This is a genomic window from Agrobacterium sp. MA01, assembly GCF_009650195.1.
Classification (GTDB): Bacteria; Pseudomonadota; Alphaproteobacteria; order Rhizobiales; family Rhizobiaceae; genus Allorhizobium.
In genome coordinates this window covers 3,853,427-3,909,128 of record NZ_CP045854.1, presented here as the reverse complement: position 1 = coordinate 3,909,128, position 55,702 = coordinate 3,853,427, and the positions used below count along the sequence as shown (strand labels likewise).

Annotated in this window: 54 protein-coding genes (2 of these 54 cut by a window edge); 38 read left to right on the top strand and 16 right to left on the bottom strand. The window is 61.9% G+C overall.

Annotation, left to right across the window (positions count from 1 at the left end):
• From GH983_RS18695 to hemC, 6 genes are all read right to left on the bottom strand, one after another.
• Positions 1-422: the 5' portion of a glutamine amidotransferase gene (locus tag GH983_RS18695; RefSeq protein WP_153763215.1), read on the bottom strand. It extends 313 nt beyond the left edge of the window; only the first 422 of its 735 coding nucleotides appear in the window; it begins with the start codon at positions 420-422; its stop codon lies beyond the left edge, outside the window.
• On the bottom strand, positions 412-891 hold the full coding sequence (locus tag GH983_RS18690) for a TerB family tellurite resistance protein (RefSeq protein ID WP_054150393.1): 480 nt from the start codon (positions 889-891) through the stop codon (positions 412-414). The genes GH983_RS18695 and GH983_RS18690 overlap by 11 nt, the downstream gene beginning before the upstream one ends.
• 10 nt (positions 892-901) lie before the next feature.
• Positions 902-2,569 carry a heme biosynthesis protein HemY gene (locus GH983_RS18685; protein WP_153763214.1) on the bottom strand — a complete coding sequence of 556 codons (1,668 nt, stop codon included), beginning with the start codon at positions 2,567-2,569 and terminating at the stop codon, positions 902-904.
• A 3-nt stretch (positions 2,570-2,572) separates the two neighbouring features.
• A complete protein-coding gene (locus GH983_RS18680) occupies positions 2,573-3,850 on the bottom strand; it encodes a mitofilin family membrane protein (protein ID WP_153763213.1) in 1,278 nt (425 codons plus the stop codon).
• A gap of 90 nt (positions 3,851-3,940) precedes the next feature.
• The gene (locus tag GH983_RS18675) at positions 3,941-4,660 is read right to left on the bottom strand and encodes a uroporphyrinogen-III synthase (protein ID WP_153763212.1); all 720 of its coding nucleotides are present in this window, start codon (positions 4,658-4,660) and stop codon (positions 3,941-3,943) included.
• A 3-nt stretch (positions 4,661-4,663) separates the two neighbouring features.
• The gene (gene hemC, locus GH983_RS18670; RefSeq protein WP_069042865.1) at positions 4,664-5,593 is read right to left on the bottom strand and encodes a hydroxymethylbilane synthase; all 930 of its coding nucleotides are present in this window, start codon (positions 5,591-5,593) and stop codon (positions 4,664-4,666) included.
• Positions 5,594-5,666: 73 nt separating this feature from the next.
• Between hemC and tsaD the strand changes: the two genes are divergently transcribed.
• From tsaD to GH983_RS18645, 5 genes are read left to right on the top strand one after another with little or no spacing between them, the layout of a single operon-like run.
• Positions 5,667-6,761 (top strand): tRNA (adenosine(37)-N6)-threonylcarbamoyltransferase complex transferase subunit TsaD, encoded by a 1,095-nt coding sequence (gene tsaD, locus GH983_RS18665; RefSeq protein WP_069042866.1) that lies wholly within the window; start codon positions 5,667-5,669, stop codon positions 6,759-6,761.
• Entirely contained in the window at positions 6,758-7,747 is a 990-nt protein-coding gene (locus GH983_RS18660; protein WP_153763211.1) for an NAD(P)H-dependent glycerol-3-phosphate dehydrogenase, read from the top strand. Before tsaD ends, GH983_RS18660 begins: the two co-directional genes overlap by 4 nt.
• A 22-nt stretch (positions 7,748-7,769) precedes the next feature.
• Complete coding sequence (locus tag GH983_RS18655) at positions 7,770-8,063, top strand: YciI-like protein (RefSeq protein WP_054150399.1); 294 nt, start codon at positions 7,770-7,772, stop codon at positions 8,061-8,063.
• A 5-nt stretch (positions 8,064-8,068) separates the two neighbouring features.
• Positions 8,069-8,500, top strand: a complete 432-nt coding sequence (locus GH983_RS18650; RefSeq protein WP_076396834.1) for an EVE domain-containing protein — start codon at positions 8,069-8,071, stop codon at positions 8,498-8,500.
• Between the two features lie 7 nt (positions 8,501-8,507).
• On the top strand, positions 8,508-9,152 hold the full coding sequence (locus GH983_RS18645) for a methyltransferase (RefSeq protein WP_054150401.1): 645 nt from the start codon (positions 8,508-8,510) through the stop codon (positions 9,150-9,152).
• Here the strand turns inward: GH983_RS18645 and GH983_RS18640 are convergent.
• Positions 9,149-9,508, bottom strand: a complete 360-nt coding sequence (locus tag GH983_RS18640) for a hypothetical protein (protein WP_054150402.1) — start codon at positions 9,506-9,508, stop codon at positions 9,149-9,151. The two genes, GH983_RS18645 and GH983_RS18640, sit on opposite strands and share 4 nt — an antisense overlap.
• Positions 9,509-9,794: 286 nt before the next feature.
• On the opposite strand from GH983_RS18640, the gene sdhC reads away from it, so the two are divergent.
• The 17 genes from sdhC (at position 9,795) to GH983_RS18555 (ending at position 27,149) form a co-directional block, all read left to right on the top strand.
• On the top strand, positions 9,795-10,190 hold the full coding sequence (gene sdhC / locus GH983_RS18635; protein ID WP_153763210.1) for a succinate dehydrogenase, cytochrome b556 subunit: 396 nt from the start codon (positions 9,795-9,797) through the stop codon (positions 10,188-10,190).
• Between the two features lie 11 nt (positions 10,191-10,201).
• Positions 10,202-10,582 (top strand): succinate dehydrogenase, hydrophobic membrane anchor protein, encoded by a 381-nt coding sequence (gene sdhD, locus GH983_RS18630; RefSeq protein WP_054150404.1) that lies wholly within the window; start codon positions 10,202-10,204, stop codon positions 10,580-10,582.
• Positions 10,583-10,588: 6 nt separating this feature from the next.
• Positions 10,589-12,433: a succinate dehydrogenase flavoprotein subunit gene (gene sdhA / locus GH983_RS18625; RefSeq protein ID WP_054150405.1), complete on the top strand. Its 1,845-nt coding sequence runs from the start codon at positions 10,589-10,591 to the stop codon at positions 12,431-12,433.
• Between the two features lie 15 nt (positions 12,434-12,448).
• A complete protein-coding gene (locus tag GH983_RS18620; RefSeq protein WP_054150406.1) occupies positions 12,449-13,228 on the top strand; it encodes a succinate dehydrogenase iron-sulfur subunit in 780 nt (259 codons plus the stop codon).
• 183 nt (positions 13,229-13,411) lie between these two features.
• Positions 13,412-13,942, top strand: a complete 531-nt coding sequence (locus GH983_RS18615; RefSeq protein WP_153763642.1) for a protease inhibitor Inh/omp19 family protein — start codon at positions 13,412-13,414, stop codon at positions 13,940-13,942.
• Positions 13,943-14,002: 60 nt separating this feature from the next.
• A complete protein-coding gene (zapE, locus tag GH983_RS18610) occupies positions 14,003-15,178 on the top strand; it encodes a cell division protein ZapE (RefSeq protein ID WP_054150408.1) in 1,176 nt (391 codons plus the stop codon).
• Positions 15,179-15,340: 162 nt separating this feature from the next.
• The gene (mdh, locus tag GH983_RS18605; protein WP_054150409.1) at positions 15,341-16,303 is read left to right on the top strand and encodes a malate dehydrogenase; all 963 of its coding nucleotides are present in this window, start codon (positions 15,341-15,343) and stop codon (positions 16,301-16,303) included.
• A gap of 31 nt (positions 16,304-16,334) precedes the next feature.
• On the top strand, positions 16,335-17,528 hold the full coding sequence (gene sucC, locus GH983_RS18600) for an ADP-forming succinate--CoA ligase subunit beta (protein WP_153763209.1): 1,194 nt from the start codon (positions 16,335-16,337) through the stop codon (positions 17,526-17,528).
• A gap of 17 nt (positions 17,529-17,545) precedes the next feature.
• Positions 17,546-18,448, top strand: a complete 903-nt coding sequence (gene sucD / locus GH983_RS18595) for a succinate--CoA ligase subunit alpha (RefSeq protein ID WP_006724463.1) — start codon at positions 17,546-17,548, stop codon at positions 18,446-18,448.
• A 163-nt stretch (positions 18,449-18,611) separates the two neighbouring features.
• Complete coding sequence (locus GH983_RS18590; protein WP_054150411.1) at positions 18,612-21,608, top strand: 2-oxoglutarate dehydrogenase E1 component; 2,997 nt, start codon at positions 18,612-18,614, stop codon at positions 21,606-21,608.
• A gap of 57 nt (positions 21,609-21,665) precedes the next feature.
• Positions 21,666-22,895: a 2-oxoglutarate dehydrogenase complex dihydrolipoyllysine-residue succinyltransferase gene (gene odhB / locus GH983_RS18585; protein ID WP_153763208.1), complete on the top strand. Its 1,230-nt coding sequence runs from the start codon at positions 21,666-21,668 to the stop codon at positions 22,893-22,895.
• Positions 22,896-22,907: 12 nt separating this feature from the next.
• On the top strand, positions 22,908-23,321 hold the full coding sequence (locus tag GH983_RS18580) for an MAPEG family protein (RefSeq protein ID WP_153763207.1): 414 nt from the start codon (positions 22,908-22,910) through the stop codon (positions 23,319-23,321).
• Between the two features lie 29 nt (positions 23,322-23,350).
• Positions 23,351-23,824, top strand: a complete 474-nt coding sequence (locus tag GH983_RS18575; RefSeq protein WP_246727433.1) for a hypothetical protein — start codon at positions 23,351-23,353, stop codon at positions 23,822-23,824.
• Positions 23,821-24,570, top strand: a complete 750-nt coding sequence (locus GH983_RS18570) for an SDR family oxidoreductase (RefSeq protein ID WP_153763205.1) — start codon at positions 23,821-23,823, stop codon at positions 24,568-24,570. The genes GH983_RS18575 and GH983_RS18570 overlap by 4 nt, the downstream gene beginning before the upstream one ends.
• 25 nt (positions 24,571-24,595) lie before the next feature.
• On the top strand, positions 24,596-26,002 hold the full coding sequence (lpdA, locus tag GH983_RS18565) for a dihydrolipoyl dehydrogenase (protein ID WP_153763204.1): 1,407 nt from the start codon (positions 24,596-24,598) through the stop codon (positions 26,000-26,002).
• Between the two features lie 128 nt (positions 26,003-26,130).
• Entirely contained in the window at positions 26,131-26,631 is a 501-nt protein-coding gene (locus GH983_RS18560; protein WP_153763203.1) for a cytochrome b, read from the top strand.
• A 17-nt stretch (positions 26,632-26,648) separates the two neighbouring features.
• The gene (locus tag GH983_RS18555; RefSeq protein ID WP_153763202.1) at positions 26,649-27,149 is read left to right on the top strand and encodes a DUF2867 domain-containing protein; all 501 of its coding nucleotides are present in this window, start codon (positions 26,649-26,651) and stop codon (positions 27,147-27,149) included.
• On the opposite strand, the gene GH983_RS18550 is transcribed toward GH983_RS18555, so the two are convergent.
• Together GH983_RS18550 and GH983_RS18545 are read right to left on the bottom strand one after the other, a co-directional pair.
• Positions 27,130-28,221, bottom strand: a complete 1,092-nt coding sequence (locus GH983_RS18550) for a TraB/GumN family protein (RefSeq protein ID WP_153763201.1) — start codon at positions 28,219-28,221, stop codon at positions 27,130-27,132. The genes GH983_RS18555 and GH983_RS18550 overlap by 20 nt on opposite strands.
• A gap of 90 nt (positions 28,222-28,311) precedes the next feature.
• Positions 28,312-29,235: a tyrosine recombinase XerC gene (locus tag GH983_RS18545; RefSeq protein WP_153763200.1), complete on the bottom strand. Its 924-nt coding sequence runs from the start codon at positions 29,233-29,235 to the stop codon at positions 28,312-28,314.
• A 142-nt stretch (positions 29,236-29,377) separates the two neighbouring features.
• Between GH983_RS18545 and GH983_RS18540 the strand changes: the two genes are divergently transcribed.
• The 8 genes from GH983_RS18540 to GH983_RS18505 all read left to right on the top strand — a co-directional run bounded on the left by GH983_RS18540 (position 29,378) and on the right by GH983_RS18505 (position 38,276).
• Positions 29,378-30,274, top strand: coding sequence for a GNAT family N-acetyltransferase (locus GH983_RS18540; protein WP_371418495.1), 897 nt, complete (start codon positions 29,378-29,380; stop codon positions 30,272-30,274).
• A gap of 60 nt (positions 30,275-30,334) precedes the next feature.
• Entirely contained in the window at positions 30,335-32,548 is a 2,214-nt protein-coding gene (locus GH983_RS18535) for a primosomal protein N' (protein ID WP_153763198.1), read from the top strand.
• Between the two features lie 112 nt (positions 32,549-32,660).
• Positions 32,661-33,044: a DUF4345 domain-containing protein gene (locus GH983_RS18530; protein WP_153763197.1), complete on the top strand. Its 384-nt coding sequence runs from the start codon at positions 32,661-32,663 to the stop codon at positions 33,042-33,044.
• Positions 33,045-33,307: 263 nt separating this feature from the next.
• Positions 33,308-33,874, top strand: a complete 567-nt coding sequence (locus tag GH983_RS18525; RefSeq protein ID WP_054150422.1) for a F0F1 ATP synthase subunit delta — start codon at positions 33,308-33,310, stop codon at positions 33,872-33,874.
• Positions 33,874-35,403 carry a F0F1 ATP synthase subunit alpha gene (atpA, locus tag GH983_RS18520; RefSeq protein WP_006724478.1) on the top strand — a complete coding sequence of 510 codons (1,530 nt, stop codon included), beginning with the start codon at positions 33,874-33,876 and terminating at the stop codon, positions 35,401-35,403. The genes GH983_RS18525 and atpA overlap by 1 nt, the downstream gene beginning before the upstream one ends.
• Positions 35,404-35,432: 29 nt before the next feature.
• The gene (locus tag GH983_RS18515) at positions 35,433-36,311 is read left to right on the top strand and encodes a F0F1 ATP synthase subunit gamma (RefSeq protein ID WP_006724479.1); all 879 of its coding nucleotides are present in this window, start codon (positions 35,433-35,435) and stop codon (positions 36,309-36,311) included.
• A 24-nt stretch (positions 36,312-36,335) separates the two neighbouring features.
• Positions 36,336-37,799: a F0F1 ATP synthase subunit beta gene (gene atpD / locus GH983_RS18510; RefSeq protein ID WP_054150424.1), complete on the top strand. Its 1,464-nt coding sequence runs from the start codon at positions 36,336-36,338 to the stop codon at positions 37,797-37,799.
• 69 nt (positions 37,800-37,868) lie between these two features.
• Positions 37,869-38,276 carry a F0F1 ATP synthase subunit epsilon gene (locus GH983_RS18505; protein ID WP_148166079.1) on the top strand — a complete coding sequence of 136 codons (408 nt, stop codon included), beginning with the start codon at positions 37,869-37,871 and terminating at the stop codon, positions 38,274-38,276.
• A gap of 67 nt (positions 38,277-38,343) precedes the next feature.
• Here the strand turns inward: GH983_RS18505 and GH983_RS18500 are convergent, their stop codons facing one another.
• From GH983_RS18500 to GH983_RS18485, 4 genes are all read right to left on the bottom strand, one after another.
• Entirely contained in the window at positions 38,344-39,963 is a 1,620-nt protein-coding gene (locus tag GH983_RS18500) for a GMC family oxidoreductase (RefSeq protein ID WP_153763196.1), read from the bottom strand.
• A gap of 9 nt (positions 39,964-39,972) precedes the next feature.
• Complete coding sequence (locus GH983_RS18495; protein WP_153763195.1) at positions 39,973-41,190, bottom strand: mandelate racemase/muconate lactonizing enzyme family protein; 1,218 nt, start codon at positions 41,188-41,190, stop codon at positions 39,973-39,975.
• A gap of 42 nt (positions 41,191-41,232) precedes the next feature.
• On the bottom strand, positions 41,233-42,657 hold the full coding sequence (gene aldA, locus GH983_RS18490; RefSeq protein ID WP_153763194.1) for an aldehyde dehydrogenase: 1,425 nt from the start codon (positions 42,655-42,657) through the stop codon (positions 41,233-41,235).
• 101 nt (positions 42,658-42,758) lie between these two features.
• The gene (locus GH983_RS18485; RefSeq protein WP_236759262.1) at positions 42,759-43,685 is read right to left on the bottom strand and encodes a LysR substrate-binding domain-containing protein; all 927 of its coding nucleotides are present in this window, start codon (positions 43,683-43,685) and stop codon (positions 42,759-42,761) included.
• 168 nt (positions 43,686-43,853) lie between these two features.
• On the opposite strand from GH983_RS18485, the gene GH983_RS18480 reads away from it, so the two are divergent.
• The 8 genes from GH983_RS18480 to GH983_RS18445 all read left to right on the top strand — a co-directional run bounded on the left by GH983_RS18480 (position 43,854) and on the right by GH983_RS18445 (position 52,588).
• Complete coding sequence (locus GH983_RS18480) at positions 43,854-44,786, top strand: L-lactate dehydrogenase (protein ID WP_069042890.1); 933 nt, start codon at positions 43,854-43,856, stop codon at positions 44,784-44,786.
• A gap of 86 nt (positions 44,787-44,872) precedes the next feature.
• Positions 44,873-45,238 (top strand): helix-turn-helix transcriptional regulator, encoded by a 366-nt coding sequence (locus GH983_RS18475; RefSeq protein WP_054147618.1) that lies wholly within the window; start codon positions 44,873-44,875, stop codon positions 45,236-45,238.
• 28 nt (positions 45,239-45,266) lie between these two features.
• The gene (locus tag GH983_RS18470; RefSeq protein WP_069042891.1) at positions 45,267-46,205 is read left to right on the top strand and encodes a LysR family transcriptional regulator; all 939 of its coding nucleotides are present in this window, start codon (positions 45,267-45,269) and stop codon (positions 46,203-46,205) included.
• A 66-nt stretch (positions 46,206-46,271) separates the two neighbouring features.
• The gene (locus tag GH983_RS18465; protein ID WP_054147620.1) at positions 46,272-46,751 is read left to right on the top strand and encodes a formate dehydrogenase subunit gamma; all 480 of its coding nucleotides are present in this window, start codon (positions 46,272-46,274) and stop codon (positions 46,749-46,751) included.
• Positions 46,748-48,316, top strand: coding sequence for an NADH-quinone oxidoreductase subunit NuoF (locus GH983_RS18460; RefSeq protein WP_153763193.1), 1,569 nt, complete (start codon positions 46,748-46,750; stop codon positions 48,314-48,316). The genes GH983_RS18465 and GH983_RS18460 overlap by 4 nt, the downstream gene beginning before the upstream one ends.
• 225 nt (positions 48,317-48,541) lie before the next feature.
• A complete protein-coding gene (gene fdhF, locus GH983_RS18455; RefSeq protein WP_153763192.1) occupies positions 48,542-51,424 on the top strand; it encodes a formate dehydrogenase subunit alpha in 2,883 nt (960 codons plus the stop codon).
• The gene (gene fdhD / locus GH983_RS18450; protein WP_153763191.1) at positions 51,421-52,251 is read left to right on the top strand and encodes a formate dehydrogenase accessory sulfurtransferase FdhD; all 831 of its coding nucleotides are present in this window, start codon (positions 51,421-51,423) and stop codon (positions 52,249-52,251) included. The genes fdhF and fdhD overlap by 4 nt, the downstream gene beginning before the upstream one ends.
• Positions 52,244-52,588: a formate dehydrogenase subunit delta gene (locus tag GH983_RS18445; protein WP_153763190.1), complete on the top strand. Its 345-nt coding sequence runs from the start codon at positions 52,244-52,246 to the stop codon at positions 52,586-52,588. The genes fdhD and GH983_RS18445 overlap by 8 nt, the downstream gene beginning before the upstream one ends.
• Positions 52,589-52,606: 18 nt before the next feature.
• On the opposite strand, the gene GH983_RS18440 is transcribed toward GH983_RS18445, so the two are convergent.
• The 3 genes from GH983_RS18440 to GH983_RS18430 form a co-directional block, all read right to left on the bottom strand.
• Positions 52,607-53,452 (bottom strand): asparaginase domain-containing protein, encoded by an 846-nt coding sequence (locus GH983_RS18440; RefSeq protein ID WP_069042896.1) that lies wholly within the window; start codon positions 53,450-53,452, stop codon positions 52,607-52,609.
• Positions 53,453-53,580: 128 nt separating this feature from the next.
• Entirely contained in the window at positions 53,581-54,057 is a 477-nt protein-coding gene (locus tag GH983_RS18435; RefSeq protein WP_006724495.1) for a chemotaxis protein CheW, read from the bottom strand.
• Positions 54,057-55,702: the 3' portion of a PAS domain-containing methyl-accepting chemotaxis protein gene (locus GH983_RS18430; RefSeq protein ID WP_069042897.1), read on the bottom strand. Its footprint extends 139 nt past the window's final position; 1,646 of the gene's 1,785 nt are visible here — the last part of the coding sequence; its start codon lies beyond the right edge, outside the window; the stop codon is at positions 54,057-54,059. Before GH983_RS18430 ends, GH983_RS18435 begins: the two co-directional genes overlap by 1 nt.

Sequence of the window (55,702 nt, the reverse complement as noted above, 5' to 3'; positions counted from 1 at the left end):
GGCCAATGCATCAGCAGGCGGCCATGCTCCGTCGGCCGGATCGGATACCAGCCGATCTCGGTGCGTTCCTCGCGGTCGGCCTCCACCTTGCCGCCGAGATGGCGGACCAGCATCTGGGCGCCGAGGCAGATGCCGAGGAACGGCTTGTTTTCCTTGAGCGGTACATCGAGCCAGTTGATTTCGGTCTTGATGTAATCGTCGGGATCATTGGCGCTCATTGGCCCGCCGAAGACGACCGCGCCAGCGTGGTTCCTCAGGCTCTTCGGCAAGTCTTCGCCGAGCACCGGGCGGCGGATGTCGAGCGGGTAACCCTTTTCTTCCAGCATCTGGCCGACCCGGCCGGGGCTGGAACGTTCCTGATGCAGGACGATCAGGACAGGCAGCTTGCGATCGTGCGAACGCGACCGTTCCTCACGTGGCATCGTCGATCGCTCCAAGACCCGCACGTTCGGCTGCTTCCTGCCGCTGGACGATGCGTTCACGCCCGGAGACACCGAGCAGATCGGCAACCCGCCAGATCGCGTGGTCTTCCATTTCGCTGCGGGTGCCATCGGCATAGACAATGTCCCAGAGGATGCCCACGAGGTGCTGGCGCTCATCTTCATTCAGCTGGCGCTTCAGTTCCGTGGTGAAGCGGTAGTAGTCGACCGCCTCGCTTTCCGCGTCCTGACCGGCTTCGATCAAGGCGTCGAGGGCGCTATCTTCGAGCCCGTATTCTTCTTTCAGGATTTCCCGCAGTTTCATCCGCTCGGTATCGCGCACGACGCCGTCTGCCTCCATGACCTGGAGACAGAGGGCAGCGACGGCGATCCGGGGATCGTCGGGGGCGAAGACCGCCTTGGGGCGGTCCTGCATCACGGATTGGAAGAAGGCTTGCAAGCGGTCGAGCATGCGGATCCCGTCAGAACAGTTTCAGGCGCGTTTTGGCTTCCGGTGCGGCGAGCGCCGGATCCTTGACCCCGGGGTCATCGGGCGGCCGGCCGAAGAATGGCTCGACCACAGCTGGCTCCTGTGCAGCGGCAGTGGCCTCTCTGGATGCGATCACCGCAGGTTTCTCCGGCTTTGTCGCTTTGGCCGGAGGTGCCTCCGGTTCGATTGCTTTTGCTTGAGGCTCGGCATCGATCACCCGGGCTTCCGGTTGCACGATTTTCGGCTTTGCCGTCTCGAACTGAGGTTCGGGCTGCGCAGGCGCTTCGGTCCTTGCAACAGGTGGCAGGGAGGCAAGTGCCTTTTCGCCTTCGGAGACGCTGCCTTCTTCGATCGGGCCGGCCAGTTGGTCGAAGGGTGTCTTCCATTCGAAGGCATCGAGACGACCGGTGACCGGCGATATCGGCATCCAGCGTTCAGAGACATGGCCGTCGGCCACCCAGGCGGGGTCGCGCGGCGCCTTCAGGGCCTGGCCCATCCAATGGCGGATACGGCCCTGATCGCCGGTTTCGGCCTCTTCAATATCCGCAAGGAGCAGATAGACCCGTTCGCGCGAAGCGATACGGGCAGCAGCTTCCGCCTTTGTCCGAGCCTTCTTGAAATCCTGGGCATCGAGCGCTGCCTCGGCGACAACAAGCAACGACTCGTAATTGTTCGGCTTCAGGGCCTCAAGCTTCTCCGCCTTCTTGAGACGGTCCACGGCGCTGTCACCGCTGCGCGCCCGCACATAGGCCCGGGCAATTTCCGGGTGCGGTTCGATCTTCCAGACCTGTTCCAGCGTGTGTGACGCCTTGCGGAGGTTGTCTTCGCGCATATAGGCCTTGGCGGCCACGATCGCGGCCGGGACGAGACCCTTGGCGAGCTTCAGTGCCTTCAACGCGCTGTCGCGTGCGCCCGCCGGTTCGGCTTCGAGCTGGTCCTCGGCCTTTGCGGTCAAAAGCACGGCCTTCAGGCGTTCGGCCTCGTGGCGTTCCAGGACATGGGCGATCTTCTGCTGGTCGAGCAGTCGGATCGCATCGTCCCAGTGCCCGGCGCGGCAGCGGTGTTCGAGCGTCGCCTTGGCCGCCCAGGGCAGGTAGGGAGCAGCTTCCGCTGCGGTTTCGGCATATTGCCGAGCTGCCTCATGGGCCCCCAGACGATTTGCCTCGATATAAAGGCCGCGTAGGCCCAGCTCTCGGGTCTCCGGATCTTCGGACATCTCCTGGAACAGCCGGCGGGCCTCGTCATGGCGGCCTTCGATCAGAGCGGCCTGGGCATCCAGCACGCGGATCAGGGGCTCCTGATCAGCGCGTATCAGGCTTCTGGCGCGGGCGCTCATCTTGCGGGCCAGGATCGCGTTTCCAGCACCTGCGGCAATCAGACCGGTGGAGAGCGCCTGATAGCCGCGGTCGCGCTTGCGGGCGCGGAAGAAGCGGCGAACCGAGTGGGGCGAAGTCCAGAGCGTGCGTAGCAGCCACCAGGTTACCATGATCACGGCGACGAGCCCGACGAGCGCCGTCACGGCGACTATGAGATCGGTATTGTACTGTTGACCTTCCCAGATCAGCGAGATTTCACCGGGACGATCCGCGATCCAGGAGAAGCCGAAGCCGAGCGCCAGGATGAAACCGAAGAAGAAGAGGACCTTGAGGATGGTTGTCATGCGTCAGCCTCCGTTTCCGGCCACGGTCTGAGACAGCGCCGCGGCTACCCGCTCCTCGGCCTCGATCCGGTTCTTCAGAGTTGTAGCAAACTCCGATGAGGCCGCCTTGCCGGCTTCAGGCAGTGTTTCCCATTCCAGGGCCGCGCCCTTGAGGTCGCCATTCTGCAGCTTGTTTTCAACGCGGGCGACGATGGCCTCCGGCGTATCGCCCTCTACATTGCCGACGGGCCGCACCTTGACCAGCGAGCGGGCGCTCGCCATCAGGCGATCGGTCCAGCCTTCGCCTTGCTCCGGCTGGTGGATGGCGGCGAGGATCTCCTCCGCCACCTGGTTGAACTGCCGTGTCAGATCCGACCGAGACGGTACGCCGTTGCTTGCAAGCGGTGTGAGTGCGGCAACCGCCGGATCCTCGGGCGAAACGCTTTTCAAGGCGTCGAGCTCCGACAGGAACGGGCCGCCGCGATCGATTGCGGTCTTCAAACCGGAAAGGGCGATGGCACGCGCCATTTCAACGTCGCTGCGTGGTTCGTCCAGCTTGCGCTCGGCTTCATCAAGTCGCGTGGCGCTCTGGTCGAGCGCCTGCTTGTTGCTGGCGATTTCCGCACGCAGGGATTCGATCGCCTGTTCAGCAGCGACCAGCTGCGTCTTGAGTGCTTCGACAGCGGCGGCATCGGCGGTCGGCTCGGAGCCCGCATTGGCGACGCTGGTTTCGAGCGCTGTTATCCGCTCGGCAAGTGCAGGGTCGGTGGCGGGCGCCGCGGGTTGTGCCGCCAGGCGCGCGACTTCGGCCTTCAACGCGTCAAGCTCTGCCGTGTCCACGGCTGGAGCCTGGACCGTCTGTTCCGGGCCCAGGCCGGGAACGATCCCGGCATATTGCATGCTGCCGGCCAGAGCGAGTGCCACGAGGCCGCCGAAGATGCCGGAGGCAACCAGGGTCGAGGTCGGAGGGGACTGGCGAACCGGTTCCCGGTTGGTGGTTGTCTCGCTTTTCGCTGCCGTTTCAGCACGCGTTTCCGTGTCATCGACAGGGGCGGTTTCAGCCGTCGGCTCCGGCGTGGGCGTCCAGGGATCTGCCGGCGTTTCAGGGGGAGCGTCGTTCGAAGCCGTGGCACTTGCGGTCGGCTCGTCGGGCACGGCAGACGAGGCAGGGGTATCCGATGGCAGAGCATCGGCCTCGGCATTGCCGGAATCCGCGGCGGACTTGGTTTCCTCAGCGGTCAGGTCGATTGTCACCGGATCATCGGTGGCTTTCGATCGACGGGGTGGCTTTCCGGAAACCATGGCAACCTCTTCATTTCGTGCGTGTGATTAAACCTAGTCAGTCCTCAAGGCGAAGGGAAGGCCCGAGGTTCCATTTCACGCGGCACTGCATCAAAGCAGAAGAAGGAGCAGATCCTCGCGAGGTTCCATAGGCCAACGGCATCTGGCGTGAAAATCTGCCGGCAGGGCGTCGGCAATCTTTTCACTCAGGCAGAGAAAGCGTGTCTGGGGCCAGTCGAGCACTTCGCTCGTTCGGTCGTGCAACTCCCCGAGACGCCTTGCCGTTTCGGAGGAGTAGACCAGAATTACTTCCGGCATCGGGGTGAGCTTGTCGATTACCGCGGTGTCGGGATAGGTGGACGGAACCATCCGGTAACATTCCCGTACGTCCACCATGCGTCCCGCCTCTCGCAGCTTGGCTTCGAAGTCTGGAGAGCGTGGAGTTCCCGTCAAATAGAGGATCGATGCGCCCGGATGTTGGTCCGACTTCGCGATGAGCAGTCCAGCCAGGGAGTGTCCGTCACCGTCGGCAACCGAAACATCCTTGAAACCGGCCTCTCTTGCTGCACGGGCCGTGGCGCGACCGACGGCGAAGAGGGGCGGAGCCAGGAAGGCACGTCTTGCATTGTCCGGAAGCGTTTTCAGCACGCGCATCGCTTCGGCACTGGTCACGGCAAGGAAACCTGCGTCGGGTGCGGGAGGGGCGGCGAGTGCCTCGGGCTGTTGCATCGCCTGCATCAGGGGCAGGAGCACGGGCTCATGACCACGGCGTTCGAGTTCGGCGGCGGTTCTGGCCGAGGCCGGCTCCGGACGCGTCACGAGAACGCGCATGCCTCAATTCCAGCTATCGAAGAAGTCGCTGCCGGCCTTGCTGCGAACTGTGCCGCCGGCTCTCGCGCCGAGTACGGCAGCCTCTGTCCGGCTTCCCTCGATCTCCACGTCATGCCAGCGGCTTCCGTCGGGCGTCAGGATCATGCCGGCAAAGCGGATTGCGTCGCCCTGCACCGTTGCAAGGCCTGCAATCGGCGTTCGGCAGGAGCCATCGAGCGCGCCGAGAAAGGCGCGTTCGCAGCTGACAGCGTCAAAGGTATCGTGGTCATTGATCGCTTCGAGCAGGTCGTTGACCCTTGCATCGCCGATGCGGCTCTCGATGCAAATCGCGCCCTGCGCCGGTGCCGGGGGAAAGTCGCTCGGGTCGAGCAGTTCGGTCGGGATCTCGGGCTTGCCGAGACGGCGCAGGCCGGCATAGGCGAGCAGCGTCGCATCCACTTCGCCATCGGCAAGCTTGCGCAGGCGGGTGTCGACCAGGCCGCGGAAGGTGATCACGTTGATATCTGGGCGGATGCGGCGGATGAGTGCCTGGCGACGAAGCGAAGACGAGCCGACGGTTGCCCCTTGAGGAAGTTCCTTCAGCGTCGGAGCCGTGCGGCCAACGACGGCGTCGCGGACATCCTCGCGCGGCAGGAATGCCGAAAGGAAAAGGCCTTCGGGCAATTTGGTCGGCATGTCCTTCGAGGAATGCACCGCAAAGTCGAGATCGCCCGAGAGAAGTTGATCCTCCAGCTCCTCGGTGAACAGTCCCTTGCCGCCGATTTCGGACAGCGCACGATCTGTGATCCGGTCGCCCTTGGTGGAGAGCACCACGATCTCGAACATCTCCTCCGGCAGTCCATGGGCGACCATGAGGCGCGCGCGTGTCTCCGAAGCCTGGGCGAGAGCGAGCGGGCTGCCCCGCGTGCCGATGCGGAAAGGTTTTGTTTGCATCCGAACTTGTCCGTTGTTACCGACAGATTTCGTAGACCGGTTTCTCGGCGACCGCAATCAATGAACAGGCTCCATGACATCCAAACTGCGCATCCTCGGCATCGAAACGAGCTGTGACGAGACGGCAGCGGCCGTCGTTACGCGGCTTTCTGACGGCTCGGCCGTCACCGAGGCGGATGTCGTATTGAGCCAGCTCGACGAGCACAGCGCCTATGGTGGCGTGGTGCCGGAGATTGCCGCCCGCGCCCATGTCGATGCGTTGGACACGCTGATCGAGGAAGCGCTCACGCGCGCGGGCATCACGCTCGCCGAGGTGGATGCCATTGCCGCCACGTCCGGTCCAGGCCTGATCGGTGGTTTGCTGGTGGGTCTCATGACCGGAAAGGCAATCGCGCGGGCGACGGGCAAGCCGCTTTACGCCGTCAACCATCTCGAAGGCCATGCGCTGACGGCGCGGCTCACCGATGGCGTTCCCTTCCCATACCTCATGCTGCTGGTTTCGGGCGGCCATACACAGCTCGTCCTGGTCAAGGGTGTGGGCGAGTACGAGCGCTGGGGCACGACGATTGACGATGCTCTCGGCGAGGCCTTCGACAAGACAGCGAAGCTGCTCGGTCTTCCCTATCCCGGGGGGCCTGCTGTCGAGCGTGCAGCTGCCACCGGTAATCCCAAGCGCTTTGCCTTTCCCCGGCCTTTGGTCGGCGAGGCGCGTCTCGACTTTTCGTTTTCGGGCCTCAAAACCGCCGTGCGTCAGGCGGCAGAAGGCATCGCGCCTGTCACCGATCAGGACATTGCCGATATCTGCGCCTCCTTCCAGCATGCCATTTCGCGCACGCTGAAGGATCGCATCGGCCGTGGCCTGCAGCGCTTCAAGGAAACATTCCCCGAAGTGGCCGAGCCCGCGCTGGTCGTCGCCGGCGGTGTGGCTGCCAACAAGGAAGTACGCCAGACGCTCGACACGCTCTGCGGCGAGCATCGCTTCCGCTTCGTCGCGCCGCCGCATCATCTGTGTACTGACAATGCCGTCATGATCGCCTGGGCAGGCCTGGAGCGCATGGCGCTCGGCATGCCCTCGGATGATCTTGCAGTCGCCCCCCGCTCGCGCTGGCCGCTGGACCAGGATGCCAAGGCCTTGCTTGCCTACGGCAAGCGGGGAGCCAAGGCATGAGCGGGATGCAGCGTATCGCCGTGATCGGCGCCGGTGCTTTCGGCACGGCGCTTGCGGCCGTGGTGGCGCAGACGGGCAGGGCGGAAGCCCTGTTGGTCGGTCGCGATGCCTCGGTCATGGCCGATCTCGCCGCAAGCCGAATCCATGAGGCTGCATTGCCGGGCATTCAGTTGCCTGCATCGCTGTCCTTTTCCGCACGGCCGGAAGATCTCGGCGAGGCCGACATCGTGCTCTTCGCCATGCCGTCCCAGGCGCAGATCGCGGCGGCCGAAACCTATGGGCCGTATCTGAAGCCGGGTGCCCCCGTCGTCATCTGCGCCAAGGGCATCGAGAAGCAGACCTCGCGTCTTCTGACAGATGTGCTTGAAAGCGCCCTGCCGGGTCATCCGATCGCCATGCTGTCGGGGCCTGGCTTTGCGGCGGATATCGCCAAGGGCCTGCCGACGGCGATGGCGATTGCGGCCGAGGACCTTGTCCTGGCCGAGCAGCTGGCAAAGGCGATTTCCGGCCAGACCTTCCGGCTTTACGCCTCGGACGACCGGATTGGGGTGCAGCTTGGCGGTGCGTTGAAGAACGTGCTCGCGATTGCCTGCGGCATCGTCGAAGGCATGGGTCTCGGTGATTCGGCGCGGGCCGCACTCATCGCGCGCGGCCTTGCTGAAATGTCGCGGCTCGTCGATGCGATGGGTGGACGCGGCGATACGGTGCGGGGCTTGTCGGGTCTTGGCGATCTCGTGCTGACGGCGACCAGCCACCAGTCACGCAATCTGCGTTTCGGCATCGCGCTCGGCCGTGGTGAACCCATCGGCTCCCAGCAGGGTTCGCTCGTCGAAGGTGCTTTTGCCGCAGCCGTTGCGGCCAGACTTGCCGAAGGTCACCAGATCGAGATGCCGATCACGGAAGCCGTTGCTGCGATCATCGACGGCAGACTGGACATCCCGACCGCGATCACCCAACTGATGTCACGACCGATCACCACCGAATAATAGATCCCTTAGGAGAGACACGATGCTGTTTGCCGTCATCTGCGCCGACAAGCCTGGACACCTGAACCTTCGGATGGAAACGCGTCCGCCGCATGTCGAGTGGCTGAACGGGCTCAATGCCGCCGGCCAGTTGAAGATCGCCGGCCCGTTCCTCGACGCGGACGGCAAGCCCTGTGGCTCGATGCTGATCATCGCAGCCGACGACATCGAGGCCGCCAAGGCGCTGGCAGCACAAGACCCCTATGCCAAGGCCGGCCTGTTCGAGACTGTTGAGATCAAGCCCTATAACTGGGTCTTCAACAATCCGGAGGCGTGAACGGCATGGCATTCTGGCTCTACAAGTCCGAACCCTTCAAGTGGTCCTGGGAAATGCAGAAGGCCAAGGGCGATGTCGGGGAAGAGTGGACCGGCGTTCGCAATTATCTCGCGCGCAACAACATGCGGGCGATGAAGATCGGCGACAAGGGCTTCTTCTACCATTCCAACGAGGGTCTGGAAGTCGTCGGGATCGTCGAAGTCTGTGCGCTCTCTCATCCGGATTCGACCGCCGAGGGGGATGCCCGCTGGGACTGCGTCGACATCCGCGCCGTCTGCGACATGCCGAAGCCGGTCAGTCTTAAGGATGTGAAGGCAAACGAGAAGCTCGCGAAGATGGCGCTTGTCACTTCGATGCGGCTCTCGGTCCAGCCGGTGACCGACGACGAATATTTCGAGGTCTGCCGCATGGGCGGTCTCGATAATCCGCCCGTCTGATCTCCTCGTGAAGACAGATCCTGATCGGTTCATCCTCGAAAACACCAGCGTGCTGTCGCCGCCGCATGTGCCGGAGATACGTCTGCACCTTGCAAGCGAGGTGCATGATCTCTGGATGAAAACCGAGGAGGATCTGGAAGCGATCGGTCTGCCGCCGCCGTTCTGGGCCTTTGCCTGGGCGGGCGGCCAGGGGCTCGCGCGCTACATCCTCGATCATCCGGAAACGGTGAGGGGGAAACGCGTTCTCGATTTTGCCAGCGGTTCGGGAATGGTGGCGATTGCAGCTGCCCTGTCGGGTGCAGCCGCCGTGGTGGCCGCCGATATCGATCCCTGGGCGAAATGTGCGGTGCGGCTGAATGCCGCTCTCAATGGCGTGAGCATCGATTTCACCAATGACGACCTGATCGGCCGATCCGTCGATGTCGACGTCATCCTTGCCGGCGATGTCTTTTATGAGAGCGATTTTGCCAAGGCGCTGGTCGCCTGGTTCAGCGCCACTGCGAAGGATGGATGTCTCGTCCTGGTCGGAGATCCCGGACGCAGCTATCGCCCGATTGATAATCTCGAGCCGCTGGCGACCTATGAGGTGCCTGTCACGCGCGTTCTGGAAGACAGCGAGATCAAGAAGACGACCGTCTGGCAATTTCTCTAGTTTCTTGGCCGGATCACGCAGACACCGGCCTCGAACGAGCAGGCCTCATCCGGATTTTCGGTAGAAATTTCAATGATTTTTGCCTTGGGCGCACGATAGGCAATGACTTGCGGCCTCAAGCCCCTGTCGATGGCGAGGAACACCCCGTTGCCCTTGATGCGCAGCCCCGAGACGCTGCCAACGAAGGTGCCGATGCCGGGGATGACAGACGGAAGACCGTTGCTGCCGATCACCGCCTGGCCCTGGGATTTGTAATGGCCATGGCCTCGGTCATGCCGCTCCCCGGCGAGGCCGACATCGGCGGTGGAGATGAGCGCGATGGCCGCAGCTGTCAAAACGGAACCATACTTTAGCATGCGGCAACCTCCGGGACGCAGTTAACAAATCGTTAACCCAACATGCCGCAACTGGTTGCTAAAGTCATCCATCTCAACGCTTTTTTCGTATGGAAGAATGCGGTTCGCATGGACGCTAAAGGTCTGTTCACGCGAATCGATTAAATTGAAATCGTCAAGCGAATGTGCTTGTCGTCCGGGGTTTCGAGGATTAAACGTCCCCCTGATGCAATGCCACAAACGTTATGACGCATTGCAAACAATATGTCCGGACTCTCGGACCGCATCGAGACGCCGCGAGGTTTAGATGGCGAATGTGACTAAAAACCGGCCTCTGTCGCCGCACCTGCAAATCTACAAGCCTATCCCCACAATGATCATGTCGATCCTGCACCGTATCACCGGTGCGGCGCTTTATTTCGGCACGGTCCTAGTGGCTTGGTGGCTTGTGGCAGCCTCAACGGGCGCCGAATACTTCGAGTGGGTCAACTGGTTCATGGGAACCATCATCGGCCGCCTGATCCTGTTCGGCTATACCTGGGCACTCATCCATCACATGCTCGGCGGTCTGCGCCACCTGATGTGGGATGTCGGCTACGGCTTCGACAAGCATTTCTCCACGAAGCTCGCCAAAGCAAACATCATCGCATCCGTCGTCCTGACGATCCTCGTCTGGGTCGTTGCCTATATCATTCGCACCTGAGGCACCATTCCATGGATATGCGCACTCCGCTCGGCAAGGTCCGCGGTCTCGGCTCGGCCAAGGAAGGCACCGAGCATTTCTGGCGTCAGCGCGTCACGGCCGTCGCCAACATCCCTCTGATCCTCTTCTTCGTCGGCTTTCTGGTCATGTACAACGGCCAGCCCTATGCCGAAGTGGTTGGCGCATTGTCGCACCCGCTTGTTGCCGTCGTCATGGCTCTGGTCGTGCTGTCGGCACTGATCCATATGAAGCTGGGCATGCAGGTGATCATCGAGGACTATGTCCATGCCGATATCGCCAAGCTTTTGCTTCTGATGCTGAACACGTTCTTTGCAATCCTGATCGGTGGCCTCTGTCTTTTCGCCATCTTGAAGATCGCATTCGTAGGGTAAATCAACATGGCAACCATTCATAACTTCGCCCAGACCGGCAAGGCCTACACCTATGTTGACCATTCCTACGACGTCGTGGTCGTCGGTGCCGGTGGCGCCGGACTGCGCGCGACGCTCGGCATGGCCGAACAGGGCTTCAAGACGGCTTGCATCACCAAGGTTTTCCCGACCCGTTCGCACACGGTCGCAGCTCAGGGCGGTATCGCCGCCTCGCTGAACAACATGACGCCCGACTGCTGGCAGTGGCACCTTTACGACACCGTCAAGGGTTCCGACTGGCTCGGCGACGTTGACGCCATGCAGTATCTCGCCATGGAAGCGCCGAAGGCGGTCTATGAGCTCGAGCATTACGGCGTGCCCTTCTCACGTAACGAGGAAGGCAAGATCTATCAGCGCCCCTTCGGCGGTCACATGCAGAACTATGGCGAAGGCCCGCCGGTGCAGCGCACCTGTGCTGCCGCCGACCGTACCGGCCACGCCATCCTGCACACGCTCTACGGCCAGTCGCTGCGCAACAATGCCGAGTTCTTCATCGAGTATTTCGCGCTCGACCTGATCATGTCTGATGATGGCAGCCGCTGCACCGGCGTCGTTGCCTGGAACCTTGACGACGGCACCATCCATCGCTTCTCCGCGAAGATGGTCGTGCTCGCGACCGGCGGCTATGGCCGTGCCTATTTCTCTGCCACGTCCGCTCACACTTGCACTGGTGACGGCGGCGGCATGATCGCCCGCGCGGGCCTTCCGCTGCAGGACATGGAATTCGTCCAGTTCCACCCGACCGGTATCTACGGCGCCGGCTGTCTGATCACCGAAGGCGCACGCGGCGAAGGTGGTTACCTCGTCAACTCTGAAGGCGAGCGCTTCATGGAGCGCTATGCTCCTTCGGCGAAGGATCTCGCCTCGCGTGACGTTGTCTCGCGCTGCATGACGATGGAAATCCGTGAAGGCCGCGGCGTCGGCAAGAATAAGGACCACATCTTCCTGCATCTCGATCACCTCGATCCGGCCGTCCTGCACGAGCGCCTGCCGGGCATTTCGGAATCGGCGAAGATCTTCGCCGGCGTTGACGTGACCCGCGAGCCGATCCCGGTTCTGCCGACGGTTCACTACAACATGGGCGGCATTCCGACGAATTACTGGGGCGAAGTGCTGAATGCCGACTCCAACAATCCGGAACGCATCATTCCGGGCCTGATGGCTGTCGGTGAAGCCGGTTGCGCCTCGGTGCACGGTGCGAACCGTCTCGGCTCCAACTCGCTGATCGACCTCGTGGTCTTCGGTCGTGCGGCTGCGATCCGGGCTGCTGAGGTCATCGACCGCACGTCGCCGATCCCGGCGCTGAATGTTGCCGCCTGCGACAAGATCATGGATCGCTTCGACAACACGCGTCACGCTTCGGGTCAGACCCCGACCGCTGTGCTGCGCGACAAGATGCAGCGCGCCATGCAGGACGATGCGGCCGTGTTCCGCACGCAGGAATCGCTCGAAAGCGGTTGCAATCGTCTGTCTGCGATCTGGAAGGAACTGCCGGACATCAAGGTCACCGACCGTTCTATGATCTGGAACTCGGACCTGGTCGAGACGCTCGAACTGCACAACCTGATGGCCAATGCGATCACCACGGTCTATGGCGCCGAGGCTCGCAAGGAGAGCCGTGGTTCGCATGCTCGAGAAGACTACACGTCCGGTCCGTATGGCGGTCGCGACGACGAGAACTGGCGCAAGCATACGCTGGCCTGGGTCTCGGAAGCGGGTGACGTCAAGCTCGACTACCGCCCTGTCCATACCGAGCTCATCGCTGAAGGCATCGATCCCAAGAAGATCGCGCCCAAGGCTCGCGTCTACTGATTTGAGGACCTCATCATGGTAGAACTCGCTCTCCCCAAGAATTCCCAGGTCACCGAAGGCAAGGTCTGGCCGAAGCCGGCCGGTGCCAAGAACGTTCGCGAATACCGGGTCTATCGCTGGAGCCCGGATGACGGCGCCAATCCGCGCATCGATACCTATTACATCGATGTCGACGATTGCGGCCCGATGGTTCTCGATGGTCTCTTGTACATCAAGAACAATATCGACCCGACGCTGACGCTGCGCCGTTCCTGTCGTGAAGGCATCTGCGGCTCGTGCGCGATGAACATCGATGGCACGAACACGCTTGCCTGCACCAAGGGCATGGATGAGGTGAACGGAACCGTTAAGGTCTATCCGCTGCCGCATATGCCGGTCGTGAAGGATCTGGTGCCTGATCTCTCGAACTTCTACGCCCAGCATCGTTCGATCGAGCCTTGGCTGCAAACGGTCTCGCCGCCGCCGGCGAAGGAATGGAAGCAGAGCCACGAGGATCGCCAGAAGCTTGACGGTCTCTACGAGTGCATTCTCTGCGCCTGCTGCTCGACCTCCTGTCCGAGCTACTGGTGGAACGGCGACCGTTATCTCGGTCCGGCCGTGCTGCTGCAGGCCTATCGCTGGCTGATCGACAGCCGCGATGAAGCGACCGGCGAGCGCCTCGACAATCTCGAGGATCCCTTCCGCCTCTATCGCTGCCACACGATCATGAACTGCGCCCAGGCCTGCCCGAAGGGTCTGAACCCGGCCAAGGCGATTGCCGAGATCAAGAAGATGATGGTCGAGCGTCGCGCCTGAGCCACATTGTCAAAAGAATGAGAGGCCGCCCGGGAACCGTTTCGGGCGGCCTTAATTTATCCTTATAGTGCCGGCTATCGATCGAATGTGATATGGAACTTGATTAACCATATTCGCGTAACATATCTAAAACTCAGTTGTACGGCAGGTTGCGGCAAAGGTCGCGAGAGCGGGAGTATAATGATGAAATTCAGCCATGCGGTCACCGGAGCAGCCATCCTTCTGGCGCTCGCGGGGTGCCAGCGTACATCCTACAGCAACATGAATGCTGCCAACAGCGCCCTGCCTCCGCTGCAGGCCCAGCCGGTTCCCTCGGTTCAGTCCGGCCAGCTCCCGCCGCCTGGCGCTACGGATCCGAACCAGTTCCCCGCCGCCCCCGCGACGAATACCGCTGCTGCAGTTGGCGCTGCCGGTGCGCCGGCTACCGCGCTTGACGTCACCAAGGAGTCGATGGTCGGCAACTGGCGCGTACAGAGCGCTGGCTCAAGCTGCGACATGTTCCTGACGCTCACGAACCTTGGCAGCGGCTCGCGTGGTGGCACCCGTGGCTGCGCCGGCGAACTGACGACGATGGGTTCCTGGGAAGTGGCCGGCGGCAAGCAGGTCGTTCTCAAGGACCGGAACGGCAATACAATCGGCAGCCTCTACAAGACGGCCGATGCCCGGTTCGACGGCAGCACCGCGTCTGGCCAGCCGGTCAGCCTGAGCCGCTGATCCTTCTCTCATTCCTGCGGTGGCCCGGTTAGGGCCACCCTCCCGCCGGGACATCTTCTCATGCAGCCAGTTCCTGACTACGGCTTAAGCGTCGTCGAGCAATTGCGCGCGATGACAGAGTCGGGAACACTTCAGCCCGACCGCTACCAGTTTGGCGTTGCCGAAAAGCTCGACCGGATCCTGACGGAGCTGAAGGCGCGCAAGCCGGCGGCCAAGAAGAGTGCGCTCGGCTGGATGTTTGCCCGGGCACGCAAGCCAGAGATCCCGATCAAGGGTCTCTATATCCATGGCAGCGTCGGCCGCGGCAAGACCATGCTCATGGACCTGTTCTTCCGGCTTGCACCCATCGAGAAGAAGCGCCGCGCGCATTTTCACGAGTTCATGGCCGATGTGCATGCCCGTATCCATGCCCACCGCCAGAAACTGAAGGCCGGCGAGACCAAGCAGGCCGATCCCGTGCCGCCTGTGGCGGAAGCGCTTCGCGAAGAGGCGCAGCTTCTCTGCTTCGACGAATTCACGGTGACCGACATCGCTGATGCGATGATCCTGGCGCGGCTCTTCACCGAGCTTTTTGCGCGGGGTTGCACGCTTGTGGCGACGTCGAATGTCGAGCCAGACAACCTATATCGTGATGGGCTGAACCGTGGGCTATTCCTGCCCTTCGTCGATCTGCTGAAAAAGAACGTCGATGTCTCGACGCTCGATTCTCCCACAGACTACCGTCTCGAAAAGATGGAGAGCCTACCGGTTTACATTGCGCCCCTCGATGACGCACCGAAGATGATGGACATCGCCTGGAAGCGTGTGACCGAGGGCGCCCCCGAGGTGCCTACATCAATCGAGATGAAGGGCAGGGCCATCGAAATCCCGCGGGCCGCCGGTCGGGCTGCGCGCTTCAGCTTTCACGATCTCTGCGAGCGACCACTCGGCGCATCCGATTATCTGGCGATCGCCAAGCGTTTCGACATCGTCTTCGTTGAGGGTATCCCGCATCTCGGCCCAGAAAAACGGAATGAGACGAAACGCTTCATCATTCTGATCGATGCGCTCTACGACTCCAGTGTTCGGCTGTTCGCCTCTGCCGTTGCGATGCCGGAAACTTTGCTCACGGAGAAGAAGGGCACCGAAGGCTTTGAATTTGATCGAACAGTTTCGCGTCTCTTCGAAATGCGGAGCGCAGATTATCTGGAGCTGCACCAGTCAAAACGTCAAAATCATGACGGCTCGGTGACATAATATTTGACGTTTACGTAAGAATTTTATGTTCTAACCGATTGAAATTGATACACCGAAAATTATCGTTTGCGGTTTAGACCCTTTGGAGCTATGCGGTTTGTCCACAAGGGCAGGCTAACACTCGCCCTCGGCCTTGGTCGCGGATCCAAAAGGAAGTCTACAATGGCGCGCAAGAAGATCGCTCTTATCGGTTCTGGAATGATTGGTGGAACGCTGGCGCATCTCGCCAGTCTGAAGGAACTGGGCGACATCGTCCTGTTCGACATTGCTGACGGCATCCCCCAGGGCAAGGGTCTCGACATTGCCCAGTCCGGTCCCGTCGAGGGCTTCAATGCCAAGCTTTCCGGCGCGAGCGATTACGCCGCCATCGAAGGTGCTGACGTCTGCATCGTGACTGCCGGTGTTGCCCGCAAGCCGGGCATGAGCCGCGATGACCTGCTCGGTATCAACCTCAAGGTCATGGAACAGGTTGGCGCTGGCATCAAGAAGTATGCCCCGAACGCCTTCGTCATCTGCATCACCAACCCGCTCGACGCGATGGTCTGGGCGCTGCAGAAGTTCTCGGGCCTCCCGACCAACAAGGTCGTCGGCATGGCCGGCGTTCTCGACTCTGGTCGTTTCCGCCACTTCCTGTCTGAAGAATTCAACGTTTCCGTCCAGGACGTCACCGCCTTCGTACTCGGCGGCCACGGCGACACCATGGTGCCGCTCGCTCGTTACTCGACCGTTGGCGGCATCCCGCTGACCGACCTCGTCAAGATGGGCTGGGTCACCAAGGAGCGCCTCGAAGAAATCATCCAGCGCACCCGTGACGGTGGCGCCGAAATCGTCGGTCTGCTGAAGACCGGCTCGGCCTATTATGCACCGGCTGCTTCCGCCATCGAAATGGCCGAGTCCTACCTCAAGGACAAGAAGCGCGTTCTGCCCTGCGCCGCCTACCTCACCGGCCAGTACGGCGTGAAGGACATGTATGTCGGCGTACCCGTCGTCATCGGTGAAGGCGGCGTCGAGCGCATCATCGAAATCGACCTGAACAAGGCCGAAGAAGAAGCCTTCCAGAAGTCTGTCGGCGCCGTTGCCGGCCTCTGCGAAGCCTGCATCAACATCGCGCCGGCTCTCAAGTAATTGCCATTTCGCCCAAAACAGGGACACGACAATGAACATTCATGAATATCAGGCCAAGGCTCTTCTGAAGAGCTTTGGTGCACCGGTCGCCGAAGGTGTGGCCATCTTCTCCGCAGAAGAAGCCGAAGCCGCCGCAAAGCAGCTTCCTGGCCCGCTCTATGTGGTCAAGAGCCAGATCCATGCTGGCGGCCGCGGCAAGGGCAAGTTCAAGGAACTGTCGCCGGAAGCCAAGGGCGGCGTACGCCTCGCTTTCTCGATCGACGAAGCCAAGAGCCACGCCAAGGAAATGTTCGGCAACACGCTGGTGACTGCCCAGACCGGCGACGCCGGCAAGCAGGTCAACCGTCTCTACATCGAAGACGGTGCCGACATCGCTCGCGAACTCTACTGCTCGCTGCTCGTCGACCGCTCGGTCGGCCAGGTTGCCTTCGTCGTTTCGACCGAAGGCGGCATGGACATCGAAGCCGTTGCCCATGACACGCCGGAAAAGATCCACACGATCGCCATCGATCCGGAAGCCGGCGTCACCGACGCCGATGTTGCCAAGATCTCGGCTGCTCTGGAGCTGACCGGTGCTGCTGCCGAAGACGCAAAGTCGCTCTTCCCGATCCTCTACAAGGCCTTCGTCGAGAAGGACATGGCGCTGCTCGAAGTCAACCCGCTGATCGTCATGAAGAATGACCATCTGCGCGTGCTCGACGCCAAGATGTCCTTCGACGGCAATGCGCTGTTCCGCCACGACGACGTCAAGGCGCTGCGCGACGAGACCGAAGAAGACGCCAAGGAAATCGAAGCCTCGAAGTGGGACCTCGCTTATGTGGCCCTCGACGGCAATATCGGCTGCATGGTCAACGGTGCCGGTCTCGCCATGGCGACGATGGACATCATCAAGCTTTACGGCAAAGAGCCGGCAAACTTCTGCGACGTCGGCGGTGGCGCCGGCAAGGAGAAGGTCGCGGCTGCCTTCAAGATCATCACCGCTGACCCGAAGGTCGAGGGCATCCTCGTCAACATCTTCGGCGGCATCATGAAGTGCGATGTCATCGCAGAGGGCGTTGTTGCCGCTGTGCAGGAAGTCGGCCTGAAGGTTCCGCTCGTCGTGCGCCTCGAAGGCACCAATGTCGAACTTGGCAAGAAGATCCTGAACGAATCCGGCCTCGCGATCACCGCGGCCGACGATCTGGACGACGCTGCCAAGAAGATCGTCGCGGCGATCAACGGCTAATCTGAGGAACCTATTCGATGTCAATTCTTGTAAACAAGAACACCAAGGTCCTCGTTCAGGGCCTGACCGGCAAGACCGGCACCTTCCACACCGAACAGGCGCTCGCCTACTACGGCACGCAGATGGTCGGCGGTATCCATCCGAAGAAGGGCGGTGAAAACTGGACCGGCTCCAAGGGTGAAACCCTGCCGATCTTCGCGACCGTTGCCGAAGCCAAGGAAAAGACCGGTGCAGATGCATCCGTGATCTACGTTCCGCCGGCAGGTGCAGCCGACGCCATCATCGAGGCGATCGACGCCGAGATCCCGTTCATCACCTGCATCACCGAGGGTATCCCGGTCATGGACATGGTGCGGGTCAAGGCCAAGCTCGACAAGTCCAAGTCGCGCCTGCTCGGCCCGAACTGCCCGGGTATCCTGACCCCGGAAGAGTGCAAGATCGGCATCATGCCGGGCTCGATCTTCCGCAAGGGTTCGGTCGGTATCGTCTCGCGCTCTGGAACATTGACCTATGAAGCGGTGTTCCAGACCTCGAACGAAGGTCTCGGCCAGACGACCGCTGTTGGTATCGGCGGCGACCCGGTCAAGGGTACCGAATTCATCGACGTGCTGGAGATGTTCCTGGCCGACCCGGCCACGACCTCGATCATCATGATCGGCGAAATCGGCGGCTCGGCTGAAGAAGATGCAGCCCAGTTCCTGATCGACGAAGCCAAGAAGGGCCGCAAGAAGCCGATGGCCGGCTTCATCGCCGGCCGGACTGCTCCGAAGGGCCGCACAATGGGCCATGCCGGTGCTGTCGTTTCCGGTGGCAAGGGCGATGCAGAATCGAAGATCGAAGCCATGGAAGCGGCCGGCATCAAGGTTTCGCCTTCGCCGGCACGTCTGGGCAAGACCCTGGTCGAAGTCCTCAAGGGCTGAGATCTGACGAAAATCAAGCCAGGCGAAGGGTTGGTCCGCCAATCCTTCGCCTGGACTTCGCATATCTGAGACGATTCGCAATTTTTGACGATCGCGAGCGGCAGGCCGGGCATCCGGCCATCAATTCTAGTCGGGAGGCGAGCCGAGAGGTTCGCAAAACACCATGGGTAGGCAAGAAGCCAACGAGCAGTTTCTGATCACGTCCTTCCTCGACGGATCGAATGCGGCCTATATCGAGCAGCTTTACGCGCGTTACGAGGAAGATCCCTCATCGGTTTCCGACGAGTGGCAGGCTTTCTTCAAGGCGCTGGCCGATAATCCGACCGATGTGAAGAAGGCCGCCAAGGGCGCCTCCTGGCAGCGCAAGAACTGGCCGATCGCCGAAGGTGGCGAGCTCGTCAACGCGCTCGACGGCAACTGGGGCGTGGTCGAAAAGGTCATTGAAAAGAAGGTTCAGGCCAAGGCAGAAGCGACCGCCGCTTCGACCGGAAAGTCTGTTTCGGAATCTGAAGTCCTGCAGGCAACGCGCGATTCCGTCCGCGCCATCATGATGATCCGTGCATACCGCATGCGCGGTCACCTGCATGCCAAGCTCGACCCTCTCGGTCTCGCCGCTCCGGTTGATGACTACAACGAACTTTCGCCGACCGCTTACGGCTTTACCGAAGCCGATTACAGCCGCAAGATCTTCATCGACAACGTGCTGGGTCTGGAATACGCCACGATCCCGCAGATGCTCGACATCCTGCAGCGCACCTATTGCTCGACGCTCGGCGTCGAATTCATGCACATCTCCAATCCGGAAGAAAAAGCCTGGATCCAGGAGCGCATCGAAGGCCCCGGCAAGGGTGTCGAATTCACGCCGAACGGCAAGAAGGCCATTCTGCAGAAGCTGATCGAAGCCGAAGGCTTCGAGCAGTTCATCGACGTCAAGTACAAGGGCACCAAGCGCTTTGGCCTCGACGGTGGTGAATCGCTGATCCCGGCGCTTGAGCAGATCATCAAGCGCGGTGGCCAGGAAGGTCTCGAGCAGGTTGTTCTCGGCATGGCCCATCGCGGTCGTCTGAACGTCCTGACCAACGTCATGCACAAGCCGCATCGTGCGGTCTTCCACGAATTCAAGGGCGGTTCCTTCAAGCCCGACGAAGTCGAAGGTTCCGGCGACGTGAAGTACCACCTCGGCGCTTCTTCCGACCGCGAGTTCGATGGCAACAAGGTTCACCTGTCGCTGACGGCCAACCCGTCGCACCTGGAAATCGTCAACCCTGTCGTCATGGGCAAGGCCCGCGCCAAGCAGGACCAGCTCGCCAAGATCTGGGAAGGCGATGTCATTCCGCTCAAGGAGCGCGCCAAGGTCCTGCCGCTTCTCTTGCATGGTGACGCAGCCTTTGCCGGCCAGGGTGTCACTGCCGAAATTCTCGGCCTGTCGGGCCTGCGCGGTCATCGCGTCGCCGGCACGCTGCACGTGATCATCAACAACCAGATCGGCTTCACCACCAATCCGGCCTTCTCGCGCTCGTCGCCCTATCCGTCCGACGTCGCCAAGATGATCGAAGCGCCGATCTTCCACGTCAACGGTGACGATCCGGAAGCCGTCGTCTATGCGGCGAAGGTTGCGACCGAATACCGTATGAAGTTCCACAAGCCTGTCGTCGTCGACATGTTCTGCTACCGCCGCTTCGGTCACAACGAAGGCGACGAGCCGAGCTTCACCCAGCCGAAGATGTACAAGGAAATCCGCGCTCACAAGACGGTGGTCAACATCTATGGCGAGCGTCTGATCGCCGAAGGTCTGATCACCGAGGGCGAACTCGAGAAGATGAAGGCCGACTGGCGCGCCCATCTCGAGCAGGAGTTCGAGGCAGGCCAGAGCTACAAGCCGAACAAGGCCGACTGGCTTGATGGCGCATGGTCGGGTCTCAGGACCGCCGACAATGCCGACGAGCAGCGTCGCGGCAAGACCGCCGTGCCGATGAAGCAGCTCAAGGAGATCGGCCGCAAGTTGTCGACCATTCCAGAAGGCTTCAAGGCGCACCGCACGATCCAGCGCTTCATGGAAAACCGGGCGCAGATGATCGAGACCGGCGAAGGCATCGACTGGGCCATGGGCGAAGCACTCGCCTTCGGTTCGCTCTGCCTCGACGGCCACAAGATCCGTCTGTCCGGCCAGGATTGCGAACGCGGCACCTTCTCACAGCGCCACTCGGTTCTCTACGATCAGGAGACTGAAGACCGCTACATCCCGCTCGCCAATCTGGCGCCGAACCAGGCCCGCTACGAAGTCATCAACTCGATGCTTTCGGAAGAAGCCGTGCTCGGCTTCGAATACGGCTATTCGTTGGCCCGTCCGAATGCGCTGACGCTCTGGGAAGCACAGTTCGGCGACTTCGCCAACGGTGCGCAGGTCGTGTTCGACCAGTTCATCTCGTCTGGTGAACGCAAGTGGCTGCGCATGTCCGGTCTCGTCTGCCTTCTGCCGCATGGCTATGAAGGTCAGGGTCCGGAGCACTCGTCGGCGCGCCTCGAGCGCTGGCTGCAGATGTGCGCGGAAGACAATATGCAGGTTGCCAACGTCACGACGCCGTCGAACTACTTCCATATTCTGCGCCGTCAGATGAAGCGTGACTTCCGCAAGCCGCTGATCATGATGACGCCGAAGTCGCTGCTGCGCCACAAGCGTGCCACGTCGAGCCTTGCCGAGATGGCTGGTGAATCTTCGTTCCACCGCCTGCTGTGGGACGATGCCGAAGTCATCAAGGACGGTCCGATCAAGCTGCAGAAGGATGCGAAGATCCGTCGCGTCGTTATGTGTTCCGGCAAGGTCTATTACGATCTTCTGGAAGAGCGCGAAAAGCGCGGCATCGACGACATCTACCTGCTGCGCATCGAACAGCTCTATCCGTTCCCGGCCAAGGCGCTCATCAACGAGCTCTCGCGCTTCCGCAATGCGGAGATGGTCTGGTGCCAGGAAGAGCCGAAGAACATGGGCGCCTGGTCGTTCATCGATCCGTATCTGGAATGGGTGCTCGCCCATATCGACGCCAAGTACCAGCGCGTGCGCTACACCGGTCGTCCGGCTGCCGCCTCGCCGGCAACCGGCCTGATGTCCAAGCACCTTGCCCAGCTCGAAGCCTTCCTCGAGGACGCACTGGGCGGTTGATCCGCCCAGTCACTCCCTCGCAGACCGAAACGTTCTCTGACCAACGGAATTGAGATCATGGCCACTGAAATCCGCGTACCCACCCTCGGCGAATCCGTCAGCGAAGCCACTATTGGCACCTGGTTCAAGAAGGTCGGTGACACCGTCAAGGCCGACGAGCCCCTCGTCGAACTGGAAACCGACAAGGTGACTGTCGAAGTCCCGTCGCCGGTCTCGGGCGTTCTGACTGAAATCGTCGCCCAGAACGGCGAAACCGTCGGTCTCGGCGCGCTGCTCGGCCAGATCGCTGAAGGTGCTGCCGGTTCTGCTGGTGCAGCTGCTCCGGCCCCTGCCGCCGCACCGGCTCCTGCTGCAGCCCCTGCTCCGGCGGCCGCTGCTCCGGCTGCTCCCTCGGCCATGCCGGCCGCTCCAGCTGCTGCCAAGCTCGCTGCCGACAACAACATCGCGACCGCTGATGTCGACGGTTCCGGCAAGCGTGGCCAGGTGCTGAAGGGCGACGTGATCGCCGCCATCGCCAAGGGTACGGCTGCTCCGGCTGTTGCCGCGGCCCCTGCTGCTCCGCGTCCGGCCTCTTCCGGCGACGACGCATCGCGCGAAGAGCGCGTGAAGATGACCCGTCTGCGCCAGACGATCGCCAAGCGCCTCAAGGACGCCCAGAACACGGCTGCCATGCTGACCACCTATAACGAGGTGGACATGTCGGCCGTGATGGCCCTGCGCAACCGCTACAAGGACATCTTCGAGAAGAAGCACGGCGTGAAGCTCGGCTTCATGGGCTTCTTCACCAAGGCCGTCACGCATGCGCTGAAGGAACTGCCGGCCGTTAACGCCGAAATCGACGGCACCGACATCATCTACAAGAACTACTGCCACATCGGCGTTGCCGTCGGCACGGACAAGGGCCTGGTCGTTCCGATCGTGCGCGATGCCGACCAGATGTCGATCGCCGAGATCGAAAAGGACATCGGCCGTCTCGGCAAGGCTGCCCGTGATGGTCAGCTGTCGATGGCCGACATGCAGGGCGGTACCTTCACCATCTCCAACGGTGGCGTCTACGGTTCGCTGATGTCCTCGCCGATCCTGAATGCCCCGCAGTCGGGTATCCTCGGCATGCACAAGATCCAGGAGCGTCCGGTCGTCGTCGGTGGCCAGATCGTCATTCGTCCGATGATGTATCTCGCGCTCTCCTACGATCACCGCATCGTCGACGGCAAGGAAGCAGTCACCTTCCTCGTTCGCGTCAAGGAAAGCCTCGAGGATCCGGAACGTCTGGTTCTCGACCTCTAAGGAAAGCGCACGATGGAGCCGGTATCCGCTTCCGCCTCTCCGCTGGTCCTGCTTCTTGCCTGGAGCGTGGTCCTGCTGGTGGCGCATGTCCTCCTTCAGGGCATGCTGGCCACCAAGGAGCTGGGCACGGAGTGGAATGCCGGCCCGCGTGACGACAACAAGCAGCCGGCGAGCAAGCTCGCCGGGCGCGCCGCACGGGCGTCATCGAATTTCCGCGAGACCTATCCCGCCTTCGTGGCCCTTGCCGCTGGGTTGCTGTTCACCGGTGAGACCTCGGGCCTCGGCCTGACCGGTGCCATAGTCTGGTTTGTCGGGCGCATCGTCTATTATCCGCTCTACCTGGCAGGTATTCCCTATATCCGCTCGCTCGTCTGGACTGGCGCCACGGCCGGCCTCGGCTTGATGTTCCTCGCACTGGCGTTTTGAGGTGAGGCATGGGCGCGTCGTCGAGAGCAATGGTTCTTCTTGCCGCGCTCGCGCTGTCTGATGCGGCTATGGCCGCCGATTGCCGGATTGAAAAAGCCACCTACCGCGAAGCCGAAACCGGCGTCGAGCTGGTCTTTGCTGCTGCCAGCGGCGAGAATACGCCTGTTTCCCACGGGTTCAGCACCGAAATAAGTACTTTCAAGCTCAATGGTCACGTCATGTTCGATCCCGAAATCGAGCGTCCCATCGGCATGCTGATGAACAATTGCCCCGAGGGCGACGTAACCGGGGCAACGATTGCTGCCTGCACCGTCTGGGAGGGCATCGTCTACGGGATCGACGAGGCGACCGGCCATGTCGATCTCCTGCCGCCGGAAGGCGCCGACGCGCCCGATGCACTTCTCCTGCCCGGCTTCGGCCCCTCCATCATGTCGTCTGCTGTCGGCAAGGGGATGAGCAGCGCGCCCTGGGATGTTTTCGAATTCAAGGGATGCGCCTCATGACCACCCGTCCCATCCTTCTCGTCACCGGCGGCAGCCGCGGCATCGGCGCTGCCGTCTGCCGAAAGGCCGCAGCGCAGGGTTATGACCTGCTGGTGAACTATCGCTCGGACCAGACTGCTGCCGAGGCCGTTGCGGCCGATTGCCGAAAGCATGGCGCCAAGGCAGAGATCGTGCAGGGTGATACCGCCACCGAAGAGGGCATCGTCGCGATCTTCGCCGCCGCCGATCTCCTCGGACCGCTCCATGGTCTCGTCAACAATGCCGGCGTCGTCGATGTCACCGCGAGGGTCGAGGAATTCGATCGGGCGCGGCTCGACCGCATGTTCGCCGTCAATGTGATCGGCAAGATCCGCTGTGCCACGGAAGCGGTGAAGCGCATGTCGACGAAACATGGCGGGCAGGGAGGTGTGATCGTCAACATCTCCTCCATGGCCGCTGTGATCGGCAGTGCAGGACAATATGTCGACTATGCCGCCGCCAAGGCTGCGGTGGATACCTTTACTGTGGGCTTGTCCCGCGAAGTCGCGACCGAGGGCATCCGGGTCAATGCCATCAGGCCCGGGATCATCGATACCGAAATTCATGCATCCGGCGGATTGCCGGACAGAGCGCGCGATCTCGCACCCATCGTTCCGATGCAAAGGCCCGGAACGGCCGACGAAGTGGCCGACAGCGTTCTTTATCTCCTCTCGCCTCAGGCATCCTATGTCACGGGTGCCCTCTTGAATGTCAGCGGCGGTCGGTAACCGTCGAAAACGAAGGAAGCTTCCCATGTCTTATGATGTCATCGTTATCGGCTCCGGCCCCGGCGGCTATGTCTGCGCCATCAAGGCGGCCCAGCTCGGCATGAAGGTTGCCGTGGTCGAAAAGCGCGCGACCTATGGCGGCACCTGCCTCAACATCGGCTGCATCCCCTCCAAGGCCCTGCTGCACGCCTCGGAAGTCTTCCACCACGCCGCCCATGGCATGGCTGATCTCGGTGTCGAAGTCGGTGCGCCGACGCTCAACCTGTCGAAGATGATGGCGCACAAGGACGCGACCGTGAAGTCGAACGTCGAGGGCGTCGCCTTCCTGTTCAAGAAGAACAAGATCGACGGCATCCAGGGCACGGGCAAGATCCTCGGCGCCGGCAAGGTTGAGGTCACCAACGACGCGGGCGAAGTCCAGGTCCTGGAAACCAAGAACATCGTCATCGCCACCGGTTCCGACGTCGCCGGCATTCCGGGTGTTGCCGTCGAAATCGACGAAAAGGTGATCGTGTCCTCGACCGGCGGTATCGCGCTCGACAAGGTCCCGGCCAAGATGATCGTCGTCGGCGGCGGTGTCATCGGCCTTGAACTCGGTTCGGTCTGGTCGCGCCTCGGCGCCAAGGTCACCGTCATCGAATATCTCGACACGATCCTCGGCGGTATGGATGGCGAAGTCTCCAAGCAGTTCCAGCGCATCCTTGCCAAGCAGGGCATGGAATTCAATCTCGGCGCCAAGGTTACCGGTGTCGTGAAGTCGGGTGAGGGTGCTAAGGTCACCTTCGAGCCGGTCAAGGGCGGCGAAGCGCAGACGCTCGACGCCGATGTCGTGCTCGTCGCCACCGGCCGCAAGCCCTACACGGCGGGTCTCGGCCTCGAAGAAGCGGGCGTTGCCCTCGACAACCGTGGTCGCGTCGAAATCGACGGCCACTATCGCACCAATGTCGCCGGCATCTTTGCGATCGGTGACGTGGTCAAGGGGCCGATGCTTGCTCACAAGGCCGAAGACGAAGGCGTGGCGCTTGCCGAAATCCTCGCCGGCCAGCATGGCCATGTGAACTACGAGGTCATCCCCGGCGTCGTCTACACCCAGCCGGAAGTCGCTTCCGTCGGCAAGACCGAGGAAGAGCTCAAGGCCGCAGGCGTCGCGTACAAGGTCGGCAAGTTCCCGTTCACGGCCAATGGCCGTGCGCGCGCCATGCAGGCCATGGACGGCTTTGTGAAGGTTCTGGCCGACAAGGACACGGACCGCGTTCTCGGCGTTCACATCATCGGCCTCGGCGCTGGCGAAATGATCCACGAAGCTGCCGTGCTCATGGAATTCGGTGGTTCGTCGGAAGATCTGGGCCGCACCTGCCACGCCCACCCGACCATGTCGGAAGCCGTGAAGGAGGCCGCACTCGCGACCTTCTTCAAGCCGCTGCACATGTAAGGCGTCAGACCTAACATAGGTCAATTATTATATTTCGGTAAGGTTGAAGGCCGTCGCTTGTACCCCAGGCGGCGGCCTTTATCATGTGTGGTCAGTGCCTCCCTTTGCTCCTCCCGAAAGGCAAGACCATGGCCCATGTCGCACCCGCCTCCTATTCCATCCCACAGAAGGCCCTTCACTGGCTGATGGCCCTGCTCATTCTCTTCAATCTCATCTTCTCTGATGCGATGGAGGAGGTGGCTGAAGCCTACGAACGCGGGGAGGTCCCTTCGCCTGAGGACCTGACCTTCGCCAATATCCATGCCTATGTCGGGATTGCCGTTCTGTGTCTCGGGCTTGTGCGCCTGGTGATCCGCTTCACCCGAGGGGCGCCGCCGGCGCCGGCTGAGGAGCCGCCGATCCTGGCAGTCGCTGCGAAGCTGGCGCATGGTACCTTCTATGCCTTGTTCTTCCTTATCCCGCTCAGTGGCATCGGCGCCTACTACTTCGGCAACGAAACCGCAGGCTTCGTGCATGGCGGCCCGCTGAAGAGCCTCATGTGGCTTTTGATCGCAGTGCACATCCTGGCGCTTCTGGTACACCAGTTCTACTGGAAGACGCCGATTGCCACCCGCATGACGCCGGGGTGATCGCCAAGGGGGACAGTATGGGTGTTGTGGTCGAACAGCGTGTCGTGCTCCCGCATCCTGACCTTGCCAATGCCGATTGGGCCGACAGCTACAGTGTCCGCCTCGATCGAAACGATCTCGTTCCGATGGAGGTTGCGAGCGAGCTTATGGGGCGGGCGCCGCGCTGGGTCGGCGCTCTGCTCAAGATCCGGAACCTGATCGTCGGTCTCTTCGGCTTGAAATCAGCAGAGTTAGAGTTGACCGGTCAGGATCGCATCGGCGGCTTTCCGGTTCTGGCGCAGGATGAACAGCATGTGCTGCTTGGCTTCAACGATAAGCATCTCGACTTCAGGATCATCGTCGCCGTGGAGCCGGAGGGCGCCGGGCATCAGCATGTGTCGCTGACGACGCTCGTCAAGCGGCACAATCTGTTCGGCCGGATCTACATCCTCTTCGTCACGCCGTTCCACAAGCTGATCGTGAAGACCTTCCTGAAGCGCTTTGCCGCTTCGAAAGACCCTAGCCGCCGATCCGCGTAACGGTGTAGCCCTGGCCGCGCAGCAATTCGACCAGACCTTCTTCGCCCGGCAGATGCAGCGCGCCGACGGCGATAAAGGCGTTTCCTTTTTCCAGGTGCTGCTTGCTACCTTCGGCCATGACCAGGTTGCGATCTCGAACGATGCGGGTCTCGAAGGCGGCATAGGCGCTTTCGTCTTCACCGGCGGCGGTGGGGGCGACGACTTTCAGCAAGGGCATGGTCATGCCGATGTCACCGGCGAGATAGAGCTCCGTCATGGTTTCAATGACGTCTTCCATCTTGTCGCCGAGTTCGATCGTTTCGATCAACGCCTTGAAATGAAAATCGACCGGCAGGTCGGCCATGGCTTCCAGCTGCTCGACCAGCGTTTCAAGGCCGGCAACCGGCTTGTCCGCAGCCACGGCATCTTCGGCGATCTTCTTGTCCAGGAAGGAGGCGCCTGCTGCCTTGCGGGAAAGTTCGCAGGCCGGGAGCGCCACGAAGCTCGCCAGGATCCATGGCTTCATCTTGGCGACGGCACCTAGCGCCAGGCCACGCTGCTTCAGCCCGGCTTCCAATCGCTGGAGTTCTTCAGCGTCAAGATGGTCCTTCACCGACTTGCCATCGGTGAACATTGTCAGTTCGGGATGCATGAGCAGCGAAGCGGCGGCCTTCTGCTCGTTGAGGATCTCGTCTGATTCGATGACGACCACATCCGCTGCTGCAGCCGCTTCGCGGGCGCCGTTCGGCATGGTCAGAACGCGGGGATCGGTGACATGCATGGTGCCGAGCAGGTAGGAGGGCTGCAGGCCTGCCTTCTCAACCTTCCAGAAGATCCCCTGGCCATTCGGTATTTTGGCGGCTTCGGCGCGGATCTTCGCGAGCTCTTCCGGCTTTTCCTTTTCCATCGCCACGAGCAGGTTCTCGCCATGGCAGGCGACATCGGAAGCGCGCGCCGGGCTGACTGCAAGGAGAGTGGCGAGCAGGAGGACGACGAGGGCGAGCGGCAGCACGCCTGCGATCCAGAGACCGATTTCAGACGGCGAAAGGCGCGGCAGGTGCGGCCGCAGCGAGAAAAGGCGATGCGCGTTCATGTCGTCTCCTGTCAGAAGTCCGGAGAATAGAAGCGATCGCCCTCACGTTCGATTAAGGATCTTGGTTAACGCGGGTGCGATCGAGACACGTCAGGCGCGGGGATGGGCGCGATCGTAGATGTCCAAAAGCCGTGCGCTGTCGACACCGGTGTAGATCTGTGTGGTCGAGAGGCTCGCATGGCCGAGCAGCTCCTGGATCGTCCTCAAGTCGCCGCCGCTGCCGAGAAGATGGGTTGCGAAGGAGTGGCGCAGGGCATGGGGTGTGGCTGAATCCGGCAGGCCAAGTGCCGAGCGCAGCTTCTGCATCTCGCGTTGGATGATTGCTGACTGAAGCGGGCCGCCCCGGGCGCCACGAAAGAGGGGAGCGCCGGGTTCCAGATGATAGGGGCAGAGCTTGTAGTAGTTTTCCACGGCCTCCATGACGACAGGAAGCAGCGGCACGAGCCGCATCTTGCCACCTTTACCCTTGATGCGCAGGCTCTTCGGCCTGCCCTCGAATACCTCGGGCGTCAGGCCAAGCGCCTCGGAGATACGCAGACCGCAGCCATAGAGAAGCGAGAGCACCGCTGCATCGCGCGCCGCGATCCAGGGCTCTTCGTTCATCTGCGTGTCCACGGCGACCACTGTGAGCGCCTGGCGGCCGCTGAGTGGCTTGGGCAGGGATTTCGGCTGCTTCGGAGATCGGATCGCGCTTGCACCTGCGGCATTGACGAGGCCCTTGCGCTCCAGATGGCGCAGGAAGGAGCGGAGGCCCGCCAGATGACGGCCAAGCGACCGGGCGCCTGCCCCTTCCTTGCGGCGATGGGCCAAGAAGCCGCGCAGGTCGGCCGGGCGCAGCGCCTTAATATCGTCGATCTTCACGGTGCCGCCGACATGGGCGGAGAGGAACTGCAGGAATTGCCGCGTATCCCGCTCATAGGCATCCAACGTGTTGGCGGACAGGCGGCGCTCAGCGCCCAGGCTCTCCAGCCAGGTGGCACGTTCGCCAAGAAGTTTTTCGTCTGCCGGGATCAATTGGGCGCCTTTTGCGTTTTTGAGTGTTGACCACCCGGCTCACGATGGCGCGGGAGGGTTAACGAAAGACGAATATCGGGGCTGTCATGACCGGATCACAAATCGCTGCCAGAACCCCTCTGGAACTCTGGCGAGGTAAATGCTGATGCGCCGCTCTCCCGTCTCCACTTTCGCGAGCGTCACCGACACCCTGTCGCTCCTGTCTCACGGGCGCCCCGGACATATCGTCGACACGCTGATCGCCGAGCGCGGTCAGAAGCTCGTCGAGCATCCCCTTTGGCCCGTCATGCGACCCTTTCTTTATAGCGTGCTGCGCTATGACAAGGCGATCCAGTTCGCCAATGATGTCGCTAGTCTTCCGGGTCCGCAGGTCTTTGACTACCTGAGCGCTGCGCTGCGTCTCGATATCCAGGTGCGGCATGCCGACCGCATGCCCCCATCCGGCGGCTTCATCCTGGTCAGCAACCATCCGACGGGGATCGCCGACGGGGTGGCGATGTATGATCTGCTCAAGGATCGCCGTCCCGACATGACCTTCTTTGCCAACCGCGATGCGGTCAGGGTCAATCCGCGTCTCGCCGAGATCATCATTCCGGTCGAATGGCGCGAGGAGCACAAGTCGAAGCTGAAGGCGCGGGAAACGCTGAAGCTCACCACGCGGGCCGTGGAAGAGGGCAGGGCGACCATCCTCTTTCCCTCGGGCCGCATCGCCTATTGGGATGAAGGCAAGCTGAACGAGCGGCCCTGGAAGACGTCTGCGATTTCGCTTGCGCGCAAATACAATCTGCCGATTCTGCCGGTGAACATGAAGGCGCGCAATTCCGGCCTGTTCTACTGGTTCGCCCGCTGGTCGACAGAACTGCGCGACATGACCGTCTTCTACGAGCTTCTCAACAAGCGCGGCGGTCGCTTCGATTTCACCGTCGGCAATCTGATTCCGGTCGAGGCTCTCGACGGCGATCCCGCCGAGGTGACAAAGGCGCTGGAAGACTTCACGGTCCATCGGCTGCCGGCCGATCCCGACCGCAGTTTCCGCTGATCTCTCCCCTTACATAAAGCCTGTTTTCTTTCCGATCCTCAGGGGGCAAGTTGCAGCCCGATGAAGGACGATTCGAAAAGCCTGTTCGGAGAACTGTTCGAAACACCGCGCCGCAAGGTGGTGCCGGTGCTCGTTCCCATGCCAGCACCAACGGCCTACAGCTACGCGGTGCCCGATGAGCTGACGGTGGAGCCGGGCGCGATCGTGCAGGTGCCGCTTGGGCCGCGACAGGTGATCGGTGTGGTCTGGGACGGCGGCGAGGACGCCAAGGTTGATCCGAAGAAGCTCAGGGAAATCACCAAGGTCTTCGACTGCCCACCGCTCGACCAGGACATGCGTACCTTCCTCGACTGGGTGGCTGCCTACACGCTCTCTCCACCGGGTTATGTGGCCCGCATGGCGCTTCGGGCGCCTGCCGCCTTCGATCCCGAACCGATGATCGAGGGGCTGCGCTATGCTGGATATGAGCCGGAGCGTCTGACGCCTGCGCGCCAGAAGGTTCTGGAGATGGCGGCCGATGGTCTCTCCTGGACGAAGAGCGGGCTTGCTCATGCGAGCGGCGTCTCGACCAGCGTCATCGACGGTCTCGTCAAGCAGGGCGTGTTCGAGCAGGTCTTCTTGCCGCCGCCGCCGCTGGTTGCGGCTCCCGATCCTGATTATGCAGAGAACCGTCTCGCGGGTCCGCAGAAGGACGCTGCCGAAGAGATCCTCGACAGTCTGCGCAAGGGTGGCTTTGCCGTTTCCCTGATCGATGGCGTGACAGGCTCCGGCAAGACGGAGGTCTATTTCGAGGCGATTGCCGAGACGCTGAAACAGGGCAAGCAGGTGCTGATCCTGCTGCCGGAAATCGCGCTCACCGCCAACTTCCTCGAGCGCTTCCAGGATCGCTTCGGCTCCAAGCCCGGGGAATGGCATTCGGATCTCGCGACCCGCACCCGCGAAAAGGTCTGGCGTCAGGTCGCGACCGGCGAGATCCGGGTTGTCGCCGGTGCGCGTTCGGCGCTCTTCCTGCCGTTCGAGAACCTTGGGCTCATCATCGTCGACGAAGAGCATGACCCGGCCTTCAAGCAGGAGGACCGCGTCTTCTATAATGCGCGGGACATGGCCGTTGTGCGGGCGCGCATCGCGAACTTCCCGGTCGTGCTCGTCTCTGCCACGCCGTCGGTTGAAAGTCAGGTCAACTGTATCGCCGGCCGCTATACCCGCATCCATCTGCCGACCCGCTTTGCCGATGCCGCGATGCCGGATCTGCACCTCATCGACATGCGGCGTGCGCCGCCCGAACGGGGCGGCTTTCTGTCGCCGATCCTGTTGCGATCCGTTGGCAAGGCGGTGGAACGGGGCGAACAGGCGCTTCTCTTTCTCAATCGGCGCGGTTATGCGCCGCTAACTCTCTGCCGCGTCTGCGGTCACCGCTTCCAGTGCCCGCAATGTTCGAGCTGGCTTGTCGAGCATCGGTTCCGTGGCCAGATCCAGTGCCACCAGTGCGGCTATCATGAGCCGACGCCGAATGCCTGCCCGGAATGCGGGACACTCGATCATCTGGTCGCCTGCGGCCCGGGGGTCGAGCGCATCGCCGAAGAAGTGGAGAAACACTTTCCCGATGCCCGCACGCTGGTGCTCTCGTCGGATATCGGCGGGGTCAAGCGATTGCGGCTCGAACTCGAGGCGATTGCCAATGGCGAGGCCGATATCGTCATTGGTACGCAGCTCGTGGCGAAGGGGCATAATTTCCCGCTGATGACGCTGGTCGGCATCATCGATGCCGATATCGGTCTGTCGAATGGGGATCCGCGTGCTGCCGAACGGACATTCCAGCTGCTCTCGCAGGTGACGGGTCGTGCCGGCCGTACCGGGCGCAAGAGCCTTGGTCTGTTGCAGACGTTCCAGCCTCAGCATCCCGTCATGCAGGCGATCATCTCGGGTGATGCCGCCGCCTTCTATGAGCGCGAAATACTGGAGCGCGAGCGGGCGCAACTGCCGCCTTTCGGTCGTCTCGTTTCGATTATCGTCTCGGCCGATAGCCGCGCCGAGGCCGAGGGGCATGCGCGCGGGCTGCGACAGGCCGCGCCCCATGAAAGCGGCATCATGATCCTCGGACCAGCCGAAGCGCCGCTTGCGCTCATCCGTGGTCGCCATCGCTTCCGACTGCTCGTCCATGGCCGCCGCAACAGCGACATGCAGGCCTTCGTCCGAAGCATGCTTGAGCGCGGGCCGAAAGAACGACGGTCGATCCAGGTGCAGGTGGATGTCGATCCGCAGAGCTTCCTTTGAGCTGATCGGTAAAGATTGCGTCGCATCACCTGCGAATTAGGGCTCGGAGCCATACCGCAGCCGCGCGTTTCGTGGCATAAGCCGCGCGGTTTGTTTCCAAGCGGGTTGATCCATGGAATTCTACTTTCCCATCGAACTCGGCGAGCAGCTCGCCTTTCTTGCGGCTTCTGTCGCAGCGCTTATCGGATGCTTTGTGCTCTTTGCCCCAGGCCTCACCCTGAAGGCGCTTGCGCTTGTTCCAGCAGAAGGCCGCCCGGAAGGGCTCGGAGCCGCGCGATCGATCGGCGGCTTGATCGTCGGCTTTGCCGGGACCGCGCTGCTGCTTGCCCAGCCGACCGTCTACTTGGCTTTCGGCGCCGCCGTCGGGCTTTCGGCCTTCGCCCGGGTCCTGTCCATCATGTCCGACCAGGGCAGCACCTGGCGCAACCTTCTCCTCCTGGTTGTGCAGGCGGTCATCGCTTCCCTCACCCTCGCCTATGTCTTTGGTCTGACTTGATCTTCGCTTTTCGAACGGGCTCAGCCGATATCTCGTCAATTTGACGCAGTTTCGGACAAAAAAAGCTCCAAGGCCTTGCTCTGAAGGATCAAACCGTTAATACGCGTGTTGCGAGTCTAGACCTGCTATGCTAGACGAACCGCGAAATTCGGAAAACGCAAGTGCAGCATGCTTGTGTTTTTGGGGAAAAACAAAACGATATCAGGAGCTTGAGAGGCCTCAATCGAGGTGTCCGGCCCCCTGGATCAAGATCAGGGAATTTTTTGCCCGTGGCAGACGCATCCCAAGTGATTTCAGGCGTGGCGGAGCGTTACGCATCGTCGCTTTTCGAGCTTGCGCTCGAAGCCGGCGTGCTTGACGCCGTCGCCGCCGATCTCAACCGTTTCCAGGCGATGATCGACGAAAGCGCCGATCTGAAGCGCCTGGTACAGTCGCCCGTCTTCACGGCCGAAGACCAGGTCAAGGCTATCAGCGCGATCGGCGAAAAGGCCGGTTTCAACGCGCTGGTGTTGAACTTCCTGAAGGTCGTTGCAAGCAATCGTCGCCTGTTTGCCGTTCCCGGCATGGTGGCTGCCTATCGCCAGATCCTCGCCCGTCACAAGGGTGAGATGACGGCTGACGTCACGTCTGCTCATGCCCTTTCGGCAGAGCAGGAAACCGAACTGAAAGCGGCGCTGAAGGGCGTTACCGGCAAGGAAGTTTCGATCTCCGTCACGGTCGATCCGTCTTTGCTCGGCGGCCTGATCGTCAAGATCGGCTCCCGCCAGATCGACACGTCCCTTCGCACCAAACTTTCCACCCTTAAGCTTGCACTGAAAGAGGTTGGCTGATGGATATCCGCGCCGCGGAAATTTCCGCAATTCTTAAAGATCAAATCAAGAACTTCGGCAAAGAGGCAGAAGTCTCTGAAGTTGGCCAGGTTCTGTCCGTCGGTGACGGTATCGCCCGCGTCTACGGCCTCGACAACGTTCAGGCCGGCGAAATGGTCGAGTTCCCGGGCGGCATCCGCGGCATGGCGCTCAACCTCGAAGCCGACAATGTCGGTGTGGTTATCTTCGGTGCCGACCGCGGCATCAAGGAAGGCGACATCGTCAAGCGGACCGGCGCCATCGTAGATGTTCCGGTTGGTCCGGAACTGCTCGGCCGCGTCGTTGACGCTCTCGGCAACCCGATCGACGGCAAGGGCCCGATCAACGCGACCCGCCGTTCGCGCGTCGACGTGAAGGCTCCGGGCATCATCCCGCGCAAGTCGGTTCATGAGCCGATGTCGACCGGCCTCAAGGCCATCGACGCCCTCATCCCGGTTGGCCGTGGCCAGCGCGAGCTCGTCATCGGTGACCGTCAGACCGGCAAGACCGCGATCATTCTGGACACCTTCCTGAACCAGAAGCCGATCCACGACAATGGCCCTGATAACGACAAGCTCTACTGCGTCTACGTCGCTGTTGGCCAGAAGCGTTCGACCGTCGCCCAGTTCGTCAAGATCCTCGAAGAGCGCGGCGCCCTCCAGTACTCGATCATCATTGCCGCCACCGCTTCGGACCCGGCTCCGATGCAGTATCTCGCACCGTTCGCCGGCTGCGCCATGGGCGAATACTTCCGCGACAACGGCCAGCACGCCCTGATCGCTTACGACGACCTGTCGAAGCAGGCCGTTGCCTACCGTCAGATGTCGCTCCTGCTGCGTCGCCCTCCGGGCCGCGAAGCTTACCCGGGCGACGTTTTCTATCTCCACTCCCGCCTGCTCGAGCGCGCCGCCAAGATGGGCGACGCTGCCGGTGCCGGCTCGCTGACCGCTCTGCCGGTTATCGAAACCCAGGGTAACGACGTTTCGGCCTTTATCCCGACCAACGTCATCTCGATCACCGACGGTCAGATCTTCCTTGAAACCGACCTGTTCTATCAGGGCATTCGTCCGGCCGTTAACGTCGGTCTGTCGGTTTCGCGCGTTGGTTCTGCCGCGCAGATCAAGGCGATGAAGCAGGTTGCCGGCTCGATCAAGGGTGAGCTCGCCCAGTATCGCGAAATGGCCGCCTTCGCCCAGTTCGGTTCCGACCTCGACGCCGCCACCCAGCGCCTGCTGAACCGTGGTGCCCGTCTGACGGAACTCCTGAAGCAGGCTCAGTTCTCTCCGCTCAAGACGGAAGAGCAGGTTGCTGTGATCTTCGCTGGCGTGAACGGCTACCTCGATAAGGTTCCGGTCAACCAGGTTGGCAAGTTCGAACAGGGTCTCCTCTCCTACCTCCACTCGGAAGGCAAGGCGATCCTGGACGCGATCCGCACCGACAAGGCGATCAGCGACGACACCAAGGGCAAGCTCAAGGCCGCCCTCGATAGCTTCGCGAAGAACTTCGCCTAATTCAGGCTCAAGCCAAGGACGGATAACGGATGCCTTCACTAAAGGATCTGAAAAACCGGATCGCCTCCGTCAAGGCGACGCAGAAGATCACCAAGGCGATGAAAATGGTCGCCGCGGCGAAGCTGCGTCGTGCGCAGGAAGCGGCCGAGGCTGCTCGCCCGTACTCGCAGCGCATGGGTGTCGTCCTGGCCAACATCGCGCAAGCCGTGGGTTCGGACGACAGCGCACCCCGCCTGATGACCGGCACCGGCAAGGACGACGTGCATCTGCTCGTCGTCTGCACTGCCGAGCGTGGTCTGTGCGGCGGTTTCAACTCGTCGATCGCCCGTTTCGCCCGTGACCATGCGCGCAAGCTCCTGGCTCAGGGCAAGACGGTCAAGATTTTCTGCGTCGGCAAGAAGGGCTACGACAGCCTGCGCCGCGAGTTCGCCGGCCTGATCGTCGAACGTACGGATCTGCGCGAAGTGAAGCGTGTCGGCTTCACCAATGCGGATGCCATCGGTCGCAAGGTCATCGGTATGTTCGACCGCGGCGAATTCGATGTCTGCACGCTGTTCTATTCCGAGTTCAAGTCGGTGATCAGCCAGATCCCGACCGCCCAGCAGATCATCCCGGCCGCTCCGGCCGAGGCTGCTCCGCAGGGTGGTGCATCGGCACTCTACGAATACGAGCCGGATGCGGCCGGGATTCTCGAAGATCTCATCCCGCGCAATATCTCGGTTCAGATTTTCCGGGCCCTGCTCGAAAACGTCGCGGGTGAAATGGGCGCCAAGATGAGCGCCATGGACAATGCGACACGCAATGCCGGTGAGATGATCAACAAGCTGACACTTTCCTACAACCGTCAGCGTCAGGCACAGATCACCAAGGAACTCATTGAAATCATTTCGGGCGCGGAAGCGCTCTGAGGTTAAGGAAAGAGGGTAAGATACATGGCTAAGGCAGCTACCCCCAAGTCTAAGGCGGTGAAGTCCGCAGCTGGTGCTCTCGGCAAGGTTACGCAGGTCATCGGCGCCGTCGTCGACGTCGCATTCGAAGGCGAACTGCCCCCGATCCTGAACGCGCTGGAAACCGATAACGGCGGCAACCGCCTCGTTCTCGAAGTCGCGCAGCACCTCGGCGAAAACCAGGTCCGCACGATCGCCATGGACTCGACTGAAGGTCTCGTCCGCGGCCAGCCGGTCAGCGACACGGGCGCTCCGATCACCGTTCCGGTTGGTCCGGAAACGCTCGGCCGCATCATGAACGTCATCGGCGAGCCGGTTGACGAAGCCGGTCCGCTCGTCACCGAAGGCCGTCGTTCGATCCACCAGGAAGCGCCTGCTTACGTCGAACAGTCGACGGAATCGCAGATCCTCGTCACTGGCATCAAGGTCGTCGACCTGCTCGCACCTTACGCCAAGGGCGGCAAGATCGGCCTGTTCGGCGGCGCCGGCGTTGGCAAGACCGTTCTGATCATGGAACTGATCAACAACGTTGCGAAGGCACACGGCGGTTACTCCGTGTTTGCAGGCGTGGGTGAACGTACCCGCGAAGGCAACGACCTTTACCACGAGATGATCGAGTCCGGCGTTAACAAGCACGGCGGCGGCGAAGGCTCCAAGGCTGCGCTCGTATACGGCCAGATGAACGAACCGCCGGGCGCCCGCGCTCGCGTTGCTCTCACCGGTCTGACGATCGCTGAAGACTTCCGCGACAAGGGCCAGGACGTTCTGTTCTTCGTCGACAACATCTTCCGCTTCACCCAGGCAGGTTCCGAAGTGTCGGCTCTGCTCGGCCGTATCCCGTCGGCCGTTGGTTATCAGCCGACGCTTGCTACCGACATGGGTCAGATGCAGGAACGCATCACCACCACGACCAAGGGTTCGATCACCTCGGTTCAGGCCATTTACGTTCCCGCCGACGACTTGACCGACCCGGCTCCGGCCACTTCGTTCGCCCACCTGGACGCAACGACGGTTCTGTCGCGCTCGATCGCCGAAAAGGGTATCTACCCGGCTGTTGACCCGCTCGACTCGACCTCGCGCATGCTTGACCCGCTGGTTGTCGGCGAAGAGCACTACGAGATCGCTCGTAAGGTTCAGACGACGCTGCAGCGCTACAAGTCGCTTCAGGACATCATCGCCATCCTCGGCATGGACGAACTGTCCGAAGAGGACAAGATGACGGTTGCCCGCGCCCGCAAGATCGAGCGCTTCCTGTCGCAGCCGTTCTTCGTTGCTGAAATCTTCACCGGTTCGCCGGGCAAGCTGGTGGCACTCGAAGATACGATCAAGGGCTTCAAGGGTCTGGTCAACGGCGACTACGACCACCTGCCGGAAGCAGCCTTCTACATGGTCGGCTCCATCGAGGAAGCCATCGAGAAGGCCAAGCGCCTGGCTGCCGAAGCTGCCTAAGTACAGGGACTGCCGGCACGCGGGATGACCTGCGTGCCGCTCCATCCTTCATCAGAGAAGTGAACGACCATGGCCGACAATTTCAACTTTGAGCTCGTTTCGCCCGAGCGTCTTCTGCTCTCCGAACAGGTGATCGAAGTCGTCATTCCGGCAACGGAAGGCGAAATGACCGTCATGGCCAATCATGCGCCGACCATGACGACCATCAAGCCGGGCGTCGTGACTGTGAAGCTCGCTTCCGGTCAGGTGTCCAAGTATGTGGTCTTCGGCGGTTTTGCCGACGTCCTGCCGACCGGCTGCACACTGCTTGCCGAATCCGCCGTTCCGCTTTCGGAAATCTCGCCCGACACGCTGACCAAGCGCATCGACGAGGCCCGCAAGGAACTGGAAGGCGTCGAGCATCACGAGCACCGCACCAAGCTCGAGCAGTACCTCGCCGAGCTCACCAACCTGAACGGCGTTCTCGTTGCCGCCTGATCGGCTGCTGACGGCTGACAAGAATTGAAGCCGGGCCTTTGGGTCCGGTTTTTTTCATGCTCGGATGTCAGACGGTTACGGCGTCTTCCAGGATCATCGCGGCCCCCTTTTCCGCGACCATCATCGTCGGCGCATTGATGTTGCCGGCGGTAATGTTGGGGAAGACAGAGGCGTCGACGATGCGAAGACCCGTAACGCCATGCACCCTGAGGCGCGCATCCACCACAGTCTCCTGTGGATCTGCTCCCATCGCGCAGGTGCCGCACAGGTGATAGATCGAGCCACTGTTGCGGCGGAAATAGTCGAGCAGCTTGTCATCGGTATCGGCAGCCTTGGAGGGCGACACTTCCGCCCAGACCCAGCCGTCAAGCGCCCGCGCGTCCGCGATGCGGCGCATCAGTCGGCTCCCCTGCAAGACTTCCTCCACATCGCGATCGGTCGAGAGATAGTTTGGTCGAATCAGCGGCGCTTCCGATGCGTCTGGCGAGGCGATGGTCACGGTCCCCTTGCTTGTCGGACGGCAGGCGTTGAAGGCGATCAGAAAGCCCGGATAGGGCTCCGGTGTCAGGCGGGCTCTAGGACTGTCCGGGATCCTATAGGACAGCGGGTTGAAGTAGACCTGAATGTTTGGCCGTGTCTCCTCAGCTGATCCCCGGAAGAAGCCGCCGGCCTGATTCACGCTCATCGCGAAGGGGCCGCTGCGCTTCAAAAGCCACATCAGGCCGAAACGGGCCTGACCGATAAGGCTCGCGAAATCGCCGTTCAGCGTCGGCTGTTTCGAGCGATAGTAGAAGCTGGCGCAGAGATGGTCCTGGAGGTTCCGCCCGACGGCCGGCAGATGTTTGCGCGTCTCGATGCCCTGGGCAAACAGCGTTGCTCCATCGCCGAAACCTGAAAGCTGCATCAGCTTCGGTGTGTCGACGGCCCCTGCCGCCAGGATCACCTCGCGGCGGGCGCTGAAGCTACGCAGCCGGCCATGCTGCATGACCTCGATGCCCGACACCCTGCCGTCCGTCTCGACTAGCAGACGCCTTGCATGGGCCTCGCGCTCGATCGTCAGGTTTGATCGTTTGAGCGCCGGGCGCAGATATTCGGCGCTGGAATGCGAACGCTGGCCGCGCCTTGTATTGACGTCGTAGACGCCGGCCCCTTCAAGCGTCTCGCCGTTGAAATCCTCGTTGAGCGGGATGTCGAGCTCGTTACAGGCATCGAGGAACGCGTCACTCACCGGATGCGTTGCGCCACGCATCGGTGTCACATGGATCGGGCCGCTTCCGCCATGCCAGCGGCTTTCGCCACGGGCATGGGTTTCCAGCTTCCGGAAGAAAGGCAGCACGTCATCGAAGCCCCAGCCCGGGTTTCCGGCGTCGCGCCAGTCGTCGAAATCCTGGCGCGCGCCACGGACGAAGACCATGGCGTTGATCGAGCCGGAACCGCCCTGCACCTTGCCACGCGGAGCATAAATGCGCCGACCGCCGAGGTTTGCCTCCGGCTCCGTGCGGTACATCCAGTTGACCTTGGGATTGTAGTAGCTCTTCGCGTAGCCGACCGGGATCTTGAACCAGAAGGACTTGTCCTCGCCACCGGCCTCGATGAGCAGTACGGAATGACGCCCGCTTTCGCTCAGGCGACTGGCCACGATGCAGCCTGCCGAGCCTGCACCGACCACGATGAAATCGAAGATCATGGGATATCCTCAGCCCTTGGCCGGTGCGAAGGCTTTCACGTCTGCATGCTCCGCCGCCATCTGCAGATGCAGCCGGTCGCCGGTATAGGGCGTGTGCCTCGCGATGACCTCGTGGTTCAGTTCGATGCCGAGACCCGGCTCGCGCGAGGGGATGAGGTAGCCGTCGTCGAAGCCGAGCTTTGTCTTCAGCACCTCGGCGTGGAAGCCGCCGAAATCCATGATCGCCTCATGGATGAGGAAGTTCGGGCAGGTTACCGCAAGCTGGATCGACGCCGCCGCTCCGACCGGGCCGTTGTAGAGATGCGGCGCGATCTGTGCATAAAAGGACTCGGCCATCCCGGCGATCTTTTTCGCCTCCAGCAAGCCGCCGACGCGAGCGACATTCATCTGCAGGATGGAGGCAGAGCCAAGCTGCAATACTCTCTGGAATTCGTATTTCGTGGTCAGCCGCTCACCCGTCGAGACGGGGATCGAGGTGGCGCGGGCGACTTCCGCCATGGCCGCTTCCTGGCCGGGCGGAACGGGCTCCTCGAACCAGAGCGGATCGTATTTCTCCAGCCGCTTCGCCAGGCGGATGGCGGAGGAGGGCACCATCTGGCCGTGGGTGCCGAAGAGGATGTCGGCGCGGTTGCCGATGGCATCACGGATCTTCTGGCAAAACTCCTCGCAACGATCCATGACCGGCAGCGACAGCTGGTGACCGGAATAATTGGTGTAGGGGCCGGCCGGATCGAATTTCAGACCGGTGAAGCCGGCCTCGACCATGCGGATCGCCTCTTCGGCGGCAAGATCCGGATCATTGTAGTCGTATTCTCCGGCTGAATTCTTCGGATAAAGATAGGTATAGGCGCGCAGCTTGTCGTGGACCGGGCCGCCGAGCAGATCGGCGACCGGTCGTCCGGCTGCCTTGCCGATGATGTCCCAGCAGGCGATTTCGAGACCCGAGATGATCCCGACCATGGTCGGATCCGGTCGCTGGGTAAAGCCGCTCGAATAGGCCGCGCGCCAGAAGCGTTCGATCTGGTGCGGATCGTGACCCTCAAGATAGCGGGTGAAGACGTCTTCGACGAGGACCGCGATGCCTGAGGGATGGAAGGCGGTCGAATAGATTTCACCGACGCCTGTGATGCCGCAAGCTGTCTCAAGCTCGACGAAGATCCAGTACATGCCGCCGATATGCGGCGCGGGCGTTGCGACAACATGTGTCTTGAGCGAAGCGACTTTCATGGATGCCTCCGATGAAGAATTCTTGAGCCGGCTAATTGGTGATCAGTGTTTGAGAATGACGAGGCGCGTCTGGGTGAATTCCAGCATGCCGTGTTTGCCGTCGTCGCCGCCGAGGCCGGAGCGCTTCCAGCCGGCGTGGTAGCCCTGGTAGGGATCGGCCGGGAAGCGGTTGATATAGAGTTCACCCGCCTCGATCTCGTTCGCGGCCTTCATCACCTTGCGATAGTTCTCGGTGAAGACGACCGAGGCGAGGCCGAACTGGTGGTCGCTCGCCATGGCAAGCGCATCATCGAAATCGGTATAGGGGATCACCGCCAGCACCGGCCCGAAGACTTCCTCCTGAACGATCTCCATGTCCTGGCGGCAGTCGGAGAGCAGTGTCGGCGGATAGAAATAGCCGTCGCCCGGCGGCAGGAATCCGCCCGTCTCGATGACGGCACCATCGGCCTTGGCCCGTTCGACCATGTGGTGAACCCTGAGGCGGGCTGCAGCATTGGCGAGCGGTCCCATGCGGGTCGGATCCTCGGCCCGATCGCCATAGTGGCGGCGTTCGAAGGCATCCTTGAGCTTTTCCAGAAGCGTGCCATGCACGGAGGCATGCACGTAAAGCCGCTCGACGGAGGTGCAGACCTGGCCGCAATGGGCGGTCTTGGCCGCCAGCACGCTTGTCGTCACCACGTCGAGATCGGCATCCGGCTCGATGATGACAGGCGTCTTGCCGCCGAGTTCCAGTGAGGGCTTGGCGATGTTGGCCTTGCAGTAGTCCAGAACCGTCTGACCGGCGGCAACGCTGCCGGTCAGGGTGATCATGCCGACCTCACGGCGCGTCGCCATCACCTGGGCCACCTCGTGGCTCATGGCCATGATGCTGACGAGGCCTGCGGGAAGGTCTGCTTCCTTGATCGCTTCGGCGAAGACGAAGGCCGATGTCGGCGTGTTGTTGCTCGGGCGCACGACCACGGCATTGCCGGTGATCAGAGCCGGCGCGATCTTGCGGACGAGCGTGTAGATCGGGAAGTTGAAGGGGATCAGGCAGGCGACGACGCCGATCGGTGCACGCTTCAGCATCAGCGTTTCATCCGGCGTATCGCTCTCGATCACCTCGCCCTCGACGCGGCGCGCCCATTCGGCATGGTAGCGCATCAGCTCAACACCGTAGCCGGTTTCGGCCACGGCATCGTCAAGGCTCTTGCCGGATTCCTGCGCCAGTGCTGCGCCGATCTTTTGCTGATGGCGCTCGATGGCATCGGCGAGCCGGCGGAGTGCATTGCCGCGCTCGATGGCCGGCAGGCGGCCCCAGGGTTTCTGGGCAACAGCGGCAGCGTCCGCCGCCTCGATGACATCGGCTTCGGTCGCCGAGGTGACCGACGCAAAGACCCGACCATTGGCGGGGTTCTTCACCTCGATCGTCTGGCGTGGCCCCGTCTCGCGAAACGATCCGGCAATGAAGTTCTGGAAGGTAGACATGGCAGGCACTCCGACAACGGACAGTCTGCCCAAGTAGGAAGCCGGGCTTGCCTCTTCGCAAGCGACTTATTGTCGGGTTGAGCATTCCAAAAAGGAATGTTTCAGGCGCTCGCTTGCCTCAGCAGGGCCACGGAGCTTCCGTCGATTTCCTGGCTCAGCCAGCGTCTGAACGCTCCGACATGCGGGGATTGTGCGCTGTCGGTTCGAGTCACAAGCCAGTAGGACTCATGCCCCTCGACTTCGACGTCCAGAACCTGGGTGAGGGCACCCGTCTGCATCAGGGGCGCCACCATTGAGCGGTCCGCCACTGCAACGCCCAGTCCATTGCATGCGGCTTCGATGACGAGGTCGAGAAGATCGAATTCCAGTCCGCCCTGCGTGTCGGTTTCCGTCATGCCCGCCGCGTCGAGCCAGCGCTGCCAGGTGAGATAACGCTGGTCGGCGGAGGCCAGAACATGGAGGAATGTGAAGTGGGAAAGGTCGATGGCCTCTCCGTCGCGCAAGTCCGCCAAAAGGTCGGGAGCGCAGACGGCAATATGCCGTTCGGTAAACAGGCGTTCCGACTTGAGGCTTGGCCATTCCCCATCACCGAAGCGGATGGAGCAGTCGAGCATCCCCCGTTCGGAAAGATTGTCTTCGAGGTCTGTGGTGATGCTCAGATCGACGTCGGGCAGGATGGCTCGGAGGCTCGTCAGGCGTGGCATCAGCCAGCGTTTGGCAAATGTCGGCGGCACGTTGATCCGCAGACGGCGCTTGTTGCTCTTCTCGCGAATATTGCGGACCGTCATCTCCACCGTGTGGAAAGCCTGCTGCAGCGAGGCGAGCAATTCTGTACCGGACGGCGTCAGTTCCAGGTGATGGTGCCTGCGGATGACAAGGGGCTCGCCGAGCTGCTCCTCGAGATTGCGCACCTGACGGCTGACGGCGCTCTGGGTGAGGTTCAGCAATTCCGCTGCACGCGTGAAGCTGCGGGTCTGACCGACCACCTCAAATACCTTCATCGCGGATAGCGCCGGCAGTCGTCTCATGATCCCTCGTGATGCTCCTATGAGCCTTTGATGATTAAATCAGAGGCCACAGACCTGCGCCATGCAGTTTTGACGCGAATGTGTCATGCTTTCCGGTATAGCTGATTGAAAGTGTCGGGTGACCGATGAGATAAGGATCCAGAATTTTATGCTTTCGGGGGAATCGGCATGAAGGTCGGTATCGTGGGTGCGGGAATGGTCGGCAGCTCGGCGGGTTATGCGCTGGCGCTGATGGGGCTTGCCAGCGAGATCGTGCTCATCGATCGCAATGAGGCACTCGCCATCGCGCAGGCGGAAGACATTGCCCATGCGGTTCCGTTCATGTCCTCGACCATCGTGAATGCCGGACAGTATCGGGATCTTGAGGGCGCGGGTGTGGTCATCCTCTCCGCCGGTGTGAGCCAGAAACCCGGCGAAACACGCCTCGAGCTTCTGGAGCGCAACGCAGCCGTCTTCCGTTCCGTGCTTGCCGAGGTGTTGCCGGTCGCACCGGATGCGATCCTGCTGATCGCCTCCAACCCTGTCGATATCATGACCCAGATCACCACACGGCTTTCCGGCATCGATCCGCGCCGCGTGATCGGTTCGGGCACCATTCTCGACACCGCGCGTTTCCGCAGTCTCGTCGGCCGCCATCTCGGGATTTCCCCGCAATCGGTGCATGCCTATGTGCTCGGCGAACATGGTGACAGCGAGGTTCTCGCCTGGACGAGTGCCCGTGCAGGCTCCGTCTCTTTGTCCTCTTTCGCCGCCCAGGTCGGCTCGCCGCTGACGGAGGACGTGCGCGCGCAGATCGACGACGGTGTGCGCAACGCTGCCTACAAGATCATCAACGGCAAGGGCTCCACCTATTACGGCATCGGCGCGGGCCTTGCCCGCATCGTCAAGGCGATCGCCCGTGATCAGCGCGACGTGCTGTCCGTTTCCATTGCAACGCCGGAAGTGGCGGGCATTCGGGATGTCGCCCTATCGATCCCGCGCGTGGTTGGCGCAGAAGGTGTCGTCGTCGATCTTTTTCCCGATCTCGACGACGAGGAGTATGCGGCCTTGAACCGCAGCGCGTCGCTTTTGAAGGAACGAGCCGACGCCATTCCTTTATAGGGGGAACTGCCTATATAATGCCAGGATATGCAGGCGCAGAAGCGCCGTGACGATCAGATACTGCGCCCCGATTTCTGGATCACTTGATGAACGAAACGCCGCCACTCACCCCTGAGGCTCTCGATGATTTCCTGCTCAAGGCGCGCGCCGCCAGCGGGCTTTTAAAGGCGCTATCGCACGAGACGCGTCTGTTGATGCTCTGCATGCTCTGCCAGGGCGAGAAGACGGTCACCGAAATCGAACAGTTCCTTGGCATCCAGCAGGCCGTAGTTTCCCAGCAACTCGCGCGACTCAGAGGCGAGAAGGTCGTCCAGACCCGCCGCGAAGGACGCCAGATCTACTATCGGATCGCCGATCCACAACTCGCCGAACTGATCTCCGTGCTCTACAAGATGTATTGCGGCCCGACACCCGTCACGATCAGCCAGGCGGCGGCGCTCAGCGAGGCGTAAGCCCGAGAGGGCATCGAAGGGGCGGTGCATGATCGACAAGCTGGAATTCTTCATCGCGCTTGCCCGCCAGCAGCATTTCGGCCGCGCAGCCGAGGAATGCGGCGTGACGCAGCCGACACTGTCGGCCGGCATCCGGCAACTCGAAGAGCAGCTCGGCGTCATGCTTGTCCAGCGCGGCTCGCGCTTTCTCGGCCTCACCCCGGAAGGCCAGCGGGTGCTCGAATGGGCGCGGCGGATTGTTGGTGATACCCGCACCATGCGCGAAGAAATGCGGGCGGCGCGGCGTGGTCTGGCCGGCCATATCCGGCTTGCGGTCATTCCGACGGCGCTTGCCATGGTGCAGAAGCTCACCGAACCCTTTCAGGCCCGTCATCCGGACGTGACCTTTTCCGTCCTGTCGCGCACCTCGCTGCAGGTTCTGAGCCTGCTCGAAAATCTCGAGATCGACGCCGGCATTACCTATCTCGACAATGAGCCGCTGGGGCGCGTCACCAGCGTGCCCCTCTATTCCGAGCGCTATCACCTGATCACCGGTGTCGGCACGCCGCTTGCCGATCGTGACAGCATCACCTGGAGCGAGGTGGCCGATCTCAGGCTCTGTCTTCTGACCGCCGACATGCAGAACCGGCGGATCATCAACCAGCACATGGCAGAGGCCGGTGTGACGCCGAAGCCGACGCTCGAATCCAATTCGATGATCGTGCTGTTCTCCCATATTCGCACCGGCAAATGGGCGTCGATCATGCCGAAGAACGTCGCTGAGTCCTTCGGTTTCGGCGAGGAGATCCGGATGATCCCGATCACCGCACCCGAGGCCGAGCATCTGGTGGGGCTGGTCGCTACCCACCGCGAGCCTTTTACTCCTTTGGTCTCCGGCCTGTTGCATGAGGCGCGCTTGCTGGCAGCCTCTAATGCCTTCGATAGAAATCTTCTATCGATCGACGGAAGCGCCGTATTGACCTCCTGACATCAGAACCATCATCATCTTCCGATGAACGACCCCGCCAGAGCTCGGCGGGTGAGGAGGATTTCGATGAATATTCGTGTGGCTGCGGATGACGTCTCCGCCCGCATTTCGGCTGTGATCGCCGAGTTGCAGCATCTGGAGGGGCCGATGCTGCCGATCCTGCACCGTGTGCAGGAGGAATTCGGCTATATCCCTGAGATCGCCAAGCAGATCATCGCCAGCGCGCTGAACCTGTCGCGCGCCGAGGTGCATGGCGTGATCACCTTCTACCACGATTTCCGCGCTCAACCGGCTGGGCGACACGTTCTAAAGCTCTGTCGCGCCGAGGCTTGCCAGTCGATGGGCTGCGAGCCTCTTGCGGACAAGATCAAGGCCAAGCTCGGCATCGACTGGCACCAGACGACGCCTGACGGTGCCGTCACCCTCGAACCCGTCTTCTGTCTCGGCCTCTGTGCCCAGGCGCCTGCCGCGATGCTCGACGGTGAGCTGCATGCGCGGCTCGACGAACACTGTCTTAGCGACATTCTGGCGGAGGTGCGCTCATGAGCGTCCCAGAAACCGTCGTTGTCTTCGTCCCCCGCGATGCGGCAGCGCTTGCCGTCGGTGCCGACAAGGTGGCGGCTGCCATCGAACGCGAAGCCAGGGTACGCGGCCTTGACGTCACCATCGTGCGCAATGGCTCGCGTGGTATGCTGTGGCTGGAAGTGCTGGTCGAGGTGCGCACCGACAAGGGCCGCATCGCCTATGGTCCGGTCAGGGCCTCCGATGTGCCTTCCCTCTTCGAGGCCGGCTTCCTTGATGGCGGGGAGCATCCGGTTGGCCATGGCCTAACCCACGAGATCCCCTTCCTCAAGGGACAGACGCGGCTGACCTTTGCTCGCTGTGGCGTCACCGATCCGCTCTCGCTCGATGACTACCGCCACTATCAGGGCCTTAAAGGTCTCGCCAATGCCATCGCGATGGCACCCGCCGACATCATCAGCCAAGTGACGGACAGCGGCCTGCGCGGTCGCGGTGGCGCAGGCTTCCCGACCGGCATCAAGTGGAAGACGGTCGCGGATGCGAAGGCCGACCAGAAATACATCGTCTGCAATGCCGACGAGGGCGACAGTGGCACCTTCGCCGACCGGATGATCATGGAAGGTGACCCCTTCGTGCTGATCGAAGGCATGGCGATTGCCGGCATCGCGGTGGGTGCCACCAAGGGCTATGTCTATACCCGCTCCGAATATCCGCATGCCATTGCCATGATGGAAGAGGCAATCGAGATTGCGAGGGCTGCGGGCATTCTCGGCGCCTCCGTCATGGGCTCGTCTTACGCCTTCGACATGGAAGTGCGCATGGGCGCTGGCGCCTATGTCTGTGGCGAGGAGACCTCGCTGCTCAACAGCCTCGAAGGCAAACGCGGCGTGGTGCGCGCCAAGCCACCGCTGCCGGCGCTTCAGGGCCTGTTCGGCAAGCCGACTGTCGTCAACAACGTCATGTCGCTCGCCTCCATCCCGGTCATCATGGATCGGGGTGCTGCGTTCTACCGCGACTTCGGCGTTGGCCGTTCGCATGGCACGATCCCGATCCAGCTCGCCGGCAATCTCAAGCATGGCGGCCTCTATGAGACCGCCTTCGGTCTGCCGCTCGGCCAGTTGATCAACGAGATCGGCGGTGGAACGATTTCGGGTCGTCCGGTCAAGGCGGTGCAGGTGGGCGGGCCGCTCGGCGCCTATTTCCCGCCTTCGCTGTTCGACACGATCTTCGACTATGAGGCCTTCACCGCTGCCGGTGGCCTGATCGGCCATGCCGGTGTCGTGGTCTTCGACGATACGGCCGACATGCTGAAACAGGCGCGCTTTGCCATGGAATTCTGTGCCGTCGAAAGCTGCGGCAAGTGCACGCCCTGCCGCATCGGCTCGACGCGCGGCGTCGAGACGGTCGACAAGATCGCGCGCGGGATCGAGCCGGAGAAGAACAAGGTGCTGCTGGAGGATCTCTGCAACACCATGAAATTCGGCTCGCTCTGTGCGCTGGGTGGTTTCACGCCCTATCCGGTCATGAGTGCGATGACGCATTTCCCGCAGGATTTTGCGCGGGCGCCTGTGGTGGAGGCTGCGGAATGAGTTGTTGTCTTCGAGATACTGACGAGGCTGCCGGATCTGGCTCCCTCTTCTCTCCAGCGGGGAGAAGTGCCGAACGCAGTGAGGCGATGAGGGGGCCGCTTGCGCTGACGCTTACCCCCTCATCCGGCGCTACGCGCCACCTTCTCCCCGCCGGGGAGAAGAGGTCCCGCCTGCGCTCTGCCCGTCATTGTCATCACGTCATGCACGCTCTCCAGGAGGCCCTCCATGCCCCTCGTTCCTGAAATTGACTACGGCACGCCCGCCTCGCGCTCCGACAAGATGGTCACACTCACCATTGACGGTCGCGCGATCACGGTGCCCGAGGGCACGTCGATCATGCGCGCCTCGATGGAGGCCGGCATTCAGGTGCCGAAGCTCTGCGCCACCGACATGGTCGATGCCTTCGGCTCCTGCCGTCTCTGTCTGATCGAAGTGGAAGGCCGCAACGGCACGCCCGCCTCCTGCACAACGCCGGTCGCACCCGGCATCGTCGTCCACACCCAGACGGAGCGGCTGAAGGCCATCCGCAAGGGCGTGATGGAGCTTTACATCTCCGACCATCCGCTGGATTGCCTCACCTGTGCGGCCAATGGCGATTGCGAGTTGCAGGACATGGCCGGTGCCGTGGGTCTGCGCGATGTGCGCTACGGCTATGAAGGGGAGAACCACGTCAAGGCGCGGTCTGCCGAGGGCGGCATCAACGCCCAGTGGATGCCGAAGGACGAAAGCAATCCCTATTTCACCTATGATCCGTCGAAATGCATCGTCTGTTCGCGCTGCGTGCGGGCATGCGAAGAGGTGCAGGGGACCTTTGCGCTGACCATTGAGGGCCGTGGCTTCGACAGCCGCGTGTCACCCGGCGCGCATGAAGCCTTCCTCTCGTCGGAATGTGTCTCCTGCGGCGCCTGCGTGCAGGCCTGCCCGACGGCAACGCTGACGGAAAAGTCCGTCATTGCCATCGGCCAGCCGGAGCATTCGGCCGTCACCACCTGCGCCTATTGCGGGGTCGGCTGTTCGTTCAAGGCGGAGATGCGCGGCGAAGAGCTGGTGCGCATGGTACCTTGGAAGGATGGCCAGGCCAATCGCGGCCATTCCTGCGTCAAGGGCCGCTTCGCCTATGGTTACGCAAGTCACAAGGACCGCATCCTCAACCCGATGATCCGGGAAAAGATCAGTGATCCCTGGCGCGAAGTGACCTGGGAAGAGGCCTATGCCCATGTCGCCTCCGAGTTCAAGCGTATCCAGTATCAGTATGGCCGTGACGCCATCGGCGGCATCACCTCGTCGCGCTGCACCAATGAAGAGACCTATCTGGTCCAGAAGCTGATCCGTGCCGGCTTCGGCAACAACAATGTCGATACCTGCGCCCGCGTCTGCCATTCGCCGACCGGTTACGGCCTCGGCCAGGCCTTCGGCACATCGGCGGGTACGCAGAATTTCGACAGCGTCGAGCATTCCGACGTGGTGCTGGTCATCGGCGCCAACCCGACCGATGGCCACCCGGTCTTCGGCTCGCGTCTGAAGAAGCGGCTGCGCCAGGGCGCTAAGCTGATCGTCATTGATCCGCGCCGCATCGATCTCGTGCGCACCCCGCATGTGGAAGCGGCTTACCATCTGCCGCTGAAGCCAGGCACCAATGTCGCCGTGCTCACCGCGATCGCCCATGTGATCGTCACCGAAGGTCTGTTTGCCGAGGCTTTCATCCGTGAGCGTTGCGACTGGTCGGAATTCGAGGACTGGGCCGGTTTCGTCTCCGACCCAGCACATTCGCCGGAGGAAACGGAAAAGTTCACCGGAGTACCCGCGGCAGAGCTGCGGGGTGCCGCCCGCCTGTTTGCCACCGGCGGCAATGGCGCGATCTATTACGGCCTCGGCGTCACCGAACACAGCCAGGGCTCGACGACCGTCATGGCGATTGCCAACCTTGCGATGGTCACCGGCAATATTGGTCGCCCCGGTGTCGGCGTGAACCCGCTGCGTGGCCAGAACAATGTCCAGGGCTCCTGCGACATGGGCTCCTTCCCGCATGAGCTGCCGGGCTATCGCCACGTCTCCGACGATGCCACCCGCGAGACCTTCGAAAAGCTCTGGGGTGTCGAGATCAGCAACGAGCCGGGCCTGCGCATTCCGAACATGCTGGATGCTGCCGTCGATGGCTCGTTCAAGGGCATCTATATCCAGGGCGAGGACATCCTGCAGTCCGATCCGGATACCAAGCACGTCTCGGCAGGACTCGCTGCCATGGAATGCGTCGTCGTGCACGATCTCTTCCTCAACGAGACGGCGAACTACGCACATGTCTTCCTGCCGGGTTCGACCTTCCTCGAAAAGGACGGGACCTTCACCAATGCCGAGCGCCGCATCAACCGCGTGCGCAAGGTGATGACCCCGAAGAACGGCTATGCCGACTGGGAAGTGACGCAAAAGCTCGCCCAGGCCATGGGCCTAACCTGGAACTATGCGCATCCGTCTCAGATCATGGACGAGATCGCGGCGACCACGCCGAGCTTTGCCGGCGTCTCCTACGACTATCTGGAAAAGATGGGTTCGGTGCAGTGGCCCTGCAACGAGAAATTCCCTGTGGGATCGCCGATCATGCATGTCGACGGTTTCGTGCGCGGCAAGGGCAAGTTCATCCGCACGGAATATGTGCCGACGGACGAGCGCACCGGCCCGCGCTTCCCGCTGCTTTTGACCACCGGTCGCGTTCTCTCGCAATACAATGTCGGTGCGCAGACGCGGCGTACGGAGAACAGTGTCTGGCATGAGGAAGACCGGCTGGAGATCCATCCGCATGATGCCGAACAGCGCGGCGTCAAGGATGGCGACTGGATCAAGCTTGCCAGCCGTTCCGGCGACACCACGCTCCGCGCCCTGATCACCGATCGCGTGGCCCCCGGCGTTGTCTACACCACCTTCCATCACCCGAACACGCAGGCGAATGTCATCACCACGGACTTCTCCGACTGGGCAACCAATTGCCCGGAATACAAGGTGACCGCCGTGCAGGTCTCGCCGTCGAACGGCCCGACCGAGTGGCAGGAGGAGTATGAGGAGCTGAGCCGCCGTTCGCGGCGCATTGCCGGCAAGCTGGAAGCGGCGGAATGAGCGATGTGATCGGCTCCACGGCACGTATTGTCGGCGGGCTGAAGGCGACCCACGGGCGCGTCTCGGCCAGCAGCCGGCTTGTGCCCGAGGAGGTGCCGATCGCCTTTTCCTATGCCGGATCCACCCATGCTGTGATGATGGCGACGCCCGATGATCTCGAGGATTTCGCCGTCGGCTTTTCGCTCGCCGAGGGCATCATCGCGGGGGCCGAGGACGTGGTATCGATCGAGGCCATTGAGGCGGGCGAGGGCATCGACGTCCAGGTGACGCTGAAGGAGATGACTGCGGAAGCGTTGGTTGCCAGGCGTCGGCGCATGGCCGGCCCCGTCGGGTGCGGGCTCTGCGGCATCGAGTCGATCGAGCAGGCAAGCCGTGCGGTGAAGCCTGTCGCTGACGACGGCTTCAGCATGTCTGCCCGTGACGTTTCCCAGGCCATGGCGCAGCTGACGGCGCGGCAGGATCTGAACCGCCAGACACGCGCCGTACATGGCGCCGGCTTCTACAGCCTGAAGCAAGGGCTTGTCGCGATCCGTGAAGATGTCGGTCGCCACAATGCGCTGGACAAGCTCGTCGGTGCCGTTGTCATTGGCGGCTGGGATCCTGCCCAGGGTGCGGTCGTGGTCACGAGCCGTCTGTCCGTCGAGATGGTGCAGAAGACGGCAGCGCTCGGTGCGCCCGTGCTGATTGCCATTTCCGCGCCGACAGCGCTTGCCATTCGCACGGCCGCGCAGGCCGGGATCACCTTGATCGGCATTGCGCGCGACGAGGATTTCGAGATTTTCACCCGACCCGACCGGGTGGCCGAGGGAGTACCGCTGCATGTCTGAAACCGGCACCGACGCCAAGCTGATCCGCATGGCGAACCAGATCGCCACCTTTTTCCTGTCGCAGCCGGAAGAGGTGCGTGCGGAGGGGGTGGCTACGCATATCAACAAGTTCTGGGAGGTCCGCATGCGCCGCCGCTTCCATGAGTTGGTGGCGGTCCCCGATGCCGGTTTTCTGCCGCTGGTGGTCGAGGCCGCCAGCAGCATCAAGCGCCCCGGCGCGTCTGATGCCACCGCCGTCGGTCTTGGTCAGGAGGCTGCTGTTGGTGCACCCTTCGGCAAAGGGGTAGCCGCAGGCGAGTCGCTGTCGGAGCCCAGCATCCCGGAGACGACGGCCTGAGCCCAGACGGAAGTGCCGTCAGTTTAGCCAGAGATGGATGAGTGCTGCTTCCGGCGTCTCGGTGCCGCCGTTTTCGATACCCGTGCTCCAGAGGCCGGTACCGGCCGCATAGGCGCCGGGTGACAGGCCGCCTGCCTCGCACTGGCTCACCGCCCGCAGCCGCTTTCCACTCTTCACTGCTTCGGCGAGCACCGACAGCAGGACGGTATCGTTCATCGCTGTGCCGGCGCCGAAAATACGCAGCACCGCACCGTCCAGTCTTTCTAGCATCGCCTTCACAGCTTCTGCCGGAATGCCTGGGGAGAGCGTCAGGATCGCGAGCTTTCGGTCCTCAAAAGTCCGACGCTGCGGCACGTCGGGTGTCGCCTGCGGCTGCGCGCGAAACGCATCCGCTTCGTGGCTGTCATGTTTCACCAGGCCGTCAGCCGCGAGAAGTTTGCCGGCGAAGGCAAGGAAAACGCCGGGCTCTTTGCTTGCCGTAGCCGAGATCGCAAGATCGAGATTGCCCTCGGCATCGCCCTGATGCCCGAGTGGCAGCATGGAGCCGCAGAGGATCACGCGGCGGTTCTCCCCCGCCAGAGCCTGGCTCAGCGCTGCACCGGAAAAGGCCATGGTGTCGGTGCCGTGGGTGATGATTACGGCTGCATCCGGATGGCGGCGGATCGTTTCCAGCATTCGGTTCCAGTGGGCAGGACCCACATCGGCGCTGTCGAGCAAGGGATCGAAGACGTCAGCGGTCAAAACTGCGCCGGCGGGCAGGCGTGCCGCAATCGCTTCTTCCACGAGCCCCTTCAGGGGTGCCAGCCCTTCCGGCGTCTCGGCCATCCCGATCGTTCCACCCGTGTGGATCAGCAGCAGTTTCATTGTCTCGCCTCCCGGATTCGTTGCCGTCTGGTAGGGCAGTGCGAAGTGGAGATCAACCGGGTCCTGGAACGCGAAAAGGCAGCGCCTGACAGCGCTGCCCCTTCAAAATCAGTCAACTGTCGCCGTGATCAGGCGGCCAGATCTTCCAGGTCGCTACCCTTGAACATCTTGGCGAGGTTCAGGAAGCAGATCATGCCGTTCTCGTTGGCAATGATGCCTTCAGAGAAGGTCTTGTCGAAGGAAGCGGAAACTTCCGGAACCGGCTGAACCTGGCTCGACGGGATGGTCAGGATGTCCGAAACGCGGTCGACCAGCATGCCGATGACCATGTTGTGGACTTCGGCCACGACGATCGCCGAACGCTCATTGGCAACCGTGCTCTTCATGCCCAGCTTGTAGGCGAGGTCGATGATCGGGATGACCGAGCCGCGCAGGTTCATGACACCGATGACATCGGCCGGCGCATGCGGGATCGGCGTCGACGGGGCCCAGCCGCGGATTTCGCGAATGGTCGTGGTCTTGACGCAGAATTCCTGATCATGAAGCCGGAAGGCGATGATCTCGAGGGTCTCACTGCCGAAGCTGGTGGAGCTGATAGTTGCCATTAGAAATCTTCCCAACCTTCCTGTACCTTGGCAGCGGCTGCGCCACCTGCGGCGCGAGCGACACTCGCCATGAGTTTGCGTGCCGGTGATGCCACAGGTGAAGCATCGGGACGCGCTTCCATGACTTTATGCGAAGAGTGTTGCCCAATTCTAAACTGTGACACCAGTTCGCGCAGGGATGCCGCCTGTTTTGCGAGGCTATGGCTCGCGGCAGTCGATTCTTCGACCATGGCGGCATTCTGCTGGGTGTTCTGGTCCATGGCGTTGACCGCCTTGTTGATCTCCGACAGGCCGGTAGACTGTTCGCGCGAGGCTTCGACGATCGCTGCGACGTTGGTGTTGATGTCCTTGACTTCAATGACGATCTGCTCGAGCGCCTTGCCCGTCTCGCCCACCAGCTGGACACCCGTCTTCACCTGATCCGAGGAGGTGTTGATCAGCGCCTTGATCTCCTTGGCGGCCGTTGCCGAACGCTGCGCCAGTTCACGTACTTCCTGGGCAACCACGGCAAAGCCCTTGCCGGCTTCACCTGCGCGGGCAGCCTCGACACCCGCATTCAGGGCCAGGAGGTTCGTCTGGAAGGCGATGTCGTCGATTACGCCGATGATGTTGGAGATCTCCTTCGAGGAGTTCTCAATCTGGCCCATGGCCTGGATCGCATTCTTCACCACCAAGCCGGACTTTTCAGCTCCTTCCTTGGTGCGCGCCACAAGCTGCCCGGCTTCGTTTGCTCGCTTCGAGCTATCGGCGACCGTCTGGGTGATCTGTTCGAGCGCGGCAGCCGTTTCCTCGACGGCCGCTGCCTGCTGTTCGGTGCGCTTGGCGAGATTGTCCGATGCTTCGCGGATCTGCGAGGAGCCGGAGGCAATAGCATCCGTATTGTAGCTGACACCCTGCATCGCGGCTGCGATGCGTGTCATGGCGGCATTGAAGTCGGTGCGGATCTGCTCCAGCGACGGGATGAAGGGCTTATCGATGGTCGCCGTCAGGTCACCATTGGCGAGCGCCGTCAAACCCTTGGCAATTTCGTCGACGGCGTTGACGCGGCCGGTAATGTCGGTTGCGTATTTCACCACCTTGAAGACGCGGCCGCTGGCATCGAGGATCGGATTGTAGGATGCCTGGATCCAGACGATCTTGCCGCCCTTGCCGATGCGCTTGAACTCCTCAGAGACGAATTGTCCAGACGCGAGTTTTTTCCAGAACTCGCGATAGGCGTCGGTGCGCGCGTAATCCGCCTCGCAAAACATGGAATGATGCTTACCGGTGATCTCGCCGAGCGTGTAGCCGAGGGTCGAGAGGAAGTTTTCGTTGGCTGTCAGGATCTCGCCCGTGGGCGTGAATTCGATCGTTGCCTGGACACGGGAGATCGCTTCGAGCTTGCCGGAGTCTTCCGCACTCTTCTGCTTTGCCGCCGTGATGTCGCTGGCGAATTTGACGATCTTCCACAGCTTTCCGTTCTTGAAAACGGGATTGTAGGAGGCCTGGATCCAGATCTCGCTGCCGTCCTTCTTCAAGCGCTTGTATTCGCGGCTCTCGAATTTCCCGGAATTGAGCATCGCCCAGAATTCTTGGTAGTCAGCGGTGGCGGTGTAGGCAGGATCACAGAAGATGCGGTGGTGCTTGCCCTTGATCTCTTCAAGGC

What these genes read in the sequence shown, in the direction of transcription:
- GH983_RS18535 (WP_153763198.1), top strand. Translation starts at nt 30,335, where the DNA reads ATGAAGGACGATTCGAAAAGCCTGTTCGGAGAACTGTTCGAAACACCG.
- sdhA (WP_054150405.1), top strand. Translation starts at nt 10,589, where the DNA reads ATGGCAACCATTCATAACTTCGCCCAGACCGGCAAGGCCTACACCTAT.
- GH983_RS18680 (WP_153763213.1), bottom strand. Translation starts at nt 3,850, where the DNA reads ATGGTTTCCGGAAAGCCACCCCGTCGATCGAAAGCCACCGATGATCCG.
- GH983_RS18555 (WP_153763202.1), top strand. Translation starts at nt 26,649, where the DNA reads ATGGGTGTTGTGGTCGAACAGCGTGTCGTGCTCCCGCATCCTGACCTT.
- GH983_RS18575 (WP_246727433.1), top strand. Translation starts at nt 23,351, where the DNA reads ATGGTTCTTCTTGCCGCGCTCGCGCTGTCTGATGCGGCTATGGCCGCC.
- GH983_RS18615 (WP_153763642.1), top strand. Translation starts at nt 13,412, where the DNA reads ATGAAATTCAGCCATGCGGTCACCGGAGCAGCCATCCTTCTGGCGCTC.
- atpD (WP_054150424.1), top strand. Translation starts at nt 36,336, where the DNA reads ATGGCTAAGGCAGCTACCCCCAAGTCTAAGGCGGTGAAGTCCGCAGCT.
- GH983_RS18500 (WP_153763196.1), bottom strand. Translation starts at nt 39,963, where the DNA reads ATGATCTTCGATTTCATCGTGGTCGGTGCAGGCTCGGCAGGCTGCATC.
- GH983_RS18505 (WP_148166079.1), top strand. Translation starts at nt 37,869, where the DNA reads ATGGCCGACAATTTCAACTTTGAGCTCGTTTCGCCCGAGCGTCTTCTG.
- GH983_RS18685 (WP_153763214.1), bottom strand. Translation starts at nt 2,569, where the DNA reads ATGACAACCATCCTCAAGGTCCTCTTCTTCTTCGGTTTCATCCTGGCG.
- zapE (WP_054150408.1), top strand. Translation starts at nt 14,003, where the DNA reads ATGCAGCCAGTTCCTGACTACGGCTTAAGCGTCGTCGAGCAATTGCGC.
- GH983_RS18560 (WP_153763203.1), top strand. Translation starts at nt 26,131, where the DNA reads ATGGCCCATGTCGCACCCGCCTCCTATTCCATCCCACAGAAGGCCCTT.
- odhB (WP_153763208.1), top strand. Translation starts at nt 21,666, where the DNA reads ATGGCCACTGAAATCCGCGTACCCACCCTCGGCGAATCCGTCAGCGAA.
- GH983_RS18690 (WP_054150393.1), bottom strand. Translation starts at nt 891, where the DNA reads ATGCTCGACCGCTTGCAAGCCTTCTTCCAATCCGTGATGCAGGACCGC.
- sucD (WP_006724463.1), top strand. Translation starts at nt 17,546, where the DNA reads ATGTCAATTCTTGTAAACAAGAACACCAAGGTCCTCGTTCAGGGCCTG.
- GH983_RS18480 (WP_069042890.1), top strand. Translation starts at nt 43,854, where the DNA reads ATGAAGGTCGGTATCGTGGGTGCGGGAATGGTCGGCAGCTCGGCGGGT.
- GH983_RS18435 (WP_006724495.1), bottom strand. Translation starts at nt 54,057, where the DNA reads ATGGCAACTATCAGCTCCACCAGCTTCGGCAGTGAGACCCTCGAGATC.
- hemC (WP_069042865.1), bottom strand. Translation starts at nt 5,593, where the DNA reads ATGCAAACAAAACCTTTCCGCATCGGCACGCGGGGCAGCCCGCTCGCT.
- GH983_RS18590 (WP_054150411.1), top strand. Translation starts at nt 18,612, where the DNA reads ATGGGTAGGCAAGAAGCCAACGAGCAGTTTCTGATCACGTCCTTCCTC.
- tsaD (WP_069042866.1), top strand. Translation starts at nt 5,667, where the DNA reads ATGACATCCAAACTGCGCATCCTCGGCATCGAAACGAGCTGTGACGAG.
- GH983_RS18650 (WP_076396834.1), top strand. Translation starts at nt 8,069, where the DNA reads ATGGCATTCTGGCTCTACAAGTCCGAACCCTTCAAGTGGTCCTGGGAA.
- GH983_RS18485 (WP_236759262.1), bottom strand. Translation starts at nt 43,685, where the DNA reads ATGAGACGACTGCCGGCGCTATCCGCGATGAAGGTATTTGAGGTGGTC.
- GH983_RS18445 (WP_153763190.1), top strand. Translation starts at nt 52,244, where the DNA reads ATGTCTGAAACCGGCACCGACGCCAAGCTGATCCGCATGGCGAACCAG.
- GH983_RS18660 (WP_153763211.1), top strand. Translation starts at nt 6,758, where the DNA reads ATGAGCGGGATGCAGCGTATCGCCGTGATCGGCGCCGGTGCTTTCGGC.
- GH983_RS18570 (WP_153763205.1), top strand. Translation starts at nt 23,821, where the DNA reads ATGACCACCCGTCCCATCCTTCTCGTCACCGGCGGCAGCCGCGGCATC.
- sdhD (WP_054150404.1), top strand. Translation starts at nt 10,202, where the DNA reads ATGGATATGCGCACTCCGCTCGGCAAGGTCCGCGGTCTCGGCTCGGCC.
- mdh (WP_054150409.1), top strand. Translation starts at nt 15,341, where the DNA reads ATGGCGCGCAAGAAGATCGCTCTTATCGGTTCTGGAATGATTGGTGGA.
- GH983_RS18440 (WP_069042896.1), bottom strand. Translation starts at nt 53,452, where the DNA reads ATGAAACTGCTGCTGATCCACACGGGTGGAACGATCGGGATGGCCGAG.
- GH983_RS18530 (WP_153763197.1), top strand. Translation starts at nt 32,661, where the DNA reads ATGGAATTCTACTTTCCCATCGAACTCGGCGAGCAGCTCGCCTTTCTT.
- sucC (WP_153763209.1), top strand. Translation starts at nt 16,335, where the DNA reads ATGAACATTCATGAATATCAGGCCAAGGCTCTTCTGAAGAGCTTTGGT.
- GH983_RS18470 (WP_069042891.1), top strand. Translation starts at nt 45,267, where the DNA reads ATGATCGACAAGCTGGAATTCTTCATCGCGCTTGCCCGCCAGCAGCAT.
- fdhD (WP_153763191.1), top strand. Translation starts at nt 51,421, where the DNA reads ATGAGCGATGTGATCGGCTCCACGGCACGTATTGTCGGCGGGCTGAAG.
- aldA (WP_153763194.1), bottom strand. Translation starts at nt 42,657, where the DNA reads ATGTCTACCTTCCAGAACTTCATTGCCGGATCGTTTCGCGAGACGGGG.
- lpdA (WP_153763204.1), top strand. Translation starts at nt 24,596, where the DNA reads ATGTCTTATGATGTCATCGTTATCGGCTCCGGCCCCGGCGGCTATGTC.
- GH983_RS18620 (WP_054150406.1), top strand. Translation starts at nt 12,449, where the DNA reads ATGGTAGAACTCGCTCTCCCCAAGAATTCCCAGGTCACCGAAGGCAAG.
- sdhC (WP_153763210.1), top strand. Translation starts at nt 9,795, where the DNA reads ATGGCGAATGTGACTAAAAACCGGCCTCTGTCGCCGCACCTGCAAATC.
- atpA (WP_006724478.1), top strand. Translation starts at nt 33,874, where the DNA reads ATGGATATCCGCGCCGCGGAAATTTCCGCAATTCTTAAAGATCAAATC.
- GH983_RS18475 (WP_054147618.1), top strand. Translation starts at nt 44,873, where the DNA reads ATGAACGAAACGCCGCCACTCACCCCTGAGGCTCTCGATGATTTCCTG.
- GH983_RS18495 (WP_153763195.1), bottom strand. Translation starts at nt 41,190, where the DNA reads ATGAAAGTCGCTTCGCTCAAGACACATGTTGTCGCAACGCCCGCGCCG.
- GH983_RS18460 (WP_153763193.1), top strand. Translation starts at nt 46,748, where the DNA reads ATGAGCGTCCCAGAAACCGTCGTTGTCTTCGTCCCCCGCGATGCGGCA.
- GH983_RS18550 (WP_153763201.1), bottom strand. Translation starts at nt 28,221, where the DNA reads ATGAACGCGCATCGCCTTTTCTCGCTGCGGCCGCACCTGCCGCGCCTT.
- GH983_RS18465 (WP_054147620.1), top strand. Translation starts at nt 46,272, where the DNA reads ATGAATATTCGTGTGGCTGCGGATGACGTCTCCGCCCGCATTTCGGCT.
- GH983_RS18580 (WP_153763207.1), top strand. Translation starts at nt 22,908, where the DNA reads ATGGAGCCGGTATCCGCTTCCGCCTCTCCGCTGGTCCTGCTTCTTGCC.
- fdhF (WP_153763192.1), top strand. Translation starts at nt 48,542, where the DNA reads ATGCCCCTCGTTCCTGAAATTGACTACGGCACGCCCGCCTCGCGCTCC.
- GH983_RS18515 (WP_006724479.1), top strand. Translation starts at nt 35,433, where the DNA reads ATGCCTTCACTAAAGGATCTGAAAAACCGGATCGCCTCCGTCAAGGCG.
- GH983_RS18640 (WP_054150402.1), bottom strand. Translation starts at nt 9,508, where the DNA reads ATGCTAAAGTATGGTTCCGTTTTGACAGCTGCGGCCATCGCGCTCATC.
- GH983_RS18675 (WP_153763212.1), bottom strand. Translation starts at nt 4,660, where the DNA reads ATGCGCGTTCTCGTGACGCGTCCGGAGCCGGCCTCGGCCAGAACCGCC.
- GH983_RS18655 (WP_054150399.1), top strand. Translation starts at nt 7,770, where the DNA reads ATGCTGTTTGCCGTCATCTGCGCCGACAAGCCTGGACACCTGAACCTT.